This window comes from Streptomyces sp. NPDC036984 (assembly GCF_055607665.1).
In genome coordinates, this window is the sequence record NZ_JBVJRL010000004.1 from 27,124 (window position 1) to 84,794 (window position 57,671).

The 57,671-nt window shown below is 73.0% G+C and carries 44 protein-coding genes and 1 tRNA gene (1 of these 45 running past the window's edge); 17 read left to right on the top strand and 28 right to left on the bottom strand.

The genetic code is table 11. From position 1 onward, the window contains the following. A partial coding sequence (locus tag ACZ7DL_RS09565) for a chaplin (protein ID WP_470772842.1) occupies positions 1-616 on the top strand: 616 nt, incomplete at its 5' end. A 114-nt stretch (positions 617-730) separates the two neighbouring features. Here the strand turns inward: ACZ7DL_RS09565 and ACZ7DL_RS09570 are convergent. Together ACZ7DL_RS09570 and ACZ7DL_RS09575 are read right to left on the bottom strand one after the other, a co-directional pair. Beyond that, positions 731-1,999 carry an NAD(P)-binding domain-containing protein gene (locus ACZ7DL_RS09570; RefSeq protein ID WP_470772844.1) on the bottom strand — a complete coding sequence of 423 codons (1,269 nt, stop codon included), beginning with the start codon at positions 1,997-1,999 and terminating at the stop codon, positions 731-733. Beyond that, on the bottom strand, positions 1,999-3,252 hold the full coding sequence (locus ACZ7DL_RS09575; protein ID WP_470772845.1) for a carboxylate--amine ligase: 1,254 nt from the start codon (positions 3,250-3,252) through the stop codon (positions 1,999-2,001). Before ACZ7DL_RS09575 ends, ACZ7DL_RS09570 begins: the two co-directional genes overlap by 1 nt. A gap of 167 nt (positions 3,253-3,419) precedes the next feature. Here ACZ7DL_RS09575 and ACZ7DL_RS09580 point away from each other — a divergent pair, with 167 nt between their 5' ends. Then, positions 3,420-4,721 carry a glycoside hydrolase family 26 protein gene (locus ACZ7DL_RS09580; RefSeq protein ID WP_470772847.1) on the top strand — a complete coding sequence of 434 codons (1,302 nt, stop codon included), beginning with the start codon at positions 3,420-3,422 and terminating at the stop codon, positions 4,719-4,721. 29 nt (positions 4,722-4,750) lie between these two features. Here ACZ7DL_RS09580 and ACZ7DL_RS09585 read toward each other — a convergent pair whose 3' ends face one another. From ACZ7DL_RS09585 to ACZ7DL_RS09620, 8 genes are read right to left on the bottom strand one after another with little or no spacing between them, the layout of a single operon-like run. After that, the gene (locus tag ACZ7DL_RS09585; RefSeq protein ID WP_470772849.1) at positions 4,751-5,407 is read right to left on the bottom strand and encodes a YveK family protein; all 657 of its coding nucleotides are present in this window, start codon (positions 5,405-5,407) and stop codon (positions 4,751-4,753) included. Continuing rightward, positions 5,404-6,555 (bottom strand): glycosyltransferase, encoded by a 1,152-nt coding sequence (locus ACZ7DL_RS09590; protein WP_470772851.1) that lies wholly within the window; start codon positions 6,553-6,555, stop codon positions 5,404-5,406. Before ACZ7DL_RS09590 ends, ACZ7DL_RS09585 begins: the two co-directional genes overlap by 4 nt. After that, a complete protein-coding gene (locus ACZ7DL_RS09595; protein ID WP_470772854.1) occupies positions 6,555-7,319 on the bottom strand; it encodes a polysaccharide deacetylase family protein in 765 nt (254 codons plus the stop codon). The genes ACZ7DL_RS09590 and ACZ7DL_RS09595 overlap by 1 nt, the downstream gene beginning before the upstream one ends. Beyond that, positions 7,303-8,988, bottom strand: a complete 1,686-nt coding sequence (locus tag ACZ7DL_RS09600) for a lipid II flippase MurJ (protein WP_470772855.1) — start codon at positions 8,986-8,988, stop codon at positions 7,303-7,305. The genes ACZ7DL_RS09595 and ACZ7DL_RS09600 overlap by 17 nt, the downstream gene beginning before the upstream one ends. Continuing rightward, positions 8,985-10,328, bottom strand: coding sequence for an O-antigen ligase family protein (locus tag ACZ7DL_RS09605; RefSeq protein WP_470772857.1), 1,344 nt, complete (start codon positions 10,326-10,328; stop codon positions 8,985-8,987). Before ACZ7DL_RS09605 ends, ACZ7DL_RS09600 begins: the two co-directional genes overlap by 4 nt. Before the next feature lie 3 nt (positions 10,329-10,331). Further along, complete coding sequence (locus tag ACZ7DL_RS09610) at positions 10,332-11,759, bottom strand: exopolysaccharide biosynthesis polyprenyl glycosylphosphotransferase (protein ID WP_470772859.1); 1,428 nt, start codon at positions 11,757-11,759, stop codon at positions 10,332-10,334. Beyond that, entirely contained in the window at positions 11,756-12,994 is a 1,239-nt protein-coding gene (locus ACZ7DL_RS09615; protein WP_470772860.1) for a glycosyltransferase, read from the bottom strand. The genes ACZ7DL_RS09610 and ACZ7DL_RS09615 overlap by 4 nt, the downstream gene beginning before the upstream one ends. A gap of 48 nt (positions 12,995-13,042) precedes the next feature. Continuing rightward, positions 13,043-14,155: a DUF3344 domain-containing protein gene (locus ACZ7DL_RS09620; protein WP_470772862.1), complete on the bottom strand. Its 1,113-nt coding sequence runs from the start codon at positions 14,153-14,155 to the stop codon at positions 13,043-13,045. Positions 14,156-14,896: 741 nt separating this feature from the next. Between ACZ7DL_RS09620 and ACZ7DL_RS09625 the strand changes: the two genes are divergently transcribed. The 7 genes from ACZ7DL_RS09625 to ACZ7DL_RS09655 all read left to right on the top strand — a co-directional run bounded on the left by ACZ7DL_RS09625 (position 14,897) and on the right by ACZ7DL_RS09655 (position 21,249). Continuing rightward, complete coding sequence (locus tag ACZ7DL_RS09625) at positions 14,897-15,166, top strand: hypothetical protein (protein WP_470772864.1); 270 nt, start codon at positions 14,897-14,899, stop codon at positions 15,164-15,166. A 256-nt stretch (positions 15,167-15,422) separates the two neighbouring features. Then, positions 15,423-15,926 (top strand): tyrosinase family oxidase copper chaperone, encoded by a 504-nt coding sequence (locus ACZ7DL_RS09630; RefSeq protein ID WP_470772866.1) that lies wholly within the window; start codon positions 15,423-15,425, stop codon positions 15,924-15,926. Continuing rightward, entirely contained in the window at positions 15,910-16,776 is an 867-nt protein-coding gene (locus ACZ7DL_RS09635; RefSeq protein ID WP_470772868.1) for a tyrosinase family protein, read from the top strand. Before ACZ7DL_RS09630 ends, ACZ7DL_RS09635 begins: the two co-directional genes overlap by 17 nt. A gap of 284 nt (positions 16,777-17,060) precedes the next feature. Then, positions 17,061-17,294 (top strand): hypothetical protein, encoded by a 234-nt coding sequence (locus ACZ7DL_RS09640; RefSeq protein WP_470772869.1) that lies wholly within the window; start codon positions 17,061-17,063, stop codon positions 17,292-17,294. A gap of 378 nt (positions 17,295-17,672) precedes the next feature. Next, a complete protein-coding gene (locus tag ACZ7DL_RS09645) occupies positions 17,673-17,960 on the top strand; it encodes a hypothetical protein (protein WP_470772871.1) in 288 nt (95 codons plus the stop codon). A 613-nt stretch (positions 17,961-18,573) separates the two neighbouring features. Then, positions 18,574-20,109: a hypothetical protein gene (locus ACZ7DL_RS09650; RefSeq protein ID WP_470772873.1), complete on the top strand. Its 1,536-nt coding sequence runs from the start codon at positions 18,574-18,576 to the stop codon at positions 20,107-20,109. 714 nt (positions 20,110-20,823) lie between these two features. Next, positions 20,824-21,249 (top strand): DUF4158 domain-containing protein, encoded by a 426-nt coding sequence (locus tag ACZ7DL_RS09655; RefSeq protein WP_470772875.1) that lies wholly within the window; start codon positions 20,824-20,826, stop codon positions 21,247-21,249. 401 nt (positions 21,250-21,650) lie between these two features. Here the strand turns inward: ACZ7DL_RS09655 and ACZ7DL_RS09660 are convergent, their stop codons facing one another. Both ACZ7DL_RS09660 and ACZ7DL_RS09665 read right to left on the bottom strand, forming a co-directional pair. Beyond that, entirely contained in the window at positions 21,651-21,902 is a 252-nt protein-coding gene (locus tag ACZ7DL_RS09660) for a chaplin (RefSeq protein WP_470772877.1), read from the bottom strand. A gap of 1,358 nt (positions 21,903-23,260) precedes the next feature. Beyond that, positions 23,261-23,336: transfer RNA gene (locus ACZ7DL_RS09665), tRNA-Arg, on the bottom strand. 320 nt (positions 23,337-23,656) lie between these two features. Between ACZ7DL_RS09665 and ACZ7DL_RS09670 the strand changes: the two genes are divergently transcribed. The 7 genes from ACZ7DL_RS09670 (at position 23,657) to ACZ7DL_RS09700 (ending at position 33,287) form a co-directional block, all read left to right on the top strand. Continuing rightward, positions 23,657-25,264, top strand: a complete 1,608-nt coding sequence (locus tag ACZ7DL_RS09670) for a dynamin family protein (protein WP_470772878.1) — start codon at positions 23,657-23,659, stop codon at positions 25,262-25,264. Positions 25,265-25,267: 3 nt separating this feature from the next. After that, positions 25,268-27,724 carry a YfjP family GTPase gene (locus ACZ7DL_RS09675; RefSeq protein WP_470772880.1) on the top strand — a complete coding sequence of 819 codons (2,457 nt, stop codon included), beginning with the start codon at positions 25,268-25,270 and terminating at the stop codon, positions 27,722-27,724. Between the two features lie 401 nt (positions 27,725-28,125). Beyond that, a complete protein-coding gene (locus tag ACZ7DL_RS09680) occupies positions 28,126-28,602 on the top strand; it encodes a single-stranded DNA-binding protein (protein WP_470772882.1) in 477 nt (158 codons plus the stop codon). Between the two features lie 328 nt (positions 28,603-28,930). Further along, positions 28,931-30,289, top strand: a complete 1,359-nt coding sequence (locus ACZ7DL_RS09685) for a Cys-Gln thioester bond-forming surface protein (protein WP_470773565.1) — start codon at positions 28,931-28,933, stop codon at positions 30,287-30,289. Positions 30,290-30,527: 238 nt separating this feature from the next. Further along, a complete protein-coding gene (ettA, locus tag ACZ7DL_RS09690) occupies positions 30,528-32,192 on the top strand; it encodes an energy-dependent translational throttle protein EttA (RefSeq protein WP_470772884.1) in 1,665 nt (554 codons plus the stop codon). Positions 32,193-32,199: 7 nt separating this feature from the next. Then, positions 32,200-32,613 (top strand): acyl-CoA thioesterase, encoded by a 414-nt coding sequence (locus ACZ7DL_RS09695; protein ID WP_470772886.1) that lies wholly within the window; start codon positions 32,200-32,202, stop codon positions 32,611-32,613. Continuing rightward, positions 32,610-33,287: a DUF8185 domain-containing protein gene (locus tag ACZ7DL_RS09700; protein ID WP_470772888.1), complete on the top strand. Its 678-nt coding sequence runs from the start codon at positions 32,610-32,612 to the stop codon at positions 33,285-33,287. Before ACZ7DL_RS09695 ends, ACZ7DL_RS09700 begins: the two co-directional genes overlap by 4 nt. A 28-nt stretch (positions 33,288-33,315) precedes the next feature. On the opposite strand, the gene ACZ7DL_RS09705 is transcribed toward ACZ7DL_RS09700, so the two are convergent. The 4 genes from ACZ7DL_RS09705 to ACZ7DL_RS09720 all read right to left on the bottom strand — a co-directional run bounded on the left by ACZ7DL_RS09705 (position 33,316) and on the right by ACZ7DL_RS09720 (position 41,080). Next, on the bottom strand, positions 33,316-34,263 hold the full coding sequence (locus ACZ7DL_RS09705; protein WP_470772890.1) for an ABC transporter ATP-binding protein: 948 nt from the start codon (positions 34,261-34,263) through the stop codon (positions 33,316-33,318). 181 nt (positions 34,264-34,444) lie between these two features. Further along, positions 34,445-37,174, bottom strand: coding sequence for an ABC transporter permease (locus ACZ7DL_RS09710; protein ID WP_470772892.1), 2,730 nt, complete (start codon positions 37,172-37,174; stop codon positions 34,445-34,447). A gap of 1 nt (position 37,175) precedes the next feature. Next, positions 37,176-40,526, bottom strand: a complete 3,351-nt coding sequence (locus ACZ7DL_RS09715; RefSeq protein WP_470772893.1) for an FtsX-like permease family protein — start codon at positions 40,524-40,526, stop codon at positions 37,176-37,178. 149 nt (positions 40,527-40,675) lie between these two features. Further along, a complete protein-coding gene (locus ACZ7DL_RS09720; RefSeq protein ID WP_470772895.1) occupies positions 40,676-41,080 on the bottom strand; it encodes a globin in 405 nt (134 codons plus the stop codon). A 75-nt stretch (positions 41,081-41,155) separates the two neighbouring features. Here ACZ7DL_RS09720 and ACZ7DL_RS09725 point away from each other — a divergent pair, with 75 nt between their 5' ends. Continuing rightward, complete coding sequence (locus ACZ7DL_RS09725) at positions 41,156-42,133, top strand: methyltransferase domain-containing protein (protein ID WP_470772897.1); 978 nt, start codon at positions 41,156-41,158, stop codon at positions 42,131-42,133. Between the two features lie 18 nt (positions 42,134-42,151). On the opposite strand, the gene ACZ7DL_RS09730 is transcribed toward ACZ7DL_RS09725, so the two are convergent. The 12 genes from ACZ7DL_RS09730 to ACZ7DL_RS09785 all read right to left on the bottom strand — a co-directional run. Continuing rightward, positions 42,152-43,498 carry an FHA domain-containing protein gene (locus tag ACZ7DL_RS09730; protein ID WP_470773566.1) on the bottom strand — a complete coding sequence of 449 codons (1,347 nt, stop codon included), beginning with the start codon at positions 43,496-43,498 and terminating at the stop codon, positions 42,152-42,154. A gap of 469 nt (positions 43,499-43,967) precedes the next feature. Continuing rightward, a complete protein-coding gene (locus ACZ7DL_RS09735; RefSeq protein ID WP_470772899.1) occupies positions 43,968-45,311 on the bottom strand; it encodes a vWA domain-containing protein in 1,344 nt (447 codons plus the stop codon). A gap of 115 nt (positions 45,312-45,426) precedes the next feature. Beyond that, positions 45,427-46,749: a PP2C family serine/threonine-protein phosphatase gene (locus ACZ7DL_RS09740; RefSeq protein WP_470772901.1), complete on the bottom strand. Its 1,323-nt coding sequence runs from the start codon at positions 46,747-46,749 to the stop codon at positions 45,427-45,429. Between the two features lie 3 nt (positions 46,750-46,752). Beyond that, positions 46,753-49,254 carry a serine/threonine-protein kinase gene (locus ACZ7DL_RS09745; protein ID WP_470772902.1) on the bottom strand — a complete coding sequence of 834 codons (2,502 nt, stop codon included), beginning with the start codon at positions 49,252-49,254 and terminating at the stop codon, positions 46,753-46,755. After that, a complete protein-coding gene (locus ACZ7DL_RS09750) occupies positions 49,251-50,531 on the bottom strand; it encodes a hypothetical protein (RefSeq protein ID WP_470772903.1) in 1,281 nt (426 codons plus the stop codon). The genes ACZ7DL_RS09745 and ACZ7DL_RS09750 overlap by 4 nt, the downstream gene beginning before the upstream one ends. A gap of 41 nt (positions 50,532-50,572) precedes the next feature. After that, positions 50,573-51,604, bottom strand: coding sequence for a glutamate ABC transporter substrate-binding protein (locus tag ACZ7DL_RS09755; protein ID WP_470772905.1), 1,032 nt, complete (start codon positions 51,602-51,604; stop codon positions 50,573-50,575). Between the two features lie 14 nt (positions 51,605-51,618). Further along, positions 51,619-53,040, bottom strand: a complete 1,422-nt coding sequence (locus ACZ7DL_RS09760; RefSeq protein ID WP_470772907.1) for a hypothetical protein — start codon at positions 53,038-53,040, stop codon at positions 51,619-51,621. 193 nt (positions 53,041-53,233) lie between these two features. Beyond that, positions 53,234-54,226, bottom strand: coding sequence for an N-acetylglucosamine kinase (locus tag ACZ7DL_RS09765; RefSeq protein WP_470772909.1), 993 nt, complete (start codon positions 54,224-54,226; stop codon positions 53,234-53,236). After that, on the bottom strand, positions 54,217-55,482 hold the full coding sequence (locus tag ACZ7DL_RS09770) for a 6-phospho-beta-glucosidase (protein WP_470772910.1): 1,266 nt from the start codon (positions 55,480-55,482) through the stop codon (positions 54,217-54,219). The genes ACZ7DL_RS09765 and ACZ7DL_RS09770 overlap by 10 nt, the downstream gene beginning before the upstream one ends. A 7-nt stretch (positions 55,483-55,489) precedes the next feature. Then, a complete protein-coding gene (locus ACZ7DL_RS09775; RefSeq protein ID WP_470772911.1) occupies positions 55,490-56,383 on the bottom strand; it encodes a carbohydrate ABC transporter permease in 894 nt (297 codons plus the stop codon). Beyond that, entirely contained in the window at positions 56,380-57,327 is a 948-nt protein-coding gene (locus ACZ7DL_RS09780; RefSeq protein ID WP_470772913.1) for a carbohydrate ABC transporter permease, read from the bottom strand. The genes ACZ7DL_RS09775 and ACZ7DL_RS09780 overlap by 4 nt, the downstream gene beginning before the upstream one ends. Then, positions 57,327-57,671 carry the end of an ABC transporter substrate-binding protein gene (locus tag ACZ7DL_RS09785; protein WP_470772914.1) on the bottom strand. Its footprint extends 999 nt past the window's final position, so the window shows 345 of its 1,344 coding nt (coding positions 1,000-1,344); the start codon falls outside the window, past its right edge; it ends in the stop codon at positions 57,327-57,329. Before ACZ7DL_RS09785 ends, ACZ7DL_RS09780 begins: the two co-directional genes overlap by 1 nt.

Consider the following 57,671-nt stretch of genomic DNA (forward strand, 5'->3'; position numbering starts at 1 on the left):
GGTGGGAAGCACCCAGGATTCGCCCGGTGTGCTGGCCGGGAACAACGTGCAGGTGCCGGTCGAGGTGCCGGTGAACGTGTGCGGCAACTCCGTCGGCGGGGTCGCCCTGTTCAACTCCGCGACCGGCAATGCCTGCACCAACGCCGCGTCCCCCACGCCAGGTGCGAGTGTGCCGCCTTCGGCCGGCGGCAGCAGCACGGGCTCGCAGGCGGTGGGAAGCACCCAGGATTCGCCCGGTGTGCTGGCCGGGAACAACGTGCAGGTGCCGGTCGAGGTGCCGGTGAACGTGTGCGGCAACTCCGTCGACGTGGTCGCCCTGCTCAACTTCCCGACCGACAACGGCTGCACCAACGCCGCGTCCCCCACGCCAAGTGCGAGTGTGCCGCCTTCGCCCAGCACTCCCACCCCACCGCGCGTCACTGAGACGCCGCGTCCGACACCTTCTCCCACGCGGAGCCGGACGCTCCCTCCGGCCGGCGAGGAGCAGCCCGGCGGACCTGCCCAACTGGCCGAGACCGGCAGCAAGACCCTGCTGGCGACCTCCGCCGTCAGCGCCGCACTGCTCACCGGCGGGGCGATGCTGTACCGCCGTGGTCGCACCGCGTCCCAGCGGTAGCCGTTCCGGGGTGCCGGACGCGACCCGCCCGGTACCCGTGCCCCCTCGGGCCGCTGGGCCGCTGACGACCGGATGTCCGTCAGCGGCCCAGCGGTGCCTGTGCAGGGTGCCCCGTCAGCGGCGCACCGGTGACGGTGACCAGCCTCGGCTGCTGCCTCCCGGTACGGGGATCGTCCCGCCCCTCGGGGTCTTCCCGAGCCGGCGGCGTACCCCTCGGACGAGCGCCGCCGCCGTGAAGGTCGCGCCCTGGACGAAGCGCATGGCCGGCCCGAAGCCGGAGGCGGTCACCAGGCCCGCGAGGAACAGGCCGGGCTGGGAGGACTCGAAGTCACGCCTGACCGCGGGAGACCCGTCGGGCAGGGTCGTCAGCGTCCCGCGAAGATCACCGGAGAGCAGTCCCAGCCGGTCGCAGCGCGCCCGGAAGCCCGTGGCGGCGATGACGTGTTCGGTCTCCAGGGTCCGCAGGACGCCCTTGCGGCTCATCGTGTCCAGCCGCACACCGCCCGGCACCGCGGCGGCCGAGATGACCTCGTGGCCCGGCAGCAACTCCACCGTGCCCTCCACCCGGTCCCGGACCCACCATGCCCCCGCCGGCCCCAGTGCCGTGGCCGCGACGCGTTGCCGGGTCTGCTCCGGCAGGTGCCGGAAAAGGCCGGGGCGCTCGCTGTAGAACCAGTTCCGCCAGCCGGGGCCGAGGCCGCTGTGCGGGGAACGGATGTTCTGCCACAGGGGGCGCTCCAGGGGCGGCGGCACATCGTTCCACCGCAGCCCGTCCGCCCGCGCCAGTACTCGTACCCGGGTGCCCTGCTCGGCGAGCAGCGCCGCGGTCTCCAGGGCCGCCTGGCCGCCGCCGATCACTGTGACGTCGCTGTCGCGGAAGCGGTCGAGGTCGCTGTGGTGGCTGCTGTGCGTCACCAGCGCGGGGTGCAGTCCGCGCAGTGCCGCCGGTACCTCGACGAACGGCATCACACCGACCGCCAGCGCCACCGTCCGCGCGTGCAGCACCTCCCCGTCCTCGGTGACCGCCGTGAAACCGTGGGGCCCGGGTGCCACCCGGGTCACCATGCGCTCGTCCAGCTCCGGCACGGCATGGCGCGCGAACCACAGGCCGTACGCCGCGAACGCCTCCACCGGGATCGGCTCCGCATGGCGTGCCGTCAGGCCGTGCTCCGCGCAGTACACGTCGAGACGCCAGCGCCCGCCCGGATCGGAGAGGTTGGACGCCCACGGCTCCGACTTCAGGAACATGCCGCGGGGCATGTGGTCCCGCCAGGACGCCATGGGCCGGCCGAACACGCGCAGGTTCAGCCCGGCGGCCGCCGCGTGGGAGGCGATTGACAGGCCGTACGGGCCTGCACCCACCACCACAAGGTCATACTGCATCAACTGCTCGCTTTCTCGTCGCTGGTCAGGGCGGGTGTGGCTGCCCGGGGGATCAGGGGTGGTGCCGGTGCCGCAGGCGTCGCGCCCAGCCGCTCCCGCAGCCGGCGGGACACATGGCGGCACCACAGGCCCCACATCGCCCATCCGGGAACGCGGTCGTCCCGGGCGTACCAGGCCAGTTCGCGCCCACCCGGCGCCGGACGCAGCGCGGCGAACGGCGCGTAGTTCTCCACCACGAACGCCCGGCCGGTCATCGGGTCCCCGGCCGGCAGGGGACGGCCCGTCAGGTCCAGGTGCAGGGCGCGGACGACGTCGAGCCCCGCGCTGTCCGCAAAGAGCCGGAACTGGGCGCCGGGGCGCGGGTTGAAGTCGAGGAGGTGGTAGCGGCCCGTCGTGCCGCAGCGGCGGAAGTCGAGGTCGAAGACGCCGCGGTAGCCCAGCTCGCCGGTGAGATGCTCCGCCAGCGCCCGCAGCTGCGGGTTGGGCGTCCAGCAGCCGACCGCCGTCACCCCCGCGCCGCGCGGCCAGGCCCGCTGCTTGCGGCCCGGCCCGCCCGCGCGCACGGTGCCCGTGTGGTCGGCGTAGCCGTGGAAGAACCAGTCCCGGTCCGGTCCCGGCGGCAGATACGCCTGCAGCAGCAGCCTGCTGCCCGCCTCCTCGGTGCGCAGGTACAGCTCCCGGGCGTGCTGCGCGGAGTGCACCAGCACCGTGCTGCGCAGCCCCCGGCCGGCGGGCAGCAGCCAGGGCCGACTCCACTTCGCCACCATCGGCAGCCCGAGCCGCCGCGCGGCGTCGGCGATCCCCGCCGGGCTGTCCGGGACCAGCGTCACCGGGTACGGGACGTCCGCGGACGCGCAGACGGCGGTCAGTTCCGCCTTGTCGGCGACGCGTTCGGCCAGCGTGCAGGGCATCGCCGGCAGGAGGTAGGAGGGCGCCAGTTCGTCCCGCGTCCGTGCCGCGGCGATCGCGGTCGCGTCATCCAGCGGGATCAGGACGGCGGGACGCGCGATCCGGTCGGCGACACGGCGCAGCACGGTGAGGATGTCGTCCGGGGACGCTCCCGGGAGCGGCGGGGGATGCATCCGGCGCACGTAACGCGACCTGCGGACGGGACTGCCCGTCGCATCGGCGACGACATGCACCTCCACTCCCGCCCTGCCGAGCGAACGCACGGCCCCCAGGGTTCCGTGGTGGAAGGGATTCCGGTCGATCCGCAGCAGTACGGCGGGGACCCGGGTGTCGAGTAGCGACACGGCTTCCTCTCTTCTTCCGGATCGGCTCACCCGCACGGGTGAGCGCAGGCCTCGAAAGCCGCAGTGGCGTTGGCGCTCGCGGCTTTCTCATGCCTGACTGAATATGACAACGCGTCAATATGGGGAACGAGAGCTGAATACGGACGAGAGTGAAGAAAGGTGCAGGCATGGCGCCGCAGCGCAAGCGGGCCCGGGTCCGCCGGCTGGCCGTGGGGGCGGCGGCGGTCGTCCTGTCCGCGGGCCTGGCCGCCGGTACCGCGGCGGAGGTGGAGGTGCTGGGCCCCGCTCCTCCTCCCGTTCCGGTGCTGCCCCCGGCGAGACCCGTGGCGGTCGTTCCGGCCGTTCCCGCACCCCCGGTCACTCCACCGGCGCTCACCCCTCCGGCTGTCCTGGTGCTGCCGAAACCACCCGCGGTGACCCCTCCGGTACCCGCCGAGCGCTGGCCGGCCTTCGGAGCCTTCCTCGGCTCCGACGCCGACGGCGTGGCCCGCATCCCGCTGCTCAGCCGCTGGCTGGGCGGTTCCGAGCTCCGCGTCGGCCACACCTATCTGCCCGGCAACCACTGGAGCGACATCGAGGGTGACCTCGGCTTCCTCCCCGCGTGGGCGCACTGGCGCAACGAGAAGGCCGACCGGATGCTCGTCCTGAACGTCCCCCTGCAGGAGCGCAACGAGGAGAGCGTCTCCGACGCCGACGTCCAGCAGCTCGTGCGGCGAGGCGCGGCGGGAGAGTTCGACCATCACTTCCGCGCCCTGGCCGAGCGACTGGTCCGGCTGCAGGTGCCGGACACGGTTCTCGTGCTCGGCTGGGAGATGAACGGCGTCACCTACACCCATCGCTGCGGGCCCGACCCCGGGGCCTGGAAGACGTACTGGAAAAGGATCGTCACCACCATGCGTTCGGTGCCCGGGCAGAGGTTCCGGTTCGATTTCGCACCGAGCCGCGGCCGGGACGCCGTTCCCTGGACGCAGTGTTACCCCGGGGACGACTCGGTGGACATCATCGGCATGGATTCCTACGACCAGCCGGCCGGGATGTCGTTCGACCAGCAGGTGAATGAGCCCTACGGACTTCAGGCACACGTGGAATTCGCCAAGGCCCACGGCAAACCCGTCTCCTACCCGGAATGGGGGCTCTCCCGCAACGGCGACAATGCCGCGTACATGGGGCGGATGCTCGCGTGGATGGACGAGCACAAGCCGCTCTACAACACGCTGACCGACTACTGCCCGCACGGCGTGTGGCAGTGCAGGAGCAATCCGGGCTCGTCCCTCGTCTACCGGTCCTTCCTCTTCGGCCGCACCGACGAGGCGCGCGCCACCCCCGTCCCGACGCCCACCGCGCCCACCGCACCGCCGACCCCGGCGGGCTGCGCGCGGCTGGGCCTGGTCACATGGGTAGGCGCATGGGTAGAGCACTGGCTCGGCGGGAGGCCCTGCCTCAGCTTCGACTGGTGGCCCGGCGACTAGCGTGACGAGGCGGGCCGGGTACACCGTGGTCACCGTTGGCCGTGCACATCGGCGGCGGCGGCCGGGCCGGGCACCGAGGCGGCGGGGGCGGGGTCGTCGTCCCGGCGGGTCCGTCTCGGCCGCGCGAGCAGCGCCAGGCCGCACAGCAGCCCGCCCGCGCCCGCGCCCACCAGAGTGGTCACCTTCGACGACGCGGAGGACGGCTCGGTCGGCTTGGCCGCCTTCGAGAACTGCACGAGCTGGACATGGGTGCTCCCCTTGGCGGCGTTCGCCTGCCGGGTCAGCGCCTGGGAGACGGCGTTGGCCATGGCCGAGGCGACACCCGGGCGCGAGGAGGTGGCCGACACGGCGACCATCGGAGCGTCCGGTGAGGTCACCGCCTGCACGCTCCGCTGCAACGTGCGCACCGGCACGCCCGCCCGCGCCCGCGCGTCCGCCAGCACCGTGAGCTGCGTGGCGACCCGGCCGTACGCCTGCGCGAAACCGAGGGCCGAGTTCACCTCGGTCTTCCCCGTCGGTACCACGACGACGTAGCTGGTGGCCGTGTACGTCGGAGGGGTCAGCATGCCGTACCCGCCGCCGAGCAGGCCGCCGACAAGGGTGCCGGCCGCGAGTACGGACCAGGCCGGCAGCCTTCTGACAGGGGCCAGGGACAGGCGCCACGTACGAGTCGGTGTGTCGGTCATGACGGGCTTGCTCCCGAAGGTGAGAGGGACGAGGAGCCGGAGACCGCTGCTGCATACACGTCCAGGAGACGGTCTGCGCTGCGGGTGATGCTGTAGCGGCGCGCGGTCTCGGGGGCCGTGCGCGGCCGGGGGCCTGCCGCCCGCACGGCGGCGATGGCGCGGGCGTACGCCTCGGGGCCGCCGGACACCCGCCGGGTGCCGGTGGCGGCCGGTGGCGGCAGATCCTCGATCGCCGGGCAGGAGGTGTAGAGCACCGGCAGGCCGGAGGCCAGCGCCTCCACGGCCGCCAGACCGAAGGACTCCTCCGCGGACGGGGACGCGAGCAGGTCCATCGCACAGGTGAGCGAGGGCAGGTCGGGGCCGGGGGAGCCGTCCGGGACGTAGGGGCGCTCGCCGGTGAACAGGACGCGCCCGGCCACGCCGGCCTCGTGCGCCATACGGCGCAGGACGTGCTCCTCGGGGCCGCCACCCACCAGCAGCAGCCAGTTGTCGTCCGGGAGCCGGGCCAGCGCGTGGACGAGGACGTCGAACCGCTTCCCCCGGGTGAGCCGGCCGACACCGCCGACGACCCACGCGGCCTCCGGCAGGCCGAGGCGTCGGCGGGTGCGCTCGCGCCGCTCCTGGTCGAAGCGGAAGCAGTCCAGGTCGATGCCGTTCGGGACGACCTGGATGCGGGGTGCGGGCACCCCCCAGCGCTTCAGGCGGTCGGCCACTCTGGGGGAGACGGCGACCGTCACCGAGCCGAGTCGCTCGCTGGCGAGGTACAGCGCGCGCACCCCCGCCGTCAGCCTGCGGCCCTCCATCTGCGAGTCGCCCAGGGAGTGTTCGGTGGCGACGACCGCACGCACCCCGGCGATGCGTGCGGCGAGCCGGCCATAGACGCAGGCCCGGTACAGGTGCGTGTGGACCAGGTCGTAGCCGCCTGCCTGGATCATCCGGACCAGGCGCGGGAGCGCGGTCAGGTCGCGGTTGCCGCCCATGCCGAGATGCACGACACCGACGCCGTCGGTGGTGAGGCCCTCGGCGACCGCACCGGGGTGGGTGAGCGTCACGACGTCGCAGTCGACGGGCAGGTGGCGCAGCAGCAGGCGCAGCTGCTGCTCGGCCCCGCCGATGCCGAGGCCGGTGATGATGTGCAGGGCCTTCATCACAGGCCCCTTACCGTGCGCCGGCGCAGCCGGTGCAGCCGGTGCTTGAGGTAGAGGCGCCAGGCCGTGTCGTTCTGGCCGACGTGCACACGTGGCAGGGCGTACGGGCCGGTCAGCGGGCCGGGATCGATGGCGCAGGCGTAGGCGTATCCCGCTTCCCGTACGGCTTCGACGGCGCGGGCGTCGACCGTGCCGTACGGGTAGCAGAAGCCGTCGATCCGGACGCCGGCCAACTCCTCGAGCAGCGCGCGGCTCTCGGTGACCTCGTTCTTGACGGTGAGGTCGTCCGCCCGGGTGAGGTCGACGTGCGTCAGCCCGTGCGAGCCGATCTCCACGCCCTCGGCGGCAGCGTGCCGGATGCCGTCCGCGGTCAGCAGCGGCTTGCGCGGGCCGAGCGGGTCCCAGGCGTTGTCGCCGCCGAGCCGCCCGGGCAGGACGAAGAGGGTGGCTCCGCAGTTCCAGCGGCGCAGCAGCGGCAGGGCGTCGGTGACGAAGTCGGCGTACCCGTCGTCGAAGGTGAGCCCGGCCAGCCCCTGCCCCTCGCCCCGGGCGCGGGCGGCGAGCAGCTCGGCCACGGACACACCGCGCAGCCCCCGCCGGCGCAGCCAGGCCAGCTGCCGGTCGAGCCGCTCAGGCGTGACCGTGATGCGGTACGGGTCGTCCGAGCAGTCCCCCACCGAGTGGTACATGGCCACCCATGGGACCGGACCCGGGCGGGGGGCCGGGAGCCTGCCGGTGTCGACGGGATCAACGGAAGTGGCCATGGGAGAGCCTTCGGGTGACGGTGCGTACGGAGCGCAGTGCGGATGCGAAGGCCTGGGCGCCCGGGGCCCAGGCGAGGGGGACGAAGACGGCGGCCACGGTCAGGCAGCCGGTCATGAGGCCCACCACCGGGGACTGCAGCCGGCCGGCGACGAACGCCCCGGCGACGGTGGCGACGACCGCCGCGTGGACTGGCCTGCTCAGCTCGGCCAGTACCGGGCGGATGCGGATCGAGAGGCTGTGGGGGCCGTTCCGGGGCGTCCGCAGGCCGACGAGCAGCAGGGCGGCCGTGACGGTGATGCCGAGGGCGTTGGCCGCGGCGATGCCCGACACACCCCAGGTGCCCACGGTCACGGCGCCGATCCCGGACGTCACGGCGATGCCCGCGGCCATCGCGCCGAGGGGGTACCAGCTGGGCCGGCCCGTGGAGAAGTACGACCGGGTCAGGGCGCCGACCAGGGTCTGGCCCAGCAGCCCGAGGGCGTACACGCGCATGACGTCGGCCGTGGCCGCGGTGTCGCTCGCGGTGAAAGCGCCCCGCTGGAAGAGAAGTTCGACCATCTGAGGGGCACAGGCGACCACCGCGGACATGCCCAGCAGCACCCCACGGGAGGCCACCGCCAGATCCCGCTGCACGCGGCTGCGGGCCCGTTCGGTGTCGCCGTCCGCGAGCGCCCGCGCCACCACCGGGAAGGTGACGGTGCACACCATGAGCGACAGCGTCATCGGGATCTGGGCGACCTTCTGCGCGTAGTTCAGGTGCGAGATGGCCCCGGCGGGCAGGTGCGAGGCGAGGAAGCGCTCGACGAGGACCTGTGACTGGCGGCACAGGGCGAACAGGAGCACGGAGGCGACCAGGGCGAGTTGCACCGGCCGGCCCTCGACGTCGGCGCCGGTCCCGCGCGGCGACCGCGTGGGTGATGTCAGCTGCCGCCAGAGGGAGGGAAGTTGTACTGCCACCATCAGACAGCCGCCCGCCGCGACCCCGGCCGCTGCGGAACGCACGCCCCAGCGTGCGCCGAGCAGGAACATCACAGCGATGATGCCCGCGTTGTAGGCGACGTAGATCGCCGCGGGCGCGAGGAAGCGGCGGTGTGCCCGCAGGGCGGCGCTGCAGTACCCGGCGAGCCCGAAGGCCAGCACGCAGATCGCCGTGAGCCGGGTGCAGTCGGCGGCGAGCCGCGGCTCGGGCAGGCCGGGCGCCAGGGCCCGGACCAGGTAGGGAGCCGTGCCCGCGACCACCGCCGCCACCGCGGCGAAGGCAAGGCCCAGGCGGGGCAGGGTGGCGGCGACCAGGGCGCGGACCGGGTCGCCCGGGGCGCCCCGGGCACGGCGGGCCAGCGCCATGCTGAACGCCGGGATCAGGATCAGCGCCAGCCCGTCCTCGATGAGCAGCGTGGCGGCGAACTCGGGCACGGTCCACGCGACCAGGAAGGCGTCCGTGTCGCTCCCGGCACCGAACAGCCGCGCCAGGGCCTGGTCGCGCACCAGGCCGAGCACGGAACCGGCGATGGACAGGGACGCCGTGACGAGCGTGGCCCTGGCGAGGAACTTCCGGGAGGCCGAGGTGGCCTGGGTGCCGTCCCCGGTCAGGGGGGCGGCACGCGCCGAGGGTACGGTTGCCGCACCGCCGGTTCCCGATCCGGGGGTGTGCGAAGGTCTCACCGTCATCGCGCCACCGCCTCCTCGGCGCGCTCGCGCATCCCGCCCTTCGGCAGAACGTCCCCCCGCTCCTCGCCGGCCAGCGCCCACCACGCCACCAGCCCCAGGCCCATGGCGGTCAGCACGGTCGAGGGGCCGCCGATGTCCCCGTACACGAAGTCGGTCAGCAGCCAGACCAGCAGCCCGCAGGCGACGAGCGCGCAGTCGGGTCCAGGGCCGCGGTCCCGGTCGTGCAGCAACCTCCGCAGTCCGCACACCAGCAGCGCCAGCCAGCTCCCGGCCAGCCCCAGCAGCCCGACCAGGCCCTGCTCGCTCAGCACCAGCAGGTACATGTTGTGCGGCGACAGCAGCGGCTGCCTGCGGTACGCCGCTCCCGCGCCCGCGATCTCGGCGCCCGACGACAGCGCCAGGGTGGCGTGCCCGTCCCGGTACTGCGGAAAGCCCTTCAGGCCGACACCGGTCAGCGGATGCTGACGCCATATGCCGGTGGCGGACGCCCACAAGGTGTACCGGTCGACGACGGACTGGTCGGGGGCGTGGGTGACCTGCGCGATGCTGTTGACCCGCTGCTGCAACAGCGCCGTGCCGACCCCGAAGCCGCCCATCAGGATCACGCCCGCGGTGGCCGCGACCGCGGCCACCTTCAGGGCGCGCCGCAGCCCGGCCGTCACCAACTGCACGGTGCACGTCAGCGCCGTCGCGATCCACGCGCCCCGGCTGAAGGAGACCGCGAGCGGAGCCAGCAGTGCCAGAGCGCACCCGGCGGCGATGGCCCGCTGCCGTGCGGACGTCCGGCCCAGAGCGATCCCGACCGCGCACACCAGGCCGAGGGAGACCGCTGTCGCCATGCCCATCACGTCCTGCGGCCCGAACGTGCCGACCGCCCGGATGTCCTCGCCCTGGTAGGAGGCGCCGGTCCGGGTGAGGTACTGGTGCACGCCGACGGCGCCCTGGCACAGCGCCAGCCCCACGAACGACCAGGCCAGTACCCGGAAGTGGGTCCGGTCGCGGACCAGCAGCAGCACGGCCGCCGGGACGAGCACGAAGATCTGCAGATAGCGGCCGAGGCCGGCGAGCCCGGCCTGCGGCGAGGACGTCCCCATGGCGGCGAGGGCGAGTCCCACGACGGGCAGGCCCAGCACCATGGCCGCCGTGCGCGACAGCGGGCGCCGCCGTTCGCGCAGGAGACGGATCACGCAGTACACCACCATCAGCCCGGACACCACGTCGGCGGGCCCCGCGCCGCCCGGCGTCAGCGGCAGGGCCAGCAGGGCGAGCACGGCCACCGCGGGCAGGACCGGTGCCGACGCGGCGGCGCGGCGCGGGAACGGGGTCAGGGGGTGGCTCACGTCTCAGCTCCCCGTCGGACGTACCAGCGAGACCGCGGTGCGCAGCAGAATGCAGACGTCCTGCCACAGCGACCAGTTGTCGATGTAGGCGTTGTCGAACCGGCTGCGGTCCTCGATCGAGGTGTCGCCGCGCAACCCGTGGATCTGGGCGAGGCCGGTGATGCCGGTCCGCATGCGGTGGCGCGCCGCGTAACCCGGGTAGGTCTGACTGAACTGCGCGACGAAGTAAGGGCGTTCGGGGCGGGGGCCGACCAGGCTCATGTCGCCCCGGAGCACGTTCCACAGCTGGAGCAGCTCGTCGAGCGAGGTGCGCCGCAGCATGCGGCAGAACCAGCGCATCTCGTTCTCGTTCGCCACGCTCCACCGGGTCGCCGACTCATGCTCGTCCACCGGACGATGCGTACGGAACTTCAGCAGGGTGAACGGCCTCCCGTTCTTGCCGATGCGCTCCTGCCGGAACACCACGCCCGGCCCGTCGCTGATCCGCAGCGCCACCGCGCACGTCAGCAGCAGAGGACTGACCAGCAGCAGCAACGTCCCCGACACGAGGACGTCGAGCATCCGCTTGCCCACGCTGTCGCGGCGTGCCGGGGACATGTCCAGACGTCGGCAGGAGAACCCGGCGAGCCGCTCCCTCGCCGTGTACGCCGGGGAGTCGGCGTCGACCTCCCACACCACGCAACCCGACTCGGCCAGTTCCCCCAGCAGCCCTCCCTGTTCGGTGCGTACGGAGGGGTGAACGGCCAGCACCGCCCGCACCCCGTTCTGGATGACCGCCCGTTTGACCTCCTCGCCGGTCGTCAGCACCGGCAGGCTCTCGGTGCCGTCCGCCTTCTCGGCGACGATGCCCACCGGCCGTACGCCGCACCGAGGGTGCCGCAGCACGGCGGCGGCCACACGCTGTGCGGTCGCCACCGGGCCGACCAGGAGCGTGGTGTGCGGGTGGCGCAGCAGTGCGGCGCGCCGCCGCCCGTGCACGGCGCCGCGCAGCGTACAGCCCGCCGCCGCCTGCAGGGCGAGACCCGTCAGCATGGTGCCGGCGGACAGGGCCCGCTCCGGCCGGTACGCCGCCACCAGCGCCGCGAACGCCAGCCACACCACCGCGACGCGGCCCCACAGGGCGGGCAGCTCCTCCAGCAGCGCCGGCACCGGCGGCCGGCCGCCGCGGGGGCGCAGCAGCAACGAGGTGACGATCAGCAGGGCCACGAGCAGCGGGTGTCGCTGATCTTCGGTGAGTGCCAGGCTGCCCAGCAGGGCGGCGACGCCGTCCGCGACGAGCAGCGGCACCGGGGAGTCCGGCCGCGCCGGAGGCCGCGGGGCGGGGAACCGGGAAGCGGTGGCCGTGCCGCGCTGCGGCAGGACCGAGACCGGCGAGGACGGATGGTCCAGCGGCTGTACGCCGGGGGAGGGGGCGGTACGTTCGGCGGTCACGATGGGTTCGGCTCCCTGTGCTCGGTGGACGCGACGCGCTGTGTGGTCTGGTTCGTCTCGGCGCACTCGACCGCTCGGGACCGGCGCGCCCTCCCGGTAGCGGGCCATGTGCCGAGCAGGTCGCGGTAGCAGCGCGCGACGGCCTCGGCGGTGTGCCGCACGTCGTGGGCCGACAGCACGTGCCGACGGGCTTGCGTGCCGAGCGCCTCGCGCAGCGGCGGGTCGAGCAGCAACTGGGTGACGGCTCCGGCCAGCACCACCGGGTCGTCCGGGGGGACCAGGCACCGGGCGGCGAAGGAGGACGGCAGGCTCTCGCGGGCTCCGTCGACGTCCGTGACCACCACGGGCCGACCGCAGGCCATCGCCTCCAGCGGGGCCAGCGCCATGCCCTCCCAGCGGGATGGCAGGACCACGAGATCGGCGGCCTGGTACCAGGGGAAGGTGTCGGCCACGGCTCCCGTGAACAGCACGGATGCCGGCGCGCTTGCGCGAAGCCGGTCGTGGTCCGGCCCGTCGCCCACGAGGACGAGGCGGGCGTCGGGCACCTCGCGCACGACGGCGTCCCACGCTTGCAGGAGTACGTCCTGCCCTTTCTGCCGGCACAGCCGCCCCACGCACACTGCCAGCGGCGCCGCCGCGGGGAGACCGGCGAGCTGCGCGAGCCCGGCCCGTACGGCGCCGGCGGCGGCCGGGTGGAAGCGTCCGGGATCGATGCCGTTGGGGACGACGACCCACCGGCCGGCGATCCCGGCGCGTACGCCGGTGGCGCGTTCCGCCTCGCTTACGCACAACACCCGTGCGGCCCAACGCGCCCCCCATCGCTCCCATCGGAGCGCGAGGCTCCCGGTGGCCCCGCCGACCGCCTCGAACGACCAGGCGTGCGGCTGGAAGACCGTCGGAATCCGCCCGCGGACCGCAAGCCGTCCGGCGAGCCCGGCCTTCGAGCTGTGCGCGTGCACCAGGTCGGGGCGTACCTCGTCGATCAGCAGCGCGAGATGCCGCACCTCCCGCACGAGTGACGGACCCGGCGACCGTGCCGCGTGCCACTGCCGTACGTGCGCGCCGAGCGCCCGCAGCTTCGCGGAGAACGCGCTGTCGGGGCAGGCGACGGTGACGTGCAGGCCGTCCGCCAGCTGTGCTCGGACCAGGTCCGTCACCACGCGCGCGACCCCGCCGTCCACCGGCTGGGTGAGATGCAGGACCCGCGGCCGGGGGCCGGGGGACGACGGCGGCATGTGCACGGTTCCTCACTCACGATGGCCTCGGGATGGGCGGCGCTGCGTTCACCGCCGGGCGTCCACGGCGGCGAAGAGGACACCGGCCCACGCCGCGTTCCGCTGGGACCTCAGCCGGAAGGTCAGCTGATCTCCGGCGTGCTTGAGGCCTCTGCCGAGATCGAACACGTCGGAGTCGTAGCCCAGGGTGTTGGCGTATGCCGGCACACGCGCCGGGGCCGTCCCCTTCGGCTCGCTGATGGTGGAGTTCAGGAAGTCGTCGCGGGGATTGGCCGGGTTGGTGAGGCCGATGGGGGCGGAACCGGGCCGGCCGGTCGCCAGGGTGAGCGAGTCGCCGGTGACAGCGCGGTCGCCGTTGTACGCCACCACCCCCGCGCGGCCTCCCGCGCCCGCCGCGAAGTTCAGGTTGCGCAGCCGGATCTTCTGTCCCGGGCTGGACCTCAGCGATGCGAAACCGTCCCAGAGCGCGATGTCCCGCAGCGGCTCCGCCGGGTTCTCGTACGCCACCACCAGCGTCCAGCCGCCCCAGGCCCCGGCCCTCGACCTGCCGCTCGCCACGTTGACCTGGGCCACCGTGTACAGGCCCGGCGCGCTGTCCCGTACCAGCCGCGTCACGTTCGCCGAGGCCTGGAAGGCGTCCATGCCGTCTGCCTTGCGGTGCCCGATCACCGTGTCCGCGAGGACTTCCTTGTACCTCCCGCCGGGCTCGGCGATCAGCACCCGCCCGTTGTCCTTGGACGGCTTCTGCTCGCCCACGCGCAGATTGCCGCCCCAGTACAGGCGCGCGTACGTCACTCGGGAGCCGGGTGGCAGGCGAACCTCCGCGCGGGAGGAGTTGTAGGTGTTCGGGTCGTGGTCCACGTCGATGTAGAACATGTCGAAGTCGCCGTTCACCCCGCGTCCGCCCGCCCGCGCGCCCGCGCACCTCCTGGTTGTGCGGCAGGTGATGGAGGCGTTGGCCGCGCGAATGACGCCGCCGTGCTGGTGCGCGCGGTACCGCTGGGTGAACGCGAGGCTGCGCGCCTGCGGCGCCGCCGGCGCCGTCGGCGCCACCGGCGTGGCCGGCGCGGCAGCCGTGGAGCCGTCGGGCGCCCAGAAGGCGGCAACGGAGAGAACGCCCACTGTCGCGCTGCGAAGCAGCGGACTCAGGGAATGGCGCATGACCGTCGTTGCCCCTTCGGAACAGGTGGCGGTGGCGGCAACAGCACGGATGCGATGTGGCCACCGGAAAGAGATATGTCGGAAGACTCGCGACTTTAGTCATCAAGCGTGCAAATCCGGTGTAATCCTGAGATATCCGGCGAGTGTGTCGGAAGCGTGAAGCCGGTCTTCCGTCCTGAGACCACCCTGTTGGCGCAACAACCCGGCACAGTGCCGCGCATTGCTTTCCGGACCGCCGCCTTGCCCGGAGCTCCACTGTGGAGGGCGGCGGATGTCGCTTCCCGCCCGGCGGGGCAGGGGGCAGCCGGCCTGACTACCGCCTCAACCAGGCGGGACGGGGCAGGAGGAGGAAGGCGGGATCCGACACTGGGACACATCGCGCGCACACCAGCAACTCGGCGCATCCAGAGGTGAGTTCACCCCGGTAACCGACCTGCTGAACGCCGTGCCCGAGGCGCACAACGGCCGGCACCGGTTGCAAGACCGACGTGTCGGCCTCAGCGCTGTCCGGCAGCGGCCCGTCGGCTCCGACGCTCCCCGGCACGTCGCCCTCGGCGCCGGTTGTTCCCGTGCGGGGCGTCACGCTCCCCGGTCGTATCGCTTTGCGGAATCCGTCTGCATAGATCTCATATGAGGACTCGTCATCTTCCGGGACTCCAGTTTCCGCCCCGGTCAGAGCTCGTTAGGCACGGTGACAGACTCTCCCGCCGGCAGCCTGCGTTGCCGAAGAAAGGAAACACGATGAAGTCCATGAAGGTCGCTGCCGCCCTTGCCGGGTCCTTGATCGCCGTCGGCGTCGCCGCGCCCGCGTTCGCCGCAGGCGCCGCCGACTCGGTGCCCGCCACTCTCAGCGGCACCCTCGACACCGCGGTCCCCCACGAGGTGGCGCACCTGCAGTCCGGGCGGGACTTGCTCGCCACCGACGGCAAGGACTCGCTGCTTCACACGGTGAAGGAGGCGGCGACCGCGGTGAACCACGCCGAGCCGGTGCACGGCAAGGTGTCGCTGTAGGGCTGGGACCACGCCGTACGAAGTCGGCCCTCGACAGTGTTCGAGGGCCGATTCTCCATGTGTACGGCCAGGACGCCGCCCTCCCGGCCCGGCCCGCCGGACCGCTGGATACACGTCCCTCGGTGACGGCTTCGACCGCGTCGGCGACGCGCCCGCCCCGACCGCCGGTGATCACTTACCTGGCCGCGTGGCGGTGACCGCGCCGGGAGTTCGGCAGTTACGGCTCCGGACAACCGGACCGGACGAGGAGTGAGCCATGGTCGTCAGCGTCGGTGGAGAACCGGCGGGTACCGAGGACGGAGCACCGGGCCCGGTGCGGTCTGAACCGGCGGGCAGAACACGGCGGAATGCGGCGCGCCGTCTGCTCGCCTGCGCGCTCGCCGCCGTCCTGGCCCCCATGGCCGAGGCATGCCTGCCTTCGCGCCCGGGATCCGCACCCGGGGACAAGTCGGGCGACACCGCCTTCGACCAGACCCATCACGGCAGCCGCATCCGAGGTGTGTGGACCCCCGCCCGCGGCGCAGGCGTAGCCGGCCAGTGGCACGTCACCGTGGACGGCCGCCCTCTGCACCTGATGCGCCGCGCCGACGACACCTGGCTGAGCATGGTCGACCACTACCGGTCGTACCGGACACCGCTCGAGGCCGCCCGCGCCGTCGTCGAGGAACTCGGCCCGGGACGGCGGCTGCGCGACCTTGCTCAGGACGCGGACGGCGCGGGACACCCGCACACGGGGGGCCGGCATGGCGTACGTGCGTAAGGACGTCGGCACGCTCACGAGGGACGAGATGCGCCGGTTCGTCAACGCGCTGCTGGAGGTCAAGCGGCAAGGCCAGTACGACGAGTTCGTGCGAACGCACATCCAGTATTTCGCCTCTGACGGCGAGCAGGGACTGCGCACCGCGCACATGGCGCCCTCCTTCCTGCCCTGGCATCGCCGGTTCCTGCTCGATCTGGAGGAGGCGTTGCGCCGTGTGGACTCCTCGGTGACCGTTCCGTACTGGGACTGGACGCGCGACCGCACGACCACATCCCTCCCCTGGACGGAGGACCTCCTCGGCGGGGACGGGCGCCGCTCCGACCGCCAGGTGATGACCGGCCCGTTCGCCTATCGGGAGGGCAACTGGACCATCAAGGTGGGCGTGACCGACGAGGTGTTCCTCACCCGGGACCTCGGCCACTCGCGCGATCCGATCGACCTGCCCACGAAGAGCGACCTGGCGTGGGCGCTGGAGGATCCCGCCTACGACGCCGCGCCCTGGGATTCGACGGTCACGCGAGGTTTCCGCAACAAACTGGAGGGCTGGGGCACCGGGCGGGGTGGCGCCTCCTGGCGCAACCACAACCGGGTGCACCGCTGGGTCGGCGGGGTGATGCTCGGCGCCGCCTCCGTCAACGATCCCGTCTTCTGGCTGCACCACGCCTTCATCGACCTGCAGTGGTACCGCTGGCAGCGCCGGCACGGCGGGGCCCGCTATCTTCCCGAGACACCGCCGGGACCCGGTGAGGAGCAGCACGACCGGATCGTGGCACGGCACCAGAAGCTGCCGCCGTGGGACGCGACTCCGGGCGAACTGGAGGATGTCGGCCGGATCTACCGGTACGCATGAGCTGACGCGGGTGACATTGCATCAGGCTCATTCGGCGGGTTCCTCACATTGTGCGCCGACGGCCGCCGAGCGTGCAGCAGATCAGTCACGGATCGGCAATGCGCATGGAGCTGATAAATGAGACTTGTCTTTTCCGTTGCTCCATCTGTGGCAACTCCTGGCCATACGGGTGAAGGCGCGAATCTTCTTGCTGGATGGGGCCGTTGTTCCGGGTGTTCAATCCTGCTCACGGAGATTCCGCAACGGCGGGACTCCATCGCAGAAAACCGAAGGGAAGAAATTCCGTGTCGAAGATCAGCTTTGAAGAGCTCGACGGCCTGACGGGCGAGATGCTGCCGGAGCGCGCGGTGCTGTCCGCCTTCTACGGTGGTGGCGGCGGCAACGACGGCAGCAACATCGTCAGCACCCCGGTCTGCTCGGTCCAGTCGACCCAGCCGGCCGGCGTCCTCGCCCTCGTCACTGGGTTCCAGAACACGCAGCAGGTCTGCAGCGCCTCCGTGGCCAGCAGCACCTTCTAGTCTTGACGGCAGCGGCCGGGGCACCCTTTCCCCGGCCGCTGTTCTTATGTCGGACCACCTGAAGACGATCGCGGCAACTTATAACAGAAGACACCACTGGCACAGGGCGCCGACAGGGCACGTGGCCGCCGCGCCGCTTCTGGCGCCCAAAACCCACCTTCATCAGGGCGCCGCAGGGCACGTCCGCAGGCTTGCTGGGAAAGGTGAGGCGGCGGCCGTCGTCCCTCTCCCTTCCTCCATCTGTGGCAACTTTTGGCTATACGGGTGAAGGCGCGGATCCTCTTGCTGGAGGGGTCGTTGTTCTGGGTGTTCAATCCTGCTTACGGGGATTCCGCAACGGCGGGACTCCATCGCAGAAAACCGAAGGGAAGAAATTCCGTGTCGAAGATCAGCTTTGAAGAGCTCGACGGCCTGACGGGCGAGATGCTGCCGGAGCGCGCGGTGCTGTCCGCCTTCTACGGTGGTGGCGGCGACGACGGCGGCTACGGTGATGGCGGCGACAACGGCGGCCACGGTGGTGGTGGCGGCAACGACGGCAGCAACATCGTCAGCACCCCGGTCTGCTCGGTCCAGTCGACCCAGCCGGCCGGCGTCCTCGGCCTCGTCGCTGGGTTCCAGAACACGCAGCAGGTCTGCAGCCCCTCCGTGGCCAGCAGCACCTTCTAGTCTTGACGGCAGCGGCCGGGGCACCCTGTCCCCGGCCGCTGTCCACATGTCGGACCATGTTCATGACGGTGTGTGCTTTCGGTGCCCGAAGAGGCGTCGGGTGTCTCGCCGGGTGCCACGGCCCCGCCTTGTGGCATGGGAGCCCCGGAAAGAACATGGGTCCTCTTCGTACTTTCCGACAACAGCACACATCACCTCCAGCTTCTCGCAGGCGGTGACGTACGCGGTAGCGGTGGCGGAGCCCCGGTCGCCCATGCCCGCCGGGCCGGTGTGTCGCATGTCGACGGCACGCTGGGGTTGCTCGGCGCTGGGCCTCGGCCCGAAACAGCGGCACGACGAGCGGGTCGGCTGCGATCACCGCCACCTGCGGCGCACGGCTCCCCGCGCCTGCCGCAGTCACCGTGACGCAGGTAGCGGTGCACCGGAAAGGCCCTGCGGCCGGGACTGCGGTGGGCGGCTCTGGAACGCGTCCAGCGCAGGCGGAGGAGCACGAACGGGGCCGGCCGCCGCGAGGCCCCGGCGGGAGAACTATCCCCTTTGGGAGATCGCCATCAGTACGCAAGCACCCACACCGGTTCAGTCGGAGCCGCCTGCCCCCGTCGGGGCAGTGCCCATGCTCACCGAGGGAACCGAGTTGGTAGGCGAGTTCGCCGGTTCCGGATACCGCCATCCACCCCACCTGGTGCACCGCTTCGACGGGCAGGTCATCCAGCTGCCCGACGTGCTCTACAAGACCGCAAGGAGTCTGGAGCGACACCAGGCCGAGGCGGCGAGATCGGGCGACGGGCGTCAGCTCCTCGACCGTGTGGCGCAGGAACTCACCCGGACCACCGGTCGTACGTTCGGCGCCGACCATGTGGCCTTCGTGCTCGACAACAAGCTCGCACCGCTGGGGATCACCACGCGAAGCGACGGCACCCTCGCCGACTTCGCCAAGACCGAGCACGCGTTCCTCGGTCTGCGCCACCGCACCGCAGTGGTGTCCGAAAACGGCGCCTGGATCGTCGCGGGGATCTTTTCCTGGCTGTTCCAGCCCCTCCTCGTGCTGCTGGTCGTATCGACGTTCCTGGCGGCCGAGATCTACCTGTTCGGCACTCAGGATCCCGGTCTCGCCATGATCGGGGTGATGTCCGACCCCGGCGGCACTCTCATCATGATCGGACTGGCGCTGGCGTCTGCCGCCTTCCACGAGATCGGCCACGCCGCGGCTTGCCGTTACGGGAACGTACGCCCCGGGGTCATGGGGTGCGGGCTCTACCTGGTGTGGCCGGCCTTCTACACGGACGTCACCAACTCCTATCGGCTCGACCGCGTCGGGCGACTGCGCACCGACCTGGGCGGCGTCTACTTCAACAGCCTGTTCATCCTCGGTCTGATCGTGCTGCAGCTGCGCAGTCCGTCCCCGGTACTGCTGGCGGCGATCCTGCTCGTCAACCTCGAAATGGTCCAGCAGCTTCTGCCGACCCTGCGTTTCGACGGCTACTACATCATCTCGGACCTGGTCGGCATCCCTGACCTGTTCAAGTACATCGGCCCCATCCTGCGCCGCACTCTCCTGCGACGCCCACCGGAAGAGCGGCTCCAGGCCCTCAAGCGGTGGCCCCAGGTCGTCGTCACGATCTGGGTCCTCACCGTACTGCCCGCCCTCGGAACACAACTCGGCCTCGTCGTCTTCCGGCTGCCCGAGATGACGACCACGGCATGGGCTGCCGCCGTCGCGCTCGTCAGCAAGGCCACCACCAGCACCACACCCGTGCTGAGCACCGCGGCGGCCTGCGTGCAGATCCTCTTCCTTGTGCTGCCGCTGCTCGGCGCCGCGCTCATTCTCTGGAACCTGGGGAACACGGCGGTCCAGCTGCTGCGCCGGCGCTTCGGCAGACACACGCCCCGCACCGAGGGCCACCGGCACGGAACCCTGTCACTGCTGCTGTGGGGGGCCGTGGGCACCGCCGCCGCCCTCGGCCTGGCCTACCTGCTGTGGATCCTGATCCGCCCGGTGGTGTCCAAGGACCATGCGGCTCCCACCCGTGCCATCCGATCACAGCCGACGGTCACTCCAGAAGCACCCTCGGCCGCAGTGTGGCGCCCAGCGGACTTCGCGCTGCCCGCCGACCGCACCGGCGTCGGCCACGGTCGCGTCATGCTGTGAAACCCGATGGGCTGTCATGTGATCCGGACGACCGATGGGCGGGTCCGGGGGAATTGCGCGGGCGTGGGGACCGCGGTGGGTGCGGGTGCGAGAGCGTCCCACAGCGGGACACCGGCCAGGACCGGCGGGGACGTCCCGGGTGGACCCCGGGACGTCGAAGGCCGGACTGAACCCGGGAACACCTTCGCGTCACCGCGTCGTCCTGAGACTCGGGGACACCATGGCCGCCGTGCGCACACGGCTGCTCCGGGGCGCCGGGGAGGCAGGGCGGTCCTGGGCCTTCGGGGTCTCCGGAGGGCGGTGCGCGGCCGGTGCAGCTCTGGGCCTCCCCCGTCGCCGCCCGGTGTCCACGGCGAACGGCGCTCCCCGAAGCGGCCGCTTCGGGCGAGACGTACCGCGGCCACCGGATCCGCGGTTTGCGGTCTGCCGGTACCGGCCCCGGTCTCCTGTCTCTGACCCACGGTGCAAAGTAGCCGCCGCTCCCTTCTGCTCTCCCGTTGCTTCGTGTCTGGCCGGTTCGTCAGGCCAAACGAGTAGTCGGTGGAGGGGTGGGAGCGTTCATGCGCCGGGAGTGGTCGCCAGAGGACGTGGTGGCCTGCTGGACGCCGGTGGGCAGCGACTGGCACTTGGTCGCGAACAAGTCCGGCCCGACCAGGTTCGGATTCGTGCTGATGCTGAAGTTCTTCGAGCTGGGGGGCCGGGTTCCCTCAGTTTGTGGAGGAGTTTCCGCCGGCCGCGGTCGACTACGTGGCCGACGTGGTCAAGGTGCCGACCGAGGACTTGGCGAAGTACGACCTGTCGTTCCGCTCCGCAAAGGGCCACCGTACGCAGATCCGCGAGGCCCTCGGGTTCCGCCCGGCGACCCGAGCCGACGAGGAACGGCTGACCGGCTGGCTCGCCGATGAGGTCTGCCCGGTGGAACTGGTGGAGGACCGGCCGAGCGAGGCCCTGCTCGTGCAGTGCCGCAGAGACCGCATCGAGCCCTCGGGCCGAGCCCCCGACGACGGCCGGGCCGCGAAGGCGAGTTTCTGTGGCCGCCGCTACCTTGCACCCTGGGTCAGGGACAGGAGACCGGGGCCGTACCGTGCGGAAGGGACGCCGGGCCGCAGGGCCATGCGGAAGGACCTGCCGGAGTGGTGACCACATCGGGGAGGAACCGTCACGACGCACGAGCGCATGAACGTCGGTGCGCCGACGCGCCGGTGCAGCAGGGGTTCGGGCAGAGGTGCGGGGCCTGGCAGCAGGGCATGGCCCCTGTTGTGGCTCGACCACCCGGTCGTGGAGCACCGGTGAACGCGTGCTGTGTGGCGGTGGTGTCCACAGGGCCGCGGCGCGCACCGAGGGTGGGTGATGGCGCGGCACGTGACGGCGCCTCCAAGGAGGGTGGTGCCGGATCAGGTGGAGGGCATGGGCGTCTGCCGCTACCCGAGAGAGGTACACCTACGGCTGAGCCCGGCGGTCGGACTCCGCCAAGGGCTCAGCCGTGTTTGCTGTGTGTGGGGCGTGGGCTGTGATCAGAGGCCGTAGTGGTCCTCGTCCTCCTACTGACCGTCGGCGTTGCCGCAGGCGTTGCCGTAGGACGGGTTCATCAGACTGAAGAGCGCGCTCACGGTGTTCCCGCACAGGTTCGCCGGCACGTGGACGGGTGCCTGGAGCTCGTTCCCCGAAACCACTCCGGGCGAGTTGACGGCTCCGCCGTTGGCATCCGCGGCGGCCGAGGCCAGACCGGCCCCGCTGAGGACCAGGGCGGACGTGCCCAGACCGAGGGTCGCCACCTTCGCGATGCGAGACATCACGGTTCTCCTTTGAGTCGACAGTCGATAAACGCGCCCGCACCGACGCGGCCGCACGTTTCCTCAACGCTCCCCGCGCACCGCAGGTAACGGTTTTCGCCCGGGTATCTCCCTTTCACGGGGCCCTGGCCTACCCCCGGGCATGTCCTGCCGAGGCAGCCCGCGCGGTGGCCCACTGGTGACATTCGGTTCGGTCCATGGGGTCCGAGCCGGGGAGGGCCAGGAAGCCATCCGGCAGACATGCCTTGACGGCCCGGCCAGGATCACGTCGTCGAGGCGAAGCAGACGGAAGACGGACCGCGTCACCGGGCAGCTGTGTGGGCCCGGGGTACGCGTATCTCGGCGAGCATCGAAGGCGGCATGCGGTGCAACTGGCGCTGGCGGACTCGACAGCGATCGGCAGGTCCGCCGGCTGTCCGTTGTCCGCTGGGAAGGCATCCCGGCGGCCAAAGGCGATGGGAGAGTGGCGCTTCGGCAGTTGAGCACTGATCCGCCATGGGCAAGGATGAGCCCATGAGTCACGGCTTACGTCGTATCAGTGGACTGGTGGTTGTGATCGCAGGCATCGCGTTGGGCGCTTGGGTGGTCTTCGGGTCCCCGCACTACTGGGAGGGCACCGCAGTGCTCGGGCGTGTGGCACTCGGCCTGGGCTCTCTGATGATGATCAGTAGTTCGCCACGGCTCATCTTCACCGACGCTTCTCAGTACGGGCCCCGCAGCCGAAACGACGGAGCGTGAAGCGACACCCGCTTCACGAGTTCGATCTCTCTGCAACTCGGCGTGCCGAGAAGCGGTTCGGTGCTCGCTCGTCGATCCGGCTGTGGCCGCATCGGTGCGTCACCGTCTGCAGCTCCTTGCCCTCGGTCTTGCCGGGAATCTTCGGGAGCTGGGTTTTACTGGTCGGGGTGTTGTCAGTGCGCCGCTGCGGGGCCGTCATCGGCCGTTGCCGGCTGCTGTCGAGCGACCTCGCACGGCCCGGCGTTCTGCGCCGACACATCGCCGGGCAACAGCTCCAGCCGGGTGATCTGCTCTGCCAAGGGGAGTCGGGTGGCATCGTCGCCGGCTCCGTCATCCGAGGGGCGTGGCGCAGCGCGCGTAAGGCCGTACTGCCCCCGCACGTCTTCGAGTCGCCCAGCGGGCGGCGCGTGTGCGACAACCGGAACATGCCGGGCGTTGGCTGATCTTCCCCGGGTCGAGAACTTCCACACGCATTCGGCACGGCCACCCGCCACAACTCGGTGACAACCGGACAGCCCCGGAGTCTGCCCTTGATCATCAAGAGGGCGTCCGAGGCTTCGTGGTGGTCAGTGCTACCCGCCTGACCAGCAAAAAGCCCTCCCAAGCGGGAGGGCGGAGACTGGCGCCCCCGGCAGGACTCGAACCTGCGGCCAAGCGCTTAGAAGGCGCCTGCTCTATCCACTGAGCTACGGGGGCCGGATGGGTGGCCTCGTGCCTGGTGCCCTGGTGTGGGCTCATCCGTGACGTTGCCGGGGACAAGGATAGGGCTCCCGGTTCCTTGACCCTGTCGCTTCGCCTCCGTGGCTCGATGTGGAGGTTCGGTGAAGCGATCCTGATAATCGCAGGCAGGTACGAATCGTGCACCGCTTTTGGTGCCTGGCGCACCGGGTGTTGTGCACTCGTTATGCCTGGCCTGTGCCCGTGTCCTAGTCCTCCCTTCTGCCCGTTCTGTTCCGTCGGCGCGCAGACATGTCCATATGCTTCAGAATTCCCCTAAAATTGGGCATTCTTCACATGTGGTGACCTTGGACGTACGGCCTCAGCTGCTCGACACACTTTCCGCTCTGCGCGACCGTGTCGCCGCCGCACGCTTTCCGCTGCCCCTCGCGGGGGCCCCACGCGCGCGTGCCAACCGCGACGAACTCCTGGCGCAGCTCGACGACTATCTCGTACCCCGCCTGCGGCAGCCGGAGGCCCCGCTGCTGGCCGTCGTCGGCGGCTCCACCGGCGCGGGCAAGTCGACGCTGGTCAACTCCCTCGTCGGCCGACGGGTGAGCGAGGCCGGCGTACTGCGCCCGACCACCCGGACACCGGTGCTCGTCTGCCATCCGGAGGATCATCACTGGTTCAGCGGCATGCGCGTGCTCCCCGACCTGACCCGCGTGTGGGCACCGAACCGGGACGTCGGCGACGAGTTCCTGCTCGCCGAGGAGGATCCCGGGCGCGTGCTGCGCATCGAGACCGCCGACACGCTCCCGCGCGGGCTCGCCCTCCTCGACGCCCCCGACGTCGACTCCCTCATCGCCGACAACCGCGTCCTCGCCGCCGAGCTGATCTGCGCCGCCGACGTCTGGATCATGGTCACCACGGCCGCCCGCTACGCCGACGCCGTCCCCTGGCACCTGCTGCGTACCGCCAAGGAGTACGACGCGACGCTCGTCACCGTCCTGGACCGGGTGCCCCACCAGGTCGTCTCCGAGGTCTCCCGGCAGTACGGCGCCCTCCTCACCAAGGCCGGCCTCGGCGACGTACCCCGCTTCACCGTCCCCGAGCTGCCCGAGTCCGCCTGGGGCGCCGGGCTGCTGCCCGCGACCGCCGTCGCGCCCCTGAAGAGCTGGCTCGTCCACCACGCCCAGGACCCCTCCGCCCGGCAGCAGGTCGTGGCCCGCACCGCCCACGGCGTCCTCGCCTCGCTCAAGTCCCGGATGCCCGAGCTGGCCGGCGCGGCCGCCGCCCAGTACGCGGCGGCCCTCCGGCTCACCTCCGCCGTGGAAACCGCCTACGACAAAGAGCACGCGCGCGTACGGGGCCGCCTCCAGGCCGGTGCGGTCCTCGCCGGGGACGCCCTCAAGCGCTGGCGTGCCTTCCCCCTGGACTGCACCGCCGGGGAACTCCTCGACGCCCTTGTGGAGAGCCTCGCCGCGCTGCTGCTGTGCTCCGTCACCGCCGCCGACGAGCGCGTCGACGACGCCTGGCGGCGCGAGCCCGCCGCCGACGCCCCGGAGCTCACCGGCCGCGACACCTCCCTGGAGCGCGCCGAGCACCGCATCGGCCTCGCGGCCCGGCGCTGGCGGCGCGAGCTGGAGGAGTACGCCGAGGACGAGGTACGGCACCTGGAACGCACCGGCGCGCCCGACCCGGAGGTGGTCGCCGCCCTCGTCGCCACGGCGGTGCTGGGCGGTCGCCGGGCGCGCAACGCGGGCGAGGGGATCGCCGAGCGGCTCGGCGCCCACGGCGCGCTGCGGCTGCGCGACCGGGCCGGGCGGCTGCTCCTCGAGCACGTGGACCGCGTCATGCACGCCGAACGCGAGCGGCGCCTCGCCCCGCTCGACGCCCTGGACGTCCGGGCCGAGCCGCAGGCCGACCTCATCGCCGCGCTGTCCGTACTGCTGAAGGAGAGGTGACCGGTGACCGCCGTCACTGACCACGACCACATGGATCACACCGACCACATGACGCGCACCGAGCACGGGAGCGACAGCGGCGACACCGGATCCATCGAGGGCGCACGGGACAACGTCGAACGAGTCGACGCCCTCACGAAAGCCGGCCTCAACCTCGTGAAAGATGCCCGCGGCGACGACGGCCCCGGCACCGGTCGCCCCGCGGACGCCCGCCCCGCCGCCACCGGCGGCTGCGACGACAAGGACAGGGGCACGGACGGGAACGGTGCCAGGGGCGAGGTCAGGGACGCGAGCGGCGGCGGGCACCCACAGGGGGACGGGGACGGGGGCGACGGCCGGACGGAGGGCGGCGGCACGGGCAAGGACGCCGTCCACGCTCCTCACGCGCGCGTGCCAGACGCCGGCCCGACTCCGGACCGCCCTGCGTCTGTGAAGGACGAGGCGGAGGGGCGGGATCGCTCTGCGCGTGTGAACGATGAGGCGGATCGCTCTGCGCGTGTGAACGATGAGGCGGAGGGGCGGGATCGCCCCGCGCGTGTGAAGGACGAGACCGACGGCCGGGATCGCCCCGCCCGCCCGAAAGACGCCCACGCCGACGTAGCCGTCTCCGTCCCCCGCCCGCACGCTCCCGCGCCGCACACGCCCCCCTCGCCGAAACCCCGCCCCGCAGCGGACGCCACGCCGTCCCCCAAGGCCGCCGCCGACGGCGGGAACGACGCCGAATCCCAGGAAACCTGGGACGACGGTCTCATCGCGCGGCGCGTCACCGAGGCGAACGCCGCCGCCCTCGCCGCCGACCGCGCCTCCGCGGGAGAGCCGGCACACCGCGGCCCGGGCAGCCACACCCCGGCCCCGCTGGCGTACGACGGCCCGCTGCGCTCCCGCCTGGACGCCCTGCGCGAGCTCGTCGGCCTCTCCCGCACGCGTCTGGACACCCGGACCCTCGCCGAGGCGGGCCGTGTGCTGGACGAGGCCGCCGCCCGCCGCAAGCTGTCCGGCCGGCACACCGTCGTCGCCCTCGCCGGCGCGACCGGCAGCGGCAAGTCGCAGCTGTTCAACGCGCTCGCCGGTGTCGCCATCTCGGAGACCGGGGTACGACGTCCGACCACGGCCGCACCCATCGCGTGCAGCTGGAGCGACGGCGCGGCGAGCCTCATCGACCGGCTGGGCATCCCGGGCCGGCTGCGCCGCCGTCCGCTGCACAACGCGGACGCCGAGGGGCAGTTGCGCGGGCTGGTCCTGGTCGACCTGCCCGACCACGACTCCGCCGCCGTACAGCACCGCGAACAGGTCGACCGGATCCTGAAGCTGGTCGACGCGGTCATCTGGGTGGTCGACCCCGAGAAGTACGCCGACGCCATCCTGCACGAGCGCTACCTGCGGCCGATGGCGGGCCACGCGGAGATCATGTTCATCGTCCTCAACCAGGTGGACCGGCTGCCCGGGGACGCCGCCGACCAGGTCCTGGACGACCTGCGGCGGCTGCTGGACGAGGACGGCATCGCGCTCGGCGAGCACGGCGAACCGGGCGCCACCGTGCTCGCACTGTCCGCGCTGACCGGCGAGGGCGTCGGCGACCTGCGCGAGGCGCTCGGCCAGTTCGTGGCGGAGCGCGGCGCGGCGGCCCGCCGGGTGGCGGCCGACGTGGACGCCGCCGCGGCCGAGCTGCGGCCCGTGTACGCCACCGGGCGGCGGGTCGGCCTGAGTGAGGAGGCGCGCGAGGAGTTCGCCGCGCGGCTCGCCGACGCGGTGGGTGCCACGGCGGCGGGCGAGGCCGCCGAACGCGCCTGGCTGCGCAACGCCAACCGCGCCTGCGGCACCCCCTGGCTGCGGCTGTGGCGCTGGTACCAGGGCCGGGGCGACTCCACGACGGGCCGGCTCCCGGTGCGCACCCAGGCGGACGAGGAGGCCACGGCCCGCCAGCGGGTCGAGCAGGCGGTCCGTACGGTCTGCGACCGGGCGTCGGCCGGGTTGCCCACGCCCTGGGCGCAGGCGGTGCGCGAAGCGGCCGTACGCGGCTCCCAGGGGCTGTCCGAGGCGCTGGACGACCTGGCGGCGCGGGCCGGGCTCCCGCCGGGCCGCCCGCCGCGACCGGGCTGGTGGCCGGTGGCCGTGCTGGTGCAGGCGGCGATGACCCTGCTCCAGATCGTGGGCGGTGCCTGGCTGGCCGGGCAGATCGCCGGGGTGATGGCGCCCAACCTGGGCGTCCCGGTGCTGCTGATGGTGTGCGGGATCGTCGGCGGGCCGTTCGTGGAGTGGGGTTGCCGGATGGCGGCCCGGGGGCCCGCCCGGCGCTACGGCCAGGAGGCGGAACGGCGGCTGCGGGAGGCGGCGGCGAGCTGCGGCCGGGCCCGCGTGCTCGATCCGGTGGCGTCGGAGCTGCTGCGCTACCGCGAGGTGCGGGAGCAGTACGGCAGGGTCGTGCGGTCCGATGCCGGGGCGGGTGCCGGGGTGGGCTGAGGGCGGGGCGGTCGGGGTGGCCCAGCAGCTGATCCAGGCCACCAGCGGCCCTGGCGACGAGGTGATGTACGCCGGCGCGCAGCTGGTGACAGCGGTGGCTGTGGAGATGGATGAGGCGCGCCGGGGCGCGGTGTCACTCGCGCGGGTGGCGGAGTTGTCCACAGGCGGTTGGCCGTCCACAGCACTCGGCGGGCCCGGCCCGGCGGAGGCAGTCTGAGGTCACGGCGATCGCCCGGCGGGTCCGGCCGGAGACACGGCGGGTGGTGCGGGCGGTCGGCGTGAGGTGCGGGCGGTTACGGCAGGCGTGCGTGCCCCCGCACGGCAGACGCAGCCGTACGGGACGGGCCCGTACGCGTGTCCGCCCGGCCGGAGGAGGCCGGGCGGGGGAGGGGAGCGAGACCGTGAACGAGACCATCGTGTGCGTGGTGGGGAACGTGGCGACCCAGCCGGTGTACCGCGAGTCGGCGGCGGGGCCGTCGGCCCGGTTCCGGGTGGCGGTGACCGCGCGTTACTGGGACCGGGAGAAGAGCGCTTGGACGGACGGGCACACCAACTTCTTCACGGTGTGGGCCAACCGCCAGCTGGCGGTCAACGTGGCGGCCAGCGTGGAGGTGGGCCAGCCGGTCGTCGTCCAGGGCCGGCTGAAGGTGCGCACGGAAGTGCGGGACGGACAGCAGCAGTGGGCTTCCGCCGACATCGACGCCGTGACGATCGGTCACGACCTGTCGCGTGGTACGGCGGTCTTCCACCGCGCGGCCAAACCGGAGGCGCCACCGACGGCGGCCCGGCCGGAGCCTAGCTGGGAGACGCCGAGGCCGCCGGACGGGCGGGACGCCGATGCGGCCCAACAGTCCCGTGAGGCCGTCGCGGTGACATGACGTCAGCCGCGCGCCGCACCGCGGCCCGCGGGTGATCCGCCCCGGTCGAGCTGTCCGTACCGTCCGAACACCCTGTGCAAAACGGTGGATTTGTCGATACGGCCAGCTCACGGACGGTCCCGGCGATAACGATTGCGGATCGGATCGGCCATCGGATGATCCGACCGGCGGGTGAGGCTCCGACTGATCCATAGGATGCCGGGCGTGCCCCTAGGGGCTGCCGATTCTGCTGGTGGGACCGTCCCCCACGTCCAACGGGTCCTGCTCGAAGGGGAATTCTGTGCTTGCTGCGCTCTCTGGGTTCTGCCGGTCCAACGGAACGGCCCGCCTGGCCGCCGCCACCACGGTGTCCGGCCTCGTGACAGCCGGCGTGCTGTCCGGCGCCGGTACGGCCGTGGCCGAGGAGACCCCGCAGACGCAGGGCGGCGCCACGGCGACGATCAACGGCCTGAAGACCTACGGCGAGGCAGTGATCCACGAGGACGGCGGCGACCAGCGGGTGGCCGCGGGCCTGTTCGAGATGTCCGTGGACGGCGGCGGCACCCTCCAGACGTACTGCGTCGACCTCCACAACCCGACCCAGCGGGACGCCAGATACCAGGAGACGCCCTGGAGCGGCACCTCGCTGGGCACCAACAAGGACGCGGGCCGGATCCGCTGGATCCTCCAGAACTCCTACCCCCAGGTCAACGACCTCGCCGCGCTCGCACGGCAGGCGGGCACGAGCGGGCTGACCGAGCAGGACGCGGCGGCCGGCACCCAGGTGGCCATCTGGCGCTACTCCGACGGCGCGAAGGTCGACGCCGTCGACCCGCAGGCCGAGAAGCTCGCCGACTATCTGGAGAAGAGCGCCCGGAGCGTCGCCGAACCACAGGCCTCGCTCACCCTGGACCCGCCCGCGGTCTCCGGCCGGCCGGGCGACCTGCTCGGACCGGTGACCGTGCACACGAACGCGGGCGCGGTCACGGTGAGCCCGCCGGCGGGCGTGGCGGCCGGCGGGGTGCGGATCATCGACAAGACCGGCAAGGTGATCACCTCGGCGAAGGACGGCACCCGGCTGTTCCTCGACATCCCCGAGGACGCGGCGGACGGGGCTGCACAGCTGGCCGTGCAGGCGTCGACGACCGTGCCGGTGGGCCGGGCCTTCGCCTCCGAGAGCCGCAGCCAGACCCAGATCCTGGCCGGCTCCAGCGAGTCCACGGTCTCCGCGACGGCGACGGCCGGCTGGGCGGCCGAAGGGGCCATACCGGCGGTGTCGGCCCGCAAGAACTGCGCCAAGGGCGGCCTGGACATCACCGCGGCCAACAAGGGCGACAAGCCGTTCACCTTCCGGCTGCTGGGCGCCGAGCACACCATCCCCGCGGGTGCCTCCCGTACGGTGACCGTCCCGCTCCAGGAGGACCAGGCCTACGACGTCACGATCACCGGCCCGCACGGCTTCAGCCACCGCTTCACCGGCGTCCTGGACTGCAAGACACAGGGGGCGATCACGACGGAGACGGCTCAGCTCCGCACCGAGCCCAGCCCCGCCACGGTGGGCGGCAGCACGGCCCCCGACACCAACCTGGCCGCGACCGGCGGCTCCGCCATCACCCCCATGATCGCGGGCGTGGCCATCGGCCTGGTGGTGATCGGCGGCGCGGTCCTGATCGTGCTGCGCCGCAAGGAGACGCCTCCCGGCGCGTAGGCCGGCGGCCACTCCCCGACGGGCTCGGTCACCGTTCCCTTCGTGAGGGTGGTCACCGCCCGGCCCGCCGGGGGAGCGACCGGTCAGCAGGCCGGGCCACCGTCGCCGCCCGAGAAGCCCCAGGTTGAAGCCCAGGTCAGAGCCGCCCGGTCAGACGGGTTACCACCCAAGCCTGGCAGTCAGGCAAGATGGGGTGTATCTGCCCACTGCCAGATTTCAAGTTGCCGGACGGTTTCTCTTGGCTGAGTACATCTACACCATGCGCAAGGCGCGCAAAGCGCACGGCGACAAGGTGATCCTCGACGACGTCACCCTGAGCTTCCTGCCGGGCGCGAAGATCGGCGTCGTCGGGCCGAACGGTGCCGGTAAGTCGACCGTCCTGCAGATCATGGCCGGACTGCAGCAGCCGTCGAACGGTGACGCCTTCCTGTCGCCGGGCTACAGCGTGGGCATCCTGCTCCAGGAGCCGCCGCTGAACGAGGAGAAGACCGTCCTGGAGAACGTCCAGGAGGGTGTCGCCGAGATCAAGGGCAAGCTCGACCGGTTCAACGAGATCGCCGAGCTCATGGCCACCGACTACTCGGACGCGCTGCTCGACGAGATGGGCAAGCTCCAGGAGGAGCTGGACCACGCCAACGCCTGGGACCTCGACGCCCAGCTGGAGCAGGCCATGGACGCCCTCGGCTGCCCGCCCGGCGACTGGCCCGTCACCAACCTCTCCGGTGGTGAGAAGCGCCGCGTCGCGCTCTGCAAGCTGCTGCTGGAGCAGCCCGACCTGCTGCTCCTCGACGAGCCCACCAACCACCTCGACGCCGAGTCGGTGAACTGGCTGGAGCAGCACCTGGCCAAGTACCCGGGCACCGTCGTGGCCATCACCCACGACCGGTACTTCCTGGACAACGTCGCCCAGTGGATCCTCGAACTGGACCGCGGGCGCGCCTACCCGTACGAGGGCAACTACTCCACGTACCTGGAGACCAAGGCCACGCGTCTCAAGGTCGAGGGCCAGAAGGACGCCAAGCGGCAGAAGCGCCTCAAGGAAGAGCTGGAGTGGGTCCGCTCCAACGCCAAGGGGCGGCAGGCCAAGTCCAAGGCCCGTCTCGCGCGGTACGAGGAGATGGCCGCCGAGGCCGAGAAGATGCGGAAGCTGGACTTCGAGGAGATCCAGATCCCGCCGGGGCCGCGGCTCGGCAGCGTCGTCGTCGAGGTCGACAAGCTCAACAAGGCCTTCGGGGACAAGGTCCTGGTCGACGGGCTCAGCTTCACGCTGCCGCGCAACGGCATCGTCGGCGTCATCGGCCCGAACGGCGCCGGCAAGACCACGCTGTTCAAGATGATCCAGGGCCTGGAGACCCCGGACTCCGGCGACATCAAGGTCGGCGAGACCGTCAAGATCTCCTACGTCGACCAGAGCCGCGAGAACATCGACCCGAAGAAGACGCTGTGGGAGGTCGTGTCCGACGGGCTCGACTACATCAACGTCGGCCAGGTCGAGATGCCGTCGCGCGCGTACGTCTCCGCCTTCGGCTTCAAGGGGCCGGACCAGCAGAAGCCGGCCGGCGTGCTCTCCGGTGGTGAGCGCAACCGGCTCAACCTGGCGCTGACCCTGAAGCAGGGCGGCAACCTGCTGCTCCTCGACGAGCCCACCAACGACCTCGACGTCGAGACGCTCTCCAGCCTGGAGAACGCCCTGCTGGACTTCCCCGGCTGCGCCGTCGTCGTCTCCCACGACCGGTGGTTCCTCGACCGTGTCGCCACGCACATCCTCGCCTACGAGGGTGAGTCGAAGTGGTTCTGGTTCGAGGGCAACTTCGAGTCGTACGAGAAGAACAAGATCGAGCGGCTCGGCCCGGACGCCGCGCGTCCGCACCGCGCCACCTACAAGAAGCTGACCCGGGGCTGATCGAACCTTGCGGCACATCTACCGCTGCCCGCTGCGCTGGGCGGACATGGACGCGTACGGCCACGTCAACAACGTGGTCTTCCTCCGGTACCTGGAGGAAGCCCGTATCGACTTCCTGTTCCGCCCGGACAAGGAGTTCAAGCAGGGGTCCGTGGTGGCGCGTCATGAGATCGACTACAAGCGGCAGCTCGTCCACCGGCACCACCCCGTGGACATCGAGCTGTGGATCACCGAGATCCGGGCCGCGTCCTTCACCATCGCCTACGAGGTGAAGGACGACGACCTGGTCTACGTACGGGCCTCGACGGTGATCGTGCCGTTCGACTTCGAAACCCAGCGGCCACGCCGGATCACCGAGGAGGAGCGGGAGTTCCTCCAGGAGTACCGGGACGATGCCGAACAGGAGGCCGTCGCCGCATGACGGTGCTCCACCTGGCCGACGAGACGGAGGCGGCGGACCTCGCCGCCTTCCTCTCCCGGCTGCTCCACTACGACCGTGGAGCCGCGGTGCGGTTGCAGGCGGCCCGCACCGCCCTCGCCGTCTTCGGGCGGCCGCCGTCCTTCGAGGTGCTGGCGGTCCGCGCGGTGCGGCTGGCCAAGCCGTACGAGGACGGCCTCGACGTCACCCTCGATGTGACCGTCTCCGCCGGCGAGCTCCTGGAGTCCGTGGACGAGCGGGCGGCCACCGCGGCCGTCCCCGCACCGGTCACCGGACCGCCGTGGGCCGGTGTGCTGCCGCCGCGCGCCGGCTGGCAGTCCGAGCCCGGGCTGCCCGCCCCGGACGTGCTGCGCGCCACGGTCGCCGCCGCGGTGGCCGAGTTCCGCTCGCGTACCGAGGAGCTGGGGCCCGAGGGGCGTACCCGCGCGGAGCTGGACCGGATCGGGCGGGACATCTGGTCCCGGCAGATCAAGGGGACCCGGCTGCCGGTGCGGGCCGTGCATGCGGCCCAGTCGCTGGGCTTCCTGCGGCCGGGGACCGAGCCCGGCGACACCGGGCTGTACTCCTCGGGGACCTGGCTGCGGCTGCGGACGCCGTACGGGTCGGTCGCCGTACGGCAGGCCGGGCTCGGGTCCTTCGGGCTCAGCGTGCGCTGAGCCGCGCACCTCTCCGGCCCGGCACGGCTCACCGCGTGTCGTCCGGCCACACCCCGATGTGGTCCGTCTCCAGTTCCAGGGCCACACGGTCGCGCATGTCCAGGGCGCGGAGGTAGTCGGCGGGCAGCTGGAGGCGGCCCGCGCGGTCGAGCATGGCGTACTCGCGGGCGACGACCGTCTCATGGCCGGTCGCCGCGTCGATCTCGCTGCGGCGCAACACCTCGGTGGAGGTACGGCCGTCACGGATCGCCACGGTACGGCGGACCTCGCCCGCCACCGCCTGGTCGTGGGTGACGATGACGATCGTCGTGCCGAGGGTCTCGTTGGCCGTGCGGAACGCGTCGAAGATCTGCGCGGCCGTATGGGAGTCGAGTTCGCCGGTGGGTTCGTCGGCGAGCAGCACCGCCGGGCCGTTCGCCAGGGCCACGGCGATCGCGACGCGCTGCTGCTGGCCGCCGGACATCTGGTGCGGACGGCGGTCCCGGCAGTCGGCCACCTGAAGCAACTCCATCAGTTCCAGGGCGCGTTCGGTGCGGGCACGGCGGCCCTTGCGGGTGCCGGAGAGCTGGAGGGGGAGGGCGACGTTCTGGGCCGCGGTGAGGTAGGGGAGAAGGTTGCGGGCGGTCTGCTGCCAGACGAAGCCGACGACCTCGCGGCGGTAGGCGAGGCGGTCGGCGGCCGTCATGGTGAGCAGGTCGCGGCCGGCGACGCGGGCCGCGCCGGCGGTGGGGGTGTCCAGGCCGGCGAGGATGTTCATGAGGGTGGACTTGCCGCTGCCGGATGCGCCCACCAGGGCCATGAGCTCGCCCTCGCGGACGAGGAGGTCCAGGCCCTGGAGAGCTTGGACCTCTACGCCGTCCGTGGTGAAGATGCGGACCAGGCGGTCGCAGGTGATGAGGGCGTCGTGGCCGTAGGCCGGGGCGTCCTTGGCCCGGGTGACGCGGTTGGCCAGGTCGGTCAGGCTCGGCTCCGTCATGGGGTCTCCTGCGGGGTTGCCCGGTGTGGGGGCTGGGTGGGGTGGGTTCCGCTTGCCCGGGCCGGCGGGGTGCCTCCCCCGAGCTCTTCGGGCAGGGGGTACCCCCAGCGCCCACCCGTGCCGCCCCGAGCGGCACGACTGCCCGCAGCCGAGCGGGTACGGCCGGCCGCAGCTGGTGGGTTCATCGGCCGTCCCCCGCCCGGAGTTCCCTCACCGACCCCCGTCTCCCCGTCCACCACGCCTGAAGAGCCGCGACGGTCAGGGAGACCAGGAGGACCACGAGTGCCGGGACCGTCAATGACCAGGCGTCCGGGTGCAAGCGGGCCTCGGTCAGAGGAGTCTGCGCCGACGGCAGTGCGATCGTCGTCAGGTCGATGCCGGGGGCCAGGAGGTGGATCGCGGACCAGCCGGTCAGGGTGGAGCCGGCGGCGGCGAGGACGGACTGGGGGAGGGACTCGAGGATCAGCAGGCGGCGGCCCTCCGCACGGGGGAGGCCCATCGTGCGGAGGCGGGCCAGGAGCGCGGCCCGCTCGGGCGCCGCTCGCAGCAGGGACAGCAGCAGGGCGAGGACGGCGAAGCCGGCGCCCGCGGCGACCGCCGCCGTGTACACGTGCTCGGCACCGGACTGGAGGGGCGAGCCGGCGTACCGGGCGCGTTCCTCGGCCCGGATCCGGACGCCGGCCGCGCCGCCGACGGCGTGGCGCAGCGCGCCCGCGTCGAGGTGCCGGCCGGTCACCAGAAGGGCCGTGGGACGGCCGGCCGGGTCGGCGAGGCCCGCCCGGTTCACCACGAGGAAGTCGGCGGCGGAGACGGCCGGGGTGTGGTCGCGGACCAGGACGATGCGGACGGTGACCGCGCTGCCGTCCTCCAGCCGGACCAGGAAGGGCCGCCGGGTGCCGTACGCGGAGGCCACCGAGGGGGAGGCGACGGCGGGGAGGGGGCCGGCCCGGTCTCCGGGCGCCAGGCGGCCGGCCGGGAAGGTGCCCAGGGCGGTGCGGGCCGTCAGCTCGGCGTAGCCGCGCGGGTCCACGCCCACCAGCGGTACCGAGTCCTGGCCGTCCTCCGGTCTGGCCTGGTAGGTGACGCTGACGGGAGTCACCGCGCGCACCCCGGGAACCGCCCGGACCCGGCCGGGGACGTCCGCCGGCAGCGGGGTGCTCGCGTCCGCGCGGGCGTCGGCGCCGACGGTGAGCAGGGCCGCCCGGTCCCGGGCCTCGGCCACGCCCGCCAGCACGGAGCCGCCGAACGCCGCGGTGGTCAGCGCGGTCAGCAGGGCGAGCAGCGGGAGCACCGCGGCGCCCTGGGTGCGGCCCGCGCGGGCCAGGGAGAGGTGTCCCACCGCGCCGCGCAGGCGCCCGGCGGGGCCGGAGAGCCGGCGCAGCAGCAGCGGATGGAGGCGGAGCAGCAGCAGCGCGGCGATGACGCCGATCAGCACCGGGGCCACCGCCACCAGCTGGTCGCCGGTCGTGCCGCGTCGGCGCAGCGTGACCACCGCACCGGCGGCCAGCACCAGCAGCGTCAGCTCGGCGACCGTACGGCGCCGGGAGGGGCGTACGAAGGTGACGTCCTCGCGCGGGGCCGTCAGCCGTACCGTGCGGTGGGCGAGCGCGGCGCGCAGCGGGAGGGCGGCGCACGCGGTGAGGGTGGTGGCCAGGGCCGCGGCGACGGCGGGGGCGGGCCGGCCCGCGGGGACCGCGAGCAGGGCCCCGGCGAGGCCGAGCGCGCCCGCCGGCACGGCGATCACGGCCGTCTCGGCCAGGAGCCGCCCGGCGAGTCCGGCCAGGGAGGCGCCGCGGGCGCGCAGCAGGGCGAGTTCGGCCCGGCGCCGGTCGGCGGCCAGGCCGCCGGCCATGAGCAGGACGACGGCGACGACCGTGGCGGTGCCCGCGGCGGCGACGGCGACCAGCGGGGAGACGCCGGAGCGCAGCCGGGAGAAGGCGGTGAGGGCGTCGTCCAGGTCGGTGTCGATGTCGGCGCCCTCGTCGGTGAGGGCGCGGACGCGCTGCAGCGCCGGCCCGGCCTCCAGGGCGGCGACGGCCGGCTTCAGCCGGCCCAGGTCGTGGGCGTGCAGGCCGCGCAGGTCGGGCGGGAGGTGCCAGTAGCGGGCCGGGTTGGTGCTGGTGCCCAGCAGGGCGGGGGCCGCCTCCGGGGCGAGCAGCAGCGCGCCGAGCCAGTACCTGTCCGGGTCCGGGCCGGGGGTTGGCAGGGTCACCAGCTCCGGGGTGCGCAGCAGCGGGACGGTGGACCAGTAGGCGCCGTCGGGATCGCGCGGGGTGAGGATGCCGGTGATCCGGACGGCGAGCGGCGGCCGGCCGGGCGCCGGTACGTGGATGACCGAACCGACCCTGATGCGCAGGCTCTCGGCGGTGGCGGCGGACACGGCGGCCTCCACCTCGCGGGTCGTCTCGTCCACCGGGTGCGCGGCCCGCGGCAGCCGCCCGGCGCGCACGCGCGCGTGGTCGGCGAGACCGCTCTGTGCGGTCGGCCGGACATGGGCGGGCAGCCCGCTCGGCCGGGGCAGCCACGGGTCGGGCACCGCCGGGCTGACGGTGCCGGCGACACCGTACGCGGACTGGGTACGGTCCACGGTCAGCGGGCTGCCGACCGCGCCGAGCACCTTCTCGTACTGCCGTTTCAGCGCGGCGGGGCGCAGCGCCTCGGCGCGCCGCCCGGGGGACAGGCCGAGGTCGGGCTGGGGCGCCGACACCCGGACGGTGGTGTGGTCCGGGCGGGTCTGCCTGAGCGCCCGCTGCAGGCCCGCGTCCTCGTACCGGTCGACCGTGCGCGGGAAGGCGCCCGCCAGGCACGCGGTCAGCGCGACCAGCAACGCCAGCGCGGCTGCGGCACCCGGCGCGGCCCGCAGCCGGGTCCGCACCCAGGGCGCGACCGTGTGCGGCGCCGGACGGCCCATCTCACTCACCTCCCGGTGCGCGCAGCGCCCGCGCCGGATCCGCCCGGCGCACGGCCGGCACCGCCGCGACCGCCAGCGGCACCGCGGCGACGGCGGCGAGCAGCAACGCCACCCGGCCCGGCGGCAGGTGGACCAGCAGGCCGGGCACCGGCCGTGTCGCCTCGCCGGTCAGGACGATCAACGGCAGGACGGCACGGGCCAGTACGGTGCCGAGGCCCAGGCCGACCGCGAGTGCCAGGCCCACGAGGACGGCCTGTTCGGCGGCGACCGTCCGGGCCAGCCGGCGGCGGGGCACACCGAGGGCGCGCAGCACGGCGAACTCGGCGCCGCGGGCCCGCTGCGCGCCGGCCGCGCCGACGGCGAAGCCGACCGCGGCGAGCGCGGCCGCCACCACGGCCGCCGCCGTGAACGCGGCCTCGGGACCGGCGCCGAAGGGGTCGTCGCGCAGCTCGGCGGCGATCTCGTCGCGCACCACCACCTGCCCGGGGCCGACGTCCGGCAACGCCCGCAGGGCGGCGGCCACCTGGGCGGCGTCGCCGGGTGCGGTGGCGAGCCACCACTCGGTGGGGGTGGCGCTCTCGCCGTACCGGCTCTGGAGCACCTGGTTCACGGCGCGCAGGTCGAGCAGGACGGCTCCGCCGTCACGGGCACCGGAGTTCGCCGGATCGGTGGTGGCGGGCAGGGCCCGTACCGCCCGGGCGATCCGTACCGGCACGGTCCGGTCGCCGAAAGTGAGGTCGACCCGCTGCCCGGTGCGGGCACCGGCCGCGGCCAGGTAGCGGTCGGTCACGACGGCCGGCACCTCGGCGGGCGCGGCCTGGGTCACCTGGAGCCGGAGCGTGACGGAGGCGACGGTCCAGATGCCGGCGTCCGGGAGATAGCCGGTGCTGTACGCGAAGGTCAGCGGACGGGTGCCGGTGACCTCGGGGCGGGTGGGGCTGGTGGCGGCGCTCGGCACGGCGGCCCCGCCGGCCTCCGCGGTGGTGGTCCACCGGGCGGGCGGCTCCAGCGGGTGTTCCGCGCCGTCACTGCCGTGGGCGGTCAGCTTCTCCACCGTGAGCCGGTGCCGCTCGGCGCGCTCGCCGGGCTGGGCGAGGTCGAGGCGGAGACCGGTGAGGGTCGCCGGCCCGGAGCCGGCCCCGAGGCCGAGGGTCAGGGTGTGCGGGCGCCCGTCGGCGGGGAGCTGCCCGAACGGCAGCTGGTACGGCACCCCGTACCGGTCCGCGAGGGTCACCGTCACCGAGGTCGTGGTGCCCGGCCCGGTGGAGCTGTGCAGGCGTGCCGTCAGCCGCAGCCGGGCGGTGCCCGCGGGCACCCGGGTCCCGGCCGGGGCGCTCTTCGGGGCGAGCCGGGCCAGCAGCGGCCGTACCGGTTCGTCCGCGAGGTCGGGGCGCATCAGCACCGCGTCCGCCGCGTGCGCGGTGTCCAGGGCCAGCACGGTCGCCGTACGGTCGCCGGACAGCGGCTGGGCACCGCGCACGGCCGGGGCTGCCGCGCGCACGTGCGGCAGCTCCGCGTACACGTCCGTACGGCCGAGCCCGTCCTCCCCGGCGGCCAGCACCCGCACCGGCACCCCGGCCCGGAAGTCGGCCTGGTCGTCCTGCGAGCGGTCCCAGGAGGCGGCCTGCCCGATGGCGAGCATGCCGAGCGCGACGGCGAGGACGAGCAGCAGCACCGGGCCCGCGTCGCGCGCGGTGCGCCGGCTGAACTGCCAGCCGGCCAGCGCCACCGGCAGCCCCCGACCGCGGGCCGCCCACCGCTCGGCGAACCGTGCCACCGGCGGCAGCAGCCGCAGTGTGAGCACGGTCCCGGCGAGCAGGGCCAGCGCGGGCGCGGCCACCAGCAGCGGATCGATGCCGAGAGTGCCCGTGGGGGTTCCCCCTGCTCGGGCGGAGCCGGGAGCTTGGGGGAGGTCGGTGGTCACACCGCCGGATCCCTGCCGGCCCAGCTGCCAGTAGGCCACCGCGGCGATCGCGAGCAGGCCGAGGTCGGCGCCGGTCCGCAGCGGGGCCGGCACGGCGGTGCGGGCCGGCTTCCGGCGGAGCTTCAAGGGCAGCGACCAGCCGCGGCGGGGGCCGGGCGTGCGCACCCGCTCCCGCACCTCGGTGCCGGTCATCGCCGGTACGGTCACCGCGAGCGCGCACCCGAGGGCCACCGCGGCCGCCACCAGCCAGACCACGGGCCGGCCGGCGGGCGGGAGGTCCAGGCGCAGGCCGAGCCGGGCCAGCGGGCCGTGGCCGGCCAGCAGGGCGGTGAGCGGGCCCGCGAGCAGGGGCGCGCAGCCGGCCGCGGGCAGCGCGAGCAGCAGGGCCTCGGCGGCGGCGAGGCCGGCGATCCGGGCGCGGGAGGCGCCGCGGGCGCGCAGCAGCCGGGTCTCGTCCGCGCGTTCGGTGCTGAGCAGCCGGGCCACCAGGAGCAGCGCGTAGCCGGCGAGCAGCACGAGCTGGAGCGCGACGATCAGCAGGGTGGAGCGGGCCACGAGCAGCGAACGGTCCACCCGGTCCAGCACGTCCGGCAGCGCGGTCTGGGACACCGTCGTACCGCTCAGCGCGCTGGGCTTGCGCAGGGCCGTGCTGCCCTCCCGGGCCGCCTGGCGCAGCTCCCCGATCCGTGCCGTCGACATCGAGCCGAAGTCCGCCGAGGCCAGCCAGGCCGTCGGCCCGGCGCTGACCCGGCCGCCGGTGAGGACGGCGGGGTCGGCGAGCAGCGGGCCGTACGTCGTGAAGCCGGACGTCTTCACTCCGCGGCCGAGCAGGTCGTCCAGCCGCCAGTACGGCTCCGTCACCGAGGCGGGGCGGTACACGCCGACGACGCGGACCCGGACCGCGGGGCCCTTCAGCCGGTTCGCGAGGGTGAGCCGGGCGCCCGGCTTCAGCCGCAGCGTTCGGGCGGCGGCCTGCGGGAGCGCCACCTCGACCGGGCCCGCGGCGGGGCGCGGCAGGCGCCCGGCGGCCAGCCGCAGCCGGCTGCGGTCCAGTGCCGCGAGGTAGGTGAGGTCCGGGTCGCCCGACCTGCTCGCGGGGGACTGGAGCGAGCGGGGCAGCGCGTACGGGCCCGAGCGGCGCAGGGTCCGCACGGTCACCGGTAAGCCCGCGAAGGTCCGCCGGGCGCCGGCGCGTACGGCGGTGTCGGCGGCGGCCCGCCCGGCCTGCGGTACGTCCGCCTTGACGATCAGCGCGGTGTCGGTCGCGGTGCGCGGATCGGCGAGCACGTGGCGCAGCGCCGCGTCACCGATGGCACCCGCGTACGCGGTGAGCGTCGCGAGGACGGCGGTGGTCAGCACCACCGTCAGCAACGCGGCGCCCAGCAGCAGGCGGTGCGCACGCGCGCGTGAGAAGACGAACCCCGTCACCCGGCCCCCGTGTGTCCGGACTTCCTGGTCTTCGGGCGATGCTCGCAGAGGGTCCGGGTACGGGGTAAGCGGTTGTCGGCCGGTCTATACCGGATTGTGATCGGAATACGGCGACGCGTGACCGGAATCCGACCTTCAGTGACGACCTGTCAGTCCGGCGTGTTCACCATCGACGCGGCGGCGTACGTCAGGTAGTTCCACAGCGTCCGCTCGTGCTCCTCGGACAGGCCCAGCTCGTCGACGGCCGTCCGCATGTGCCGCAGCCAGGCGTCGTGCGCCGCCCGGTCCACGGTGAACGGGGCGTGCCGCATGCGCAGCCGGGGGTGGCCGCGGTTCTCGCTGTACGTGGTGGGGCCGCCCCAGTACTGCATCAGGAACAGGGCCAGCCGCTCCTCGGCGGGACCCAGCTCCTCCTCCGGGTACATCGGCCGCAGGATCGGGTCCTCGGCGACTCCCTCGTAGAAACGGTGGACGAGCCGGCGGAAGGTCTCCTCCCCGCCGACCTGCTCGTAGAAGGTCTGCTCCTGAAGCGTGCCGCGCCGAATCTCATTCACCAGTCCATCGTCTCAGACCCGGTGACCCAGGACTCAAGGCTTAGGACCAGGCCCGCCCGCCCCTACTGTGGACATATGGGCGCCTACGACACCGAGACCGAGGAGCTCGCCGCCGCGGCGCGGGCCGCGCTGGTGCGGGAGATCGACGCCGACGGGGCCTGGGACGAGGACCCGGTGTGGCGGGAGGCGTTCGCCACGGTGCCCCGGCACCTCTTCGTGCCGTACTACTACGTCGCCGGGCCCCGCGGCTACGAACGCCGCTGGGGCGAGAGCCCCGAGCCGGCGGCCCGGGAGCGCTGGGTGCGCGGCGCCTACGCGGACGTACCGCTGGCCACCCGGCTGCGCGACGGCCGGCTGCTCTCCTCCAGCAGCCAGCCCTCCCTGATGGCCCGGATGCTGGTCGCCCTGCGCGTCGAGGACGGCAACCGGGTCCTGGAGGTGGGCGCCGGCACCGGCTACAACGCGGCCCTGCTCGCCCGCCGGCTCGGCGCCGACGACCTCGTCACCACCATCGACCTGGAGCCGGAGATCACCGAATCGGCCCGTCGGCACCTCGCGGCGGCCGGTCACCGCCCCGTCGTCGTCACCGGCGACGGGGCCCGCGGAGTACCCGAACGCGCCCCCTTCGACCGGATCATCGCCACCTGCGAACTGCCGACCGTCCCGCACGCCTGGCTCGCCCAGTGCCGCCCCGGCGCACGCGTCCTCACCCCGCTCGCCACCGGGCTGCTCGCCCTGACCGTGCGGGACGCCGAACACGCGGAGGGCCGTTTCCTGCCCACGGCCGCCTTCTTCGTGCCCCTGCGCGGCGAGGGCAGGGGAGAGCCGGAGTGCGTCTCGCCGGCCGGGCTGCCCAGCCGGGCCCGCGAGCAGGAGCCGTTCCGCTTCCTCCTCGCGCTGACCCGGAGCACCCTCGGTCCGCAGGAGGCGTACGCGTTGTGGGAGCGCGAGGGCGAACCGGACCGCGGCCGGTACGGCGTCACGGTCGGCGGCGGACACACCTGGGCGTGGCTGGACGACCCGGAGGGGCCGTACTCCTGGCCCCTCCCGTAGCCGTCCGCTCGTCCTCGCTCAGCCCCGGCGGACGGTGATCGTCGTCCAGGCGCCCACGTGCACCCGGTCGCCGTCCTGGAGCGGCACCGGCACGAACGGCTGGATCGGCTCCTCCGACATGTTGACCGTGGTGCCGTTCGTCGAGTTCTGGTCGACGACCGCCCAGCCGCCGTCCGGCTGCTGCACCAGCACCGCGTGCTGGTGCGAGACGCCCGGGTCCTCCGGCGGCACCGACAGGTCGATGTCGGGGGTGTCGCCGGTGGAGTGCCGGCGGCGGCCGATGGTGACCTGGTTGCCGGTGAGCCTGCGCTGCTGCTCCGGGGAGTACGCGGGCAGGTTCAGGCCCGCGGCCTCGGGGCCGGAGCGCTGCATCATCACCATGAAGTACTCGCGGTCCGGGCCGATGGTCGCGGTCCACGTGGTCGGCTGTGGCGTCTGCGGAGCCTGCGGGAAGCCGCCCGGTCCGGGCGGGGCCTGGGTGGCGCCGGGCTGCGGGTAGCCGTACCCGCCGCCCTGACCGCCGGGGCCCTGGCCCTGACCCGGTCCCTGCCCCGGTCCGCCCGGGCCGGGGCCCGAGGGCGGGGAGATCACCCAGTCGTCGTCCCCGCCGCCGAAGGAGGGGCCGCCGGAGGACGGACCGCCGGCCGGGGGCCGGCCGTTGTCCCGCGGGTACGCCGGCGGCGCCGACGTCCCGGACTGCTGGAACGCCTGCGAGGCACCGCCGGGACCGGCGTGCGGCGTCGGCCCGGGCGGTGGCGGCATGGGACGGGAGGGGTCACCGCCGAAGCCGGCGGGACCGGGCGGAGTGGGCGCACCAGGACCGGAGGGCTCCCGCCCGAAGGGCGCCGGACCGGAGGGATTGCCGGGACCCTGTCCCGGGCCGCCGCCGAAGCCGGAGGGACCACCGGTGCCGGGACCTTGCCCCGGGCCGCCGCCGAAGCCGGAGGGACCACCGGTGCCGGGACCTTGCCCCGGGCCGCCGCCGAAGCCGGAGGGACCACCGGTGCCGGGACCCTGTCCGGGACCGCCGCCGAAGCCGGAGGGGCCGGACGGACCACCGGAACGCTGACCGGGGCCCTGACCCTGACCGTGACCTGGGCCTTGGCCCGGACCGTGACCGTGCCCCGGTCCGTGACCCTGACCCGGGCCCTGACCGTGCCCCGGTCCCTGACTCTGACCCGGACCAGGCCCCTGGCCGAAGCTCGGCGGTGGGCCCGGCGGGCGCTGGCTGCCTGCTCCGAAGGGAGGCGCGCCCGCGGGGCCGGGGGAGGTCGGCGGGCCGGACGGGCGGCGCTCGCCGCCGAACGGCGTCGGACCCGACGGCTCGCTGCCGAAGGACGGGATCGGCTCGGCGGGCCGGTTCACCTGCGAGGGCCGGGAGCCCTGGTACTCGTACCCGTCACCGCTGCCGTACGTCGCGCTCGGCGGCTGGAACCGCGGCTGCGGCGAGCGCGGGGCGGCCGGGGTGTAGGAGGTCGCCGTGTTGGTCAGGAAGTTCCACCGGCACTCCTCGCAGAAGGGCGCGCCGCCCTCGCGAGGCGTACGGCACTGCGGGCACAGCTCCGGCTCCGGGGCGGGCCCGGCGGCCGGGTGCGGCCGTCCCCCGCCCGTCTGTCCACCGGGACCGCTCGGGCCGGCGGGCGGCGGGAAGCCGTAGCCGCCGGCGGCCGGGGGCGGCGGCGGAGGGGGCGGAGGTACGGCACCGGCCATGCGGTGACCGCAGACCTCGCACCAGTCGTCGGAACCCGACTGGTGTCCGTTCGGGCAGGTCGGCATGTCGGTGCTTCCCCTTCTCCTGAGGGTCCGTCTCGATGTCCGCTGGCTTGTGGCAGCGTCACTTCTTTACACGAACAGTCTTTGTGGACCGGGTCTCCAGAGTCATCTCATCCGCCTCCGCGACCCTCGTCTTCAACCGCACAGTACCTGTCGCGGCGTCGACCACGTCCACCACCTTCGCAAGCAGTTTCGCAGTATCCGCGTTCCCCGAGGCGCTCGCGAGCTGAACTGCGCGCCCCAGTTTGGCGGTTGCTCCATCGAAATCGCCCGCTTTGCGAAGGTCGAGACCTTGCTGGATGGCTTGGGACAGTTCGGCCTGCCCGGTGTAGTGGGCGACTTGCGGGCTGATCGAGGTGGAGGCGGTCATGTCGTCGGTCCACACGGCTCGTACGAGCCCCTGTGCGCCGAGGGTTTGTGCCGTTCCGTCCGCTTGTGGCATGACCAGGGAGACACGCGCGGCGAGCATCTCCTGGCCGAGTCCGGCCGGCGGGACGGACACGCACAGGTGGTAGTCGCGGGACTCGTCACCCCAGGACCCGGTCGGGTAGTCCCCGGCACGCGGCCCGGCTTCGGTGCGGCGGGCGGTCAAGTCCTCCATGCTCGGGGCGACTTGCTTGACGAACCGGATGGTCGTGCCGACCGGCGTCCACACCCGCAGGGCGACGTCGGCGACCTCCTTGCCCATCGCCGTCTCCATCATCCGCGTGAAGTCGGCGGCGAGGCCCGCCGGGTCGGCGACGATGTCGGCGGTGCCGAGCAGCGCGGAGGCGATCCCTGTGACTTCTTTCACTTCCCAGTCGGTACCCACGCCCCGCGCGTCACAGGTGAACCGCCCGGCGCACTCGTTCAGCGCGGCCCGCAGATCCTCCGGTGACTCGTGTTCGTTGCGGCCGTCGGTGAGCAGGATGCCGTGCCGGATGGTGACGTCCGCCGCGGACAGCAGCCGGTCGGCGAGCCGCAGCCAGGTGCCGATGGCGGTACCGCCGCCCGCGCTCAGCCGGCGCAGCGCCTGCTTGGCCTGCTCGCGGGTGGTGGCGTCGGCGACCGCGAGCCGTCCGCCGCCCGGATACACCTCCTTGGCCACATGGGTGCCGCCGATCACCGCGAAGTGGGTGCCGTCGCGCAGGGTGTCGATCGCGGCCGCCGTGGCGTCCCGGGCGCCCCGCATCTTGGCCGGCGGATAGTCCATGGAGCCCGAGCAGTCGACCATGATCGCCACGGCGGCGGCCGGCTGCCGTCCCGGCGGGTACACGGGCGCGGAGACCGCGCTGCCGATGGTGCCGCCGCCGGTCGCGGTCACCGTGACGATGGCGTTGACCTCGCTGCCGCCCTCGGGCAGGTACTCGTTCTGGTAGACGTCCACCGAGAACCGCGGCACGTTCGACTTCGCGAAATTGGCCATGCTTGATCGCATCCCCCTCGGACCCCTCGCTGACGCGAGGCGATGACTGTGAGCGGACCGGTCCCCTCCGGTCCGCCCCGGCTTCCCCGTGCCGTATCCCCGTGCTGTACGGCCCTCAGGCCGATACTGCCCCCTGCGGCGGCGCCGGGAACGGCAGGACCGCCACTGTTACGTTGTCGTGGCCCCCGCCGTCCAGGGCGTGCCCGACCAGGACCCGCGCGCTGTGCAGCGGACGGACCGCCGCGTCCGGCGGGACCACCTCCGACATCTCCTCGGCCGACTCGGCGTAGTTCCACAGTCCGTCGGTGCAGACCACCACGGCACCGGGCCGGTCCGGCTTGAAGGAGGCGGTGTGCGGCTCCAGTTCGTAGGCGTCCGCGCCGAGCCAGCCGGTGATCGCGTGGGCCCGCTCGTCGGCGTACGCCTCGGCCTCGCTCATCAGGCCGGCGGCGACCATCTGCGCGGCCCAGGAGTCGTCCTCGGTCAGCCGGGCGGGCGGTGCGCCGCGGTCGGTGGGCACCCAGTAGGCGCGGCTGTCGCCGACCCAGCCGACGACCAGCAGCCCGGAGGTGACCACCGCCCCGACGATCGTGCACGCCGGCGCGTTCTGGTGCGGGGCGTGCTCGCGGGCCGTGGCGGGCTCCTCGGCGAGCGCGTTGACGGCCTGCGCGGCGGCGACGATCGCCTCGTGCATCGCCTGCTGCGGATGGGTGCCGCGGGGCAGGGCGGCCAGCAGGCTGTCACCGGCGACCTGGGAGGCGGCCAGCGAGGCGTCGTCGGGGCGGGTCGCGGAGGACACGCCGTCGCAGACGATCGCCACCGCCGCCGGAGTGCCGTCGGGCAGCGTGGTGTGGCCGACGGCGAAGGCGTCCTCGTTGCGGTGGTGGCGCAGCCCGCGGTCGCTGACGGCGGCCACCGGGCCCGACTCCCGCTCGACGTGGTCGCGTTCGCGCGGCTGGGCGTGCCCGCAGTTCTCGCAGTAGCCGTCGCTGTCCACCCGGCCCGCCCGGCAGGCCACACAGAGCTGCGCGGGCTCGGCCGGGGCGGCGGCACCGGCGGCCAGCCGTGGATCCGGTGCCTGCAGCGGGTACTCCTCGGGCTCCGCCGGCCGGTCGAACCGCACCCCGGAACCGGTGGACCGCTCGGGGTCCGGCTCGTGACCCGGCAGCGGCGTGTCACCGGAGTCGGTGCCGGGCAGGTCCGTCGGCAGATGCGCCGCGGACGGGGCGCCGGAGCCGGCCGGGTCGGGGTCGGGCCAGGCGACGCCGTCCCCCGGCGCGGCGGAGCCCGTCATGGTGAGCGTCGGATGGTCCTGCGGTGGTTCGGGCACCACCGAGAGGTCCTGTCCGCACGCTCCGCAGAACAGGTCACCCGACTCCACGGGTTCCGCGCAGCTCGGGCACTTCGGCAGTGCGGCCTGCCGGGGCATCTGCGACATCGACTACACCCACGTCCGGGGGCGGTAACGGTTGGCCCGTTCCACCAGCTCGATCCTCTCTTCACCGCCGGGCGCCAGCCGGGCCAGCGTGCGGTACGCGCGCTCCAGTCCGAAGCGCAGGCCCCGCTCGTCCAGACCGCTGCCCAGCAGCACCCGGGCTCCGGCGGCGGGGCCGGTGCCCTGGCCTCCGGAGAGTATCCAGTCCAGCGCACAGCCGAGCACTTCCGTCGCCAGCCGCTCGCGCCGGGCCGGGTCCAGGCCGTACGCCTGGAGCGCCTCGACCTGCCCGGCGGCGGCCGTCAGGTCGTCCAGGAACGGTACGTCACCGGCGCTCGCCGTGCGCTGTCTGAGCCGCGCCCGGACGGCGGCGACCCGGGCGGCCGTGTAGTGGATGGAGGACTCCGGCACCGACTCCAGGGTCCGTACGGCACCCTGCCGGTCCCCGGCCGCGAGCCGCACCCGGGCCAGGCCGAACGCGGCGCTCACAAAGCTCGGGTCGCTCGTCCACACCAGGCGGTAGTACTCGGCCGCGTTGTCCAACTGGCCCAGCACCTCCGCACACAGGCCGAGCGCCAGCTTGGGCGCGGCCTCACCGGGGAAGGCGTCGTAGATCGCGTCGAAGGCGAGCGCGGCTCCCTCGAAGTCACCGGTGACCAGGGCGGCCACCCCCCGACACCACACCACCCGCCAGTCGTCGGGCTGCACGTAGACATCGTCCAGCCTCTGGGGCACCTCAGCCGGTGTCGAGGAGTCCAACGTGGCAAGGCTCATCAGCGCGCCCTGGTGGTCGCCGCTCTCCAGCCGGGCGCGGATCTGCCGCAGCCGGGTCTCCACCGTCTGGGCGGGGGCCGCGGCCAGCGCGCCGATCAGTTCGGCCGGCGCGGAGGTCATCAGGCCCGCCAGGAAACCGGCGTTGGGATCGGTCGGGTCGACCAGCGGCACCGGCAGGGCGAGCGCCGCGGCCGGCGTGTCGACCGGCTTGACGAGTGCCGCCGGGCCGAGCGCGGGAGCGGCGGTCCCGGCCTTCCGCACCGGCCGCCCGCCGAGCCGGGACACGTCCCCGTCCAGGTGCGGGAACAACTCCGTGTCGGTGACCTTCACTTCGGGTGCGAACAGCGTCGACAGCGCGGGCCGCGGCTGCCCGCTCTGGAGTGCGACGACCTCCCGCAGCACGCCCGTCAGCTGCTCGGCCATCTCCTGCGCGGAGGCGAACCGGCGGGCCGGGTCGGGGTCGGTGGCGCGCACCAGGAGCCGGTAGAACGACTCGTAACGGCGGAAGACCTCGATGGTGTCGGGGTCGGGCAGGGAGTCGATGTAGACGTTCGTGTAGCCCTGGAAGTCGAAGGTGAGGACGGCGAGCGTACGGCCCACCGTGTACAGGTCACTCGCCACCGACGGGCCGACCTCGGCCACCTCCGGCGCCTGGTAGCCGACCGTGCCGTAGATGGCCGACTCCTCGTCGTCCATCCTGCGGACCGCGCCCATGTCGATCAGCTTGAGCTGGTCCTCGGTCTGGATGGCGTTGTCGACCTTGAAGTCGCAGTACAGCAGGTTCCGGCTGTGCAGATGGCCGAGTGCCTCCAGGGCCTCGATGCCGTACGCGCACGCCTGCTCCACCGGCAGCGGATCGCGCCGGCCGTCGGGTCCCCGGCGGCCGTTGGCGATCTCCTTCAGCGACTTGCCGCCGACGTACTCCATGACGATGTAGCCGTCGAGGGAGCCGGTGCGCTGGTCCAGGTGCTCCACGAAGTTGTAGATCCGCACGATGTTGGCGTGCTCGATCTCCGCGAGGAACCGCCGCTCGGAGATCGCCGCCGCCATCGCGTCCTGGTCACCGGTGTCCAGCAGGCCCTTGAGCACCACCCAGCGGTCGGAGACGGCCCGGTCCACCGCGAGGTAGATCCAGCCGAGCCCGCCGTGCGCGAGGCAGCCCGCGACCTCGTACTGGCCGTGCACGATGTCCCCGGCGCGCAGCTTGGGCACGAAGGAGTACGGGTGCCCGCACTTGGTGCAGAAACCTTCCGTGCGGCCCGGCCGGTCGCCCCGGGCCCGGCCCACCGGCGCCCCGCAGTCCGACCGCGAGCAGAACCGCTTGCGCTCGGGCACCTCCGGGTTCTCCAGCACCATCGAGCGCGGGTCGGGCCGCGGCACCTGCGGCACGGAGACCAGCCCGGCGCCCAGCCGCCCGCGCGTGGACGTGCCGGACGAGGAACCCGAGCTGCGCACCGACACCGAGCGGCCGGTGGACTTCCCCGACAGCGACCGGGAGAGCCGGCCGGAGACCGAGCGGCGCGACTTCGAGGACTGCGAGGACGTGCGGGAACTGCGGGAGCTGCCGCTGTCGGCCGAGCCCCTGGTGATCCCGGTGGGCGGCGAGCCCACCATGCCGGTCGCCGACACGACCGGTGCGAGACCGCACGTGTCGCAGTACAGCTCGCCGCCGCCGACGTCCTCGTACGTCCCGCCGCAGTCCGGCCGCTGGCAGGTCTGCCCCGGCTGACTCATGACTGGTCCCCCCTAGCATCCTGAGGCCCGCTCCCGCTGCCGAGCAGTTCGGCCGCCGCCTGCTGATAGCGCAGCACGGCCTGTTCGGCCACGCGCAGGTCGCAGGGCGCGCTCCACAGCATGCGGCGGGCCGCGTCGTACCGCTCGACCAGCAGCGGGTCCTCCGCGAGACCGTGCCGGGCGATCTTCGCCTTGTAGGCGTCGAGCCGGCCGCGCAGCTCGGCGCGGACCGCGAGCGGCGCGGTGACCGCGGTCAACGACTCGCGGGCGCGCAGCAGTTCGTCCTCGGCCTTGCTTTCCAGGGACTCCAGCAGCGGGGAGAGCCGGTGCCACTGGGCCTGCCTGCGGTACTCCGCGGCGGCCGCCAGCTGCTCCTGCAGCGCGGTCGGCGGCCCGCTCACCACCGGCACCTCGGTCGCGGCGATCTTCGCCAGCACCTCGCCGCGCGCGGCACGGGCCTCGGCGAGGGTGCGGTCCGCGCGCGAGAGCACGTCCCGCAGCCGGATCAGCCGCGCCTCCGCGTCCTGGCGCACGGTCAGCACGGCGTCGATCTCCCGCCGCACGTCCTCCAGGGCGCGCGCCTCACGGTCGTACACCGTGGTGTCCGGGCGGCCGCCGCCGGGCGCCGAACTGCCCTCGGCCGGCACCCAGAAGGCGAGCGGGTCGGTGACGACGTTCTCGCGCAACCTGGTCAGCGTGCGGGTGATCCGCTCCAGGTCGTCGCCGGCCGGGTGTTCGCCGGGGCGTACCCCCACGGAGTGCGCGAGAGAGCGGGTGCGCTGGAGTTCCGCGGCGAGTAGATCGATCCGCGCGGGCAGCGCCGACCAGACCGCGTCGGCGGCGACGATCATGTCCAGGCTCGTCGCGTACAGCTCGTTCATCCGGCCCACCAGGGCGGACAGCGAGAACGTCTCGCTGAGCCTGCCGTTCCCGCCGCCGGGGACGGTCACCGACGGGCCGCGCAGCAGCTCGGTCAGCTGCGCCAGGTCCTCCCGGCTGGCCCAGCGGCGCCGGGCGCGGATCTCACGCGCGCCGCGCAGCGTGGCCGTGTAGGCGTCGAAGTACGTCCACAGCAGGGTGATCTGTGCCTCCGTGGCCTGCCAGCGCTCCTTGGTGACGCCGGTCAGTTCGGCACCCTCGAGGAGTCTGCGGCCCGCGTGGTCCTGGAGGGCCAGCAGCGAGGTCTCGATCGCCTCGTGTTCCTGGCCGAGCCGCGCCAGCGCACGGTCCACCTCGTCCCGGTCCATCACCGGCCCGGCGGGGTCCGTGACGCCCATCGATCACCTCTCGCTCGCTGTCTGTTCCGGTCGGATGCTGCTCAACTCGTGCGCAGGTACTGCGGCGCGGGCGGCTTCGACGCGGCCGAGTCCTTGCCCAGTGTCGCCGACAGCCAGTCGTCGTACGACGTCTGCCAGCCGTGCGCGCGATAGTCCACCAGAACGCGATTGACCCGGCGTACCAGATCGGTGGCGTCCTTCTTCATCGCCACGCCGTAGTACTCGGTCGTGAACGCCTCGCCCTTCAGCTCGACGGTCGGGTCCTGGGCGGCCTGGCTCGCGGCGAGCGCGCCGTCGGTCACCACGGCGTCCACCTCGCCGAGCTGGAGCCGGACCAGGCAGTCGAGCTGGTTCGGGACGGTGGTGGAGATGTCGGTGGAGGCGGGCAGCCGGCCGGCCTTCTTGTCGGCGTCCAGCTTGGCGTACCCGGTCGAACCGGCCGCCGTGCACACCTTCTTGTCCGCAAGCGAGTCGTTGTAGCCGGTCACCGGGGACGACTTGGGCGCGAGGACCTGCTGCCCGGTCTTGAAGTAGGGGGCGGAGAAGGCGGCCTGGCGCAGCCGGTCACAGGTGATCGTCATGGTGCGTACGACCATGTCGACGCGCCCGTCCTGGATCGCCGGGATGCGCTGGCTGGTCGGGATCGCCTTGAACTGCACCGCGTCCGGGTCGCCGAGGATGTCCTCGGCGATCCGGTGGACGAGGTCGATGTCGAAGCCCTCCAGCCCGGCGCCCTCGGTGTTCGGATTGCGGTAGCCCCAGCGGTAGCTGTTCTGGTCGACGCCGACGACCAGCTTGCGCTTGGCGCCCGTACGGGCCTTGATGGCGTCGATCGTCGGACCGTCCGCGCCGGACGGGGCCGGCGTCCGCTGGTGCGCGGTGGCGTCCTCGCAGCCGTCGGCGCGGACCTGGCTGCCGGTGGCGATCTTCTGCCCGGCCCGCTCCGGGGCGGCCGGCGCCTGCTGGGTGTGCGGCAGCAGCAGGACGAACGCCAGCGCCAGCGCGCACAGCACCGCCATGGCGGCGACCCCGCCCCAGCCTCGCAGGGAGGCCCGTGCACGGCTCACGTCCATCGCCTTGTCCCTTGTCACCGGTACTCCGAAAGTCTGCGCCCGATGCCGGCGACGGCGGCGGCCGCACCCAGCACCGCGAGGACGGCGGCGCCCACCGGCAGCCCGGTCATGGCGTCCCGGGCGTCACCGGCCGCCTGTTGGAACTCGGCCTGCTCGTGGTCGATGGCCCGGGCGAGGTTGCGGTCGACGCTGTCGAAGCACTCGCCGGTCGCGCCCTTCGCGCCGATCACCTTGTCCAGCGCCTGCTGGTAGTTGCCGTTCTCGTCCTCGGTCCGGGCGGCGGTGTGGCGCTGCTTCCACACCGTCATGTTGCCCTCGGCCGCCTTGACCGGTGTGCCGCCCCCCTGGTCGTCGGCGAGTTTCGCCGCCTCGGTCAGCCCCTTGCCGAGCACGGCCATGTCCTTGTCGAAGTCGTGGTAGTAGGCGTCGTACGTCCGGCCGCCGACCGTGACGGTCTCCGCGCCGCGCGCCACCAGGCTCAGGTTCTCGTTCCCGCGCGCCTTCAGGGAGGCGATCCGGGCGTCGTGCAGCACGTTGAGCGACCGGATCCCGTGGTCGTACGAGTCGTCGAGTCCCGAGCGGGCGACCGCGTGGCCCACGACCAGCCACAGCAGGCCGACCGTGGTCGCGGCGGTGGCGGCGACCAGGCCGTGGTTGAGGACGCGGTTGGTGCGCCGGTACATGCGGTGCTGGGCCCAGCCGAGCACGGCCAGGGCGAGCAGCCCGAGCCCGATCGCCACCCACGGGTACGGCGTCGCGTCCCCGTAGTCGGCGTCCAGCCGCCGGTTCTCCGTGGTGTAGAGGTCCTCCGCCGCCGGGAGCATCTCCTTCTGCATCTTCTCGTTGGCGTACCGCAGATAGGCGCCGCCCACCGGGTAGCCCTGCCGGTTGTACGTCCGGGCGCGCTCGATGAGGCCCTTGTACTCGGGCAGCAGCCGGTTCAGCCGGGCGATGGTCGCCTCGGAGGCCGAGCCGGGCTCGGCGTTGGCGGCGGCGGTGACGAGCCCGGCGGCGGCCGTCCGGATGTCCTTCTCGTACCGGTCCCTGGAGGGGGCGTTCTCCTGCCCGCCCGCCAGGAATCCGCTGGAGGCGGCGGTGTTGGCGTCGGCCAGCGACCGGTAGATGCCGGCCGCGCCGGAGCTGAGCGGCTGACTGCGGTGCAGCACGTCGTCGGCGGCGGCCGAGCGCGCGCTGGTCTGCCAGGCGGTGACCGTCCCGAACGCGACGACCAGCAGCGCCAGCACGGCACCGATGATCCGCAGCCGCCCCGGCTCGGTCGTCGCGGCGGCCCGCAGCCGCTCGACGCCCTCGGCGAAGGCGGTCCGCCGGGCGGGCGGCACCGGCGGGACGGCGGCGGGCGGTCCGGGCTGGGCGGGGATGCCGGGGGCACCGGCGGGTCCGGCGGAACCGGCCGACAGTGGCGCCGCACTGCTCATCGGCGGGTGTGTCACTCGACCTCCCCCATGGTCATCCGTTCGCCGCCCAGTATCACCGCCTGCACTGACATCCGCACCGGCCTTCACTCGATCTTGATCGGATCGCAGTGTGTGCCCGGGGGCGCGCACCGACGGACGCACCACCCCCTGTGCACCAACACGCTGGTGCCAAGGGATCGGTTCCGTCCGGCGGTCAGCCGGTCGCGCTCTCCCAGTGGGCCCGCGCCTGCTCCCGTGCCTCCGCACCGGCCGCCAGATGGTCCAGGCCCAGCAGGGCGGCGCCCAGGACCGGGCTCGCCGTCACCACGCGGACGCCGGCCATGGGGGCGCGGGCCGCCAGCAGGTCGCGGATGGTGTCGTTCAGCAGGGGGTGGCCGGCGGTGAGGACACTGCCGCCGAGGAGGACCGGCGTCTCCTGCGTGAGCAGGTCCAGGCGGGTCAGGGCGACCGTGGCCATCACCGTGACCTCCTCCGCGAGCCGGGTGACGAGGGTACGGGCCACCGGGTCGCCGTCCGCCGCCGTGGCGAACAGGACCGGGGTCAGCTCCTGCCGCCGCCTCTTGCCGACGAGCTCCAGGTGCAGGGCCTCGATGAGGGCGTACATGGTCGGCAGGCCGAAGTGCGCGGGGAGGGTGCGGGACAGGGCCGTCGGCTCGCCCCGCCCGTCCTCCGCGCGCGCCGCGTGCCACAGCGCCTCCTCCGCCAGGCCCCAGCCGCCGCCCCAGTCACCGGAGATACGGCCGATGGCCGGGAAGCGGGCGGTACGGCCGTCGGGGCGCATGCCCACGCAGTTGATGCCGGCGCCGCACACCACCGCCACACCGCGGGGCTCGTCGACGCCCGCGCGCAGGATCGCGAAGGTGTCGTTGCGGACCGTCGACGACGTGCCCCACGCGCGCGCGTGCAGCGCGGCCGTCAGCTGCTCCTCCTCCACCGGGAGGTCGGCGTTGGCCAGGCAGGCCGAGACGTGGGTGACGCCGGTGACGCCGGCGTCCGCGAACGCCCGGGCCACCGGATCCGCCAGCGCCTCCAGTGCCGCCGCCATGCCCACCGCCGGGGGGCGGAAGCCGCCGCCGCGGGCCGTGGCCAGCACCTCGCCGGCGGCGGTGACCACGGCGACGTCGGTCTTGCTGTTGCCCGCGTCGATGGCGAGGACCGTCAGGGGGTCAGGTGCGGTCAGGCCCACGCGAGATGCTCCCGGTTGTGTGCGACGAGGCGGTCGGTGAGGGTGTCGGCGTACGCGTACTGGCCGATCAGCGGATGGGCGAGCAGCGCGCGGAAGACGCGGTCCCGGCCGCCGCGCAGGGCCGCCTCCAGGGCCAGCTCCTCGTACGCCGTGACGTTCGCGATCAGGCCCGCGTACAGGGGGTCCGGCGCGGGCACCGGCAGGGGCACCGGGCCCGCCGGGCCGACCGCCGCCTGCACCTCGACCACCGCGTCGTCGGGCAGGAAGGGCAGCGTGCCGTTGTTGAGCGTGTTCACGACCTGGTGGGGGCTGCCGGTGTCGCCCAGCAGGGCCGCCGCCAGGTCCACGGCCGCCTCCGAGTAGAAAGCACCGCCGCGCTTGGCGAGCAGGGCCGGCTTCTCGTCCAGGGCCGGGTCGCCGTACATCGTCAGCAGCTCGCGCTCCATGGCGGCCACCTCGGAGGCGCGGGAGGGCCTGGTGCGCAGGTCCCGTACGACCTCGTCGTGCGCGTAGTAGTAGCGCAGGTAGTAGGAGGGGACGACGCCGAGGCGGTCCAGCAGGGGGCGAGGCAGGCGCAGGTCGTCGGCGATCGCCTCGCCGTGCTCGGCCAGCAGTTTCGGCAGGACGTTCGCACCGGCCGGGCCGCCCAGGCGCACACCCGTTTCCCAGGTGAGGTGGTTGAGGCCCACATGGTCCAGATGCACATCCGCCGGTGTCACCCCGAGCAGGCCCGCGAACTTCCGCTGGAGGCCGATCGCCACGTTGCACAGCCCGACCGCCCGGTGTCCGGCCTGGAGCAGGGCGCGGGTGACGATGCCGACCGGGTTGGTGAAGTCGATGATCCAGGCGCCGGGGTTCGTGCGGCGGACCCGCTCGGCGATGTCCAGCACGACCGGGACCGTGCGCAGGGCCTTCGCCAGGCCGCCCGCGCCGGTGGTCTCCTGCCCGATGCAGCCGCACTCCAGCGGCCAGGTCTCGTCCTGTTCCCGGGCCGCCTGACCGCCGACGCGCAGCTGCACGAGCACGGCGTCGGCGCCGTCGACCGCCGCGTCCAGGTCGGACGTGGTGACGATCCGGCCGGCGTGGCCCTGTTTGGCGAAGATCCGGCGGGCCAGGCCGCCGACCAGCTCCAGACGGTCCACGGCCGGGTCCATGAGGACCAGTTCCTGAACGGGCAGGGTGTCGCGCAGGCGGGCGAAGCCGTCGACGAGTTCCGGGGTGTACGTCGAGCCGCCGCCGATCACGGTGAGTTTCATAACCAGATCAACCCTTTACTCCGGTGAGGGTGACGCCCTCGACGAACGCCTTCTGGGCGAAGAAGAAGACGAGGATCACGGGGGCCATGACCAGCACCGTCGCGGCCATGGTGAGGTTCCAGTCGGTGTGGTGGGCGCCCTTGAAGGACTCCAGGCCGTAGGACAGGGTCCAGGCGCCGGGGCTCTCGGACGCGTAGATCTGCGGACCGAAGTAGTCGTTCCAGGCGTAGAAGAACTGGAAGAGGGCTACGGCGGCGATGCCCGGCCGGGCCATGGGCAGCACGATGCGCAGCAGGGTCCCGAGGTCGCCGCAGCCGTCGACCTTGGCCGCGTCCAGGTACTCGTCCGGGATCGTCAGCAGGAACTGGCGCAGCAGGAAGATGGAGAACGCGTCGCCGAACGCCATCGGGACGATCAGCGGCCACAGCGTGCCGGACAGGTCCAGCTGCTTCGCCCAGAACAGGTACATCGGGATGACGATCACCTGCGGCGGCAGCATCATCATCGAGATCACCAGCATGAGCGACAGACTGCGGCCCCGGAAGCGGAACTTGGCGAGCGCGTACGCCACCGGGACCGAGGACATCACGGTCAGGGCGGTGCCCAGGCCGGCGTAGAGCAGGGTGTTCTTCCACCAGGTCAGGAAGCCTGGCGTGGTGAAGACCTTCTGGTAGTTGCCCCACTCCCAGGTGTGCGGGACCAGGTCCCGGCTGAGGGCCTGGCTGTCGCTCATCAGCGAGGTGAGGAAGACGAACACGAACGGCAGCGTGAAGAACAGGGCGGCGGCGACGCCGAGCGAGTGGACCGCGATCCACTCCAGCACCGCCTTGCGGTGGGCGGTGCGTCCGGCCGGGGAGACGACCGGTGCCGGGGTCACCGGCTGGTCCAGTACCTGGGTCATGGTCGGTCACCTGCCTGGATCAGGCCGCCCCGGCGCCGCATCAGCAGCGCGGCGAACGCCATCGACAGGGCGAACAGCACCAGCGCCACCACGCAGGCCGATCCGTAGTCGAAGCGCTGGAAGCCCAGGTTGTAGACGAGCTGGGGGAGGGTGAGCGTGGACTTGTCCGGGTAGCCGGGCTCGAACTGGGTGCCCGCGCCCTGGATCACGCCGGAGGCCACCTTCCCGGCGATCAGCGGCTGCGTGTAGTACTGCATGGCCTGGATCACGCCGGTGACGACCGCGAACATCACGATCGGGGAGATGTTCGGCAGGGTGACGTACCGGAAGCGCTGCCAGGCCGAGGCGCCGTCCAGCTGGGCCGCCTCGTACTGCTCCGTCGGCACGTCGAGCAGCGCGGCCATGAAGACGACCATCAGGTCGCCCACGCCCCACAGGGCGAGCAGGGTCAGCGCCGGCTTGGACCAGGCGGGGTCGTTGAACCAGCCCGGCGCCGGCAGACCGGCCCGCTCCAGCAGGGAGTCGACCGGCCCCGTACCCGGGTTGAGCAGGAACGCGAAGGCCATGGTCGCTGCGACCGGCGGGGCCAGGTAGGGCAGGTAGAACAGGGTGCGGAAGACCCCCGTACCGGTCTTGATCTTTGTGATGAGCAGCCCGGTGCCGAGGCCGAAGACCACCCGGAGGGTCACCGTCACCACGACCAGCCAGAGCGTGTTGCGCAGGGCGGGCCAGAACAGCGGGTAGTGCTCGAAGACGTACGCCCAGTTCTGCCCGCCGCTCCACGTCGGCGGCCGGAAGCCGTCGTAGTGCATGAAGGAGAAATAGACCGTGGAGAGGAGCGGATAGGCGAAGAAGACCGCGAAGCCGATCAGCCACGGCGACATGAAGGCGAGTGTGCGCAGGGCCGAGCGCCGGCGTTTCGACGCGAGGGTGACGGCGCTCATCACCGGGCCTGCGCGATGTCCGTGTCGATCTGCGCTGCCGTCCTGCGCAGCCCGGCCCGCAGATCGGTGACCTTGCCGCTCTCGTAGTCGTAGCCGAACTGCTGGATCGTCACCAGGTACACACCGCCGTTGACCGAGGCGGGGGAGGTGGTGGAGTGCGGGTCGGCGGCGATGTCCAGGAAGGTCTTGAACCGCGGGTCGTACCTCAGCTTCGGGGACTTCAGCGCGTCGAGCGTCGAGGGCACGTTGTGGAGGGCGTTGGCGAAGCCGACCACCGCGTCCGTGTCCGTGGCGATGTACTTGACGAACTCCCAGGCCGCGTTCTGCTTGTGGCTGGTGGCGGC

Coding starts and splice junctions, on each gene's coding strand:
- ACZ7DL_RS09570 (WP_470772844.1), bottom strand. CDS start 1,999: ATGCAGTATGACCTTGTGGTGGTGGGTGCAGGCCCGTACGGCCTGTCA.
- ACZ7DL_RS09580 (WP_470772847.1), top strand. CDS start 3,420: ATGGCGCCGCAGCGCAAGCGGGCCCGGGTCCGCCGGCTGGCCGTGGGG.
- ACZ7DL_RS09585 (WP_470772849.1), bottom strand. CDS start 5,407: ATGACCGACACACCGACTCGTACGTGGCGCCTGTCCCTGGCCCCTGTC.
- ACZ7DL_RS09590 (WP_470772851.1), bottom strand. CDS start 6,555: ATGAAGGCCCTGCACATCATCACCGGCCTCGGCATCGGCGGGGCCGAG.
- ACZ7DL_RS09595 (WP_470772854.1), bottom strand. CDS start 7,319: ATGGCCACTTCCGTTGATCCCGTCGACACCGGCAGGCTCCCGGCCCCC.
- ACZ7DL_RS09600 (WP_470772855.1), bottom strand. CDS start 8,988: ATGACGGTGAGACCTTCGCACACCCCCGGATCGGGAACCGGCGGTGCG.
- ACZ7DL_RS09615 (WP_470772860.1), bottom strand. CDS start 12,994: ATGCCGCCGTCGTCCCCCGGCCCCCGGCCGCGGGTCCTGCATCTCACC.
- ACZ7DL_RS09620 (WP_470772862.1), bottom strand. CDS start 14,155: ATGCGCCATTCCCTGAGTCCGCTGCTTCGCAGCGCGACAGTGGGCGTT.
- ACZ7DL_RS09625 (WP_470772864.1), top strand. CDS start 14,897: ATGAAGTCCATGAAGGTCGCTGCCGCCCTTGCCGGGTCCTTGATCGCC.
- ACZ7DL_RS09630 (WP_470772866.1), top strand. CDS start 15,423: ATGGTCGTCAGCGTCGGTGGAGAACCGGCGGGTACCGAGGACGGAGCA.
- ACZ7DL_RS09635 (WP_470772868.1), top strand. CDS start 15,910: ATGGCGTACGTGCGTAAGGACGTCGGCACGCTCACGAGGGACGAGATG.
- ACZ7DL_RS09650 (WP_470772873.1), top strand. CDS start 18,574: ATGCTCACCGAGGGAACCGAGTTGGTAGGCGAGTTCGCCGGTTCCGGA.
- ACZ7DL_RS09660 (WP_470772877.1), bottom strand. CDS start 21,902: ATGTCTCGCATCGCGAAGGTGGCGACCCTCGGTCTGGGCACGTCCGCC.
- ACZ7DL_RS09700 (WP_470772888.1), top strand. CDS start 32,610: ATGACGGTGCTCCACCTGGCCGACGAGACGGAGGCGGCGGACCTCGCC.
- ACZ7DL_RS09705 (WP_470772890.1), bottom strand. CDS start 34,263: ATGACGGAGCCGAGCCTGACCGACCTGGCCAACCGCGTCACCCGGGCC.
- ACZ7DL_RS09710 (WP_470772892.1), bottom strand. CDS start 37,174: ATGGGCCGTCCGGCGCCGCACACGGTCGCGCCCTGGGTGCGGACCCGG.
- ACZ7DL_RS09725 (WP_470772897.1), top strand. CDS start 41,156: ATGGGCGCCTACGACACCGAGACCGAGGAGCTCGCCGCCGCGGCGCGG.
- ACZ7DL_RS09735 (WP_470772899.1), bottom strand. CDS start 45,311: ATGGCCAATTTCGCGAAGTCGAACGTGCCGCGGTTCTCGGTGGACGTC.
- ACZ7DL_RS09740 (WP_470772901.1), bottom strand. CDS start 46,749: ATGTCGCAGATGCCCCGGCAGGCCGCACTGCCGAAGTGCCCGAGCTGC.
- ACZ7DL_RS09745 (WP_470772902.1), bottom strand. CDS start 49,254: ATGAGTCAGCCGGGGCAGACCTGCCAGCGGCCGGACTGCGGCGGGACG.
- ACZ7DL_RS09750 (WP_470772903.1), bottom strand. CDS start 50,531: ATGGGCGTCACGGACCCCGCCGGGCCGGTGATGGACCGGGACGAGGTG.
- ACZ7DL_RS09755 (WP_470772905.1), bottom strand. CDS start 51,604: ATGGACGTGAGCCGTGCACGGGCCTCCCTGCGAGGCTGGGGCGGGGTC.
- ACZ7DL_RS09760 (WP_470772907.1), bottom strand. CDS start 53,040: ATGAGCAGTGCGGCGCCACTGTCGGCCGGTTCCGCCGGACCCGCCGGT.
- ACZ7DL_RS09770 (WP_470772910.1), bottom strand. CDS start 55,482: ATGAAACTCACCGTGATCGGCGGCGGCTCGACGTACACCCCGGAACTC.
- ACZ7DL_RS09775 (WP_470772911.1), bottom strand. CDS start 56,383: ATGACCCAGGTACTGGACCAGCCGGTGACCCCGGCACCGGTCGTCTCC.
- ACZ7DL_RS09780 (WP_470772913.1), bottom strand. CDS start 57,327: ATGAGCGCCGTCACCCTCGCGTCGAAACGCCGGCGCTCGGCCCTGCGC.